This is a genomic window from Neobacillus sp. NPDC097160 (assembly GCF_044762155.1).
GTDB lineage: Bacteria > Bacillota > Bacilli > Bacillales > Cytobacillaceae > Neobacillus.
Genome location: NZ_JBIWDU010000010.1, coordinates 173,015 through 230,685 on the forward strand (window position 1 = coordinate 173,015; position 57,671 = coordinate 230,685).

Below are 57,671 nucleotides of genomic sequence, written 5' to 3' on the forward strand. Positions count from 1 at the left end.
TTCCATATTTGGCGCCAACATAAAAAGAGCAGTGATAACAGCGATCCAGGCGATTAAGATGAACCACTTTCCTTTAATGATTGCTCTCACATTTTACTCCCCCAGTTCTTCTTTTTTCTTGTTGTCTAAGATTAGCGCTAATTTTTCATACGTATTAATAAAATTAATAATTTCAGATTCTTCAAATTGCGTAATGATTGATTCAACGAGTAATCGAATTTTTTCTTGGCAATTTTGATAAAGTGTATTTCCTGCTTCCGTTAAGGTTAAATAGACTACTCTCCTGTCATTTTCATCGCGGGTTCTTTGAATGAGTCCTCTATCGGCCATTCGATTGATAATGGCTGTTATCGCACTTTTATTCACTTCAAATGCATCAGCCAATTCAGTGGAAGTACATTCCCTAGACTGAGAAATGTATCTTAATATGTAGTGCTGGTCATTGGTTAATTCGTCGCCAATTTGCCCTTTGATTAATGATTCCGCCTTTTTATGTACTTGAAAAGAAGTGGTTACATAGCGGTCTATTACCTCTTGAATAATATGGTTATTCATGATTTTTGGCACCTCACAAAATTAGTTAAACTATTTAACTATTAACGTGTTTAACTATATTACATATGGAATTTCACGTCAATATTTTCCTTTAAGGAAAAGTTAAGAAACGGATATGATAATAGGCTTATTCCAAATAAAAAGCATTCTGGTGTTTGCCCAGGATTAGAAAAGGAGTATGAATCGATGAAAAAATGGATTTTAATTGCAGTGTGCGTCCTAATTGTGGGATTTGTTGGATACCAATGGGTTTCGGCAAAAGCAAGTCCACAAACCGCGACGGCACAAGAAAGAACAGCAGTAGTTCAAAAGGGAAAATTAGATGTCAAGATAAGCGGTTCGGGTACGGTACAGCCGGTTACGAGCGAGGATATTAAATCGACAATTGATAACAATGAAATAGATGAAGTGCTCGTTTCAGCTGGTGAGGAAGTTAAAAAAGGAGCAATCTTAATGACATATGTAGATGGCAGTGACCCCATTATCGCACCAGCAGATGGGGTGATCACCACAATAGCGGTTCAAAACGGAGAACGTGTAAATAATGGACAAGCTGTTGCCCATTTAACGAACTACAAGGACTTACAAACCGTAGTACAAATTGATGAACTTGATATTCCAAAAATCGCAAAAGATCAAACTGTAACCTTAAAAGTAAATGCGTATCCTGACCAAACTTTCACTGGAACAGTAACAACAGTTGCGGAAGAGGGAGCAGCAACAAATGGCGTATCCAATTTTGATGTCACCATCCATATCGACAAACCAGATAATCTTAAGGTAGGGATGAGCACTGAAGCAAGCATTCTAACTGCTAGTAAGGAAAATATTCTTTATGTACCACTGGATGCGGTTCATACAGTCAATGGTGAAAAATATGTCTTCATTGCTTCAGCGGGTACAGACAAAGCGAATTCAGGAAAAGCGCAAACAACAGTAAAAACGGGTTTAGCGAATGAAGATTTTGTTGAAATAACTGATGGGCTTTCTGAAGGCGACACTGTTCAATTACCACAATTAGCAACTGGAAGCTCCTCCGGTAATCAAATGAGAACGATGCAAGGAGGCTTTGGAGGTGGAATGGGCGGTTTTGGTAACATGGGAGAAATGAACCGCAGTGGGGGTGGACGAGCACAATTTGGCGGAAGGAGCGGAAATTAATGGGTAAACCTATTATTCAAATTAGTAATCTGATGAAAACCTATAAACTTGGCGGTGAGACTGTCCATGCGTTAAATGATGTATCCATTGAAATTGAAAAAGGTGAATTTTTAGCCATTATCGGTCCTTCCGGTTCAGGGAAGTCGACCTTGATGAATATGATTGGCTGCCTGGATCTGCCAGAATCCGGAACTTATTTACTGGATGGTAAAGATATTGGAAAAATGAATGATAATCAGCTAGCGGTAATTCGAAATCAAAAAATAGGCTTTATTTTTCAAAATTTTAATCTGTTAACCAAATTATCAGCTTTGGAGAATGTGGAACTTCCCTTGCTATATGCGGGTATACCTGCAAAAGAACGACGTGAAAAATCCTTAGAGAGTCTGGAGAAGGTTGGATTAAGAGAGCGTGCAGGACATTTGCCAACCCAGCTTTCGGGGGGGCAGCAACAACGGGTTGCCATTGCAAGAGCCCTTGCAGGCAATCCTTCGATTCTACTAGCGGATGAACCGACTGGAGCCTTAGACAGCAAGACGAGTCAGGAGATATTATATTTAATAAAAGAATTAAACGAGTTAGGCCATACGATTATTTTAATAACACATGATTTAATGATTGCTAAACAAGCAAAAAGAATGGTCAGTATTCAGGATGGGCAGCTGCAAGAGAGCGGGGGTGAACTAATTGGGAATATTGCAATCTATTAAGATGGCACTCCGGAGTATTAAAGGAAATAAACTTAGATCGGCATTAACAATGCTGGGGATGATTATTGGGGTGTCCTCAGTGATCATTCTCGTCTCAATTGCACAAGGGTCTGCTCAAAATGTAACAAGTCAAATTAATCAATTAGGTACAAACCTATTAACTATTAATTCCTTCGGAACAGATGTTGCCTTAACGGAAGATAAAATTGATGAGTTAAGTAAATTAAACGGGGTAAAAGCGGTGGCACCTGTCGTGCAGGGGCGTGTAAATGTGAAAAAGGATAGAACTACTTCACAGGTTTCCTTAACTGGAACAAATGCTGCCTATTCAACTGTTCGTGATGCAAAGGTTAGCCAAGGCCGATTCATTACCGACTTAGATATTGAATATCGACAGAAGATTGCAGTCATTGGTTCGGATACAGCTTCCTCTTTTTTTGGAACGGAAAACCCGGTCGGTCAATATCTTCAAATTGACGGAACGTCCTTCAAAGTTGTTGGCGTTCTGGTCTCTAAGGGAAGTTCTTTGGGCCAAAGCGGTGATAATGTCATAATCGTTCCTTTAAGTACGGGACAACGCTTGGTTAAGAGTACGACGATCAATCAGGTTTATTTACAAGGAACAAGTGAAGATCAAATGGGTTTTGTGATGAACGAGGTTGAAATGAAAATGGCCTCATTATTTCCTAACAAAAGTGATTCATATAGTGTAACGAACCAGCAGGATCTAATGGATACGATGAGCTCTGTCAATGATACAATGACGATGATGTTAGGCGGTATTGCCAGTATTTCATTGCTTGTAGGTGGAATTGGAATAATGAATATCATGCTGGTATCTGTTTCAGAAAGAACAAAAGAAATAGGGATTCGTAAAGCGATTGGAGCTAAAAGGCGGGATGTCCTTCTCCAATTCCTTATCGAAGCTGTGGTATTAAGTGGAGTCGGTGGACTAATAGGGATTCTAACAGGAGTAGGATTGGGGAAACTATTATCAGCACTATTAAATTTAACTGTCTCATTCACATCCTCCATTATGTTTTCGTCTTTCTTATTTTCATTGGCTGTCGGAGTGGTATTTGGTGTATTCCCAGCAAATAAGGCATCAAAGTTAAATCCAATCCAAGCGCTTCGTTATGAATAACAGTAAAAGGTAAAAAGCGGACACAAATATGTTGCGTCCGCTTTATATGCTATATAATGAATGATAGAAAAATCAATAAATAATTGGAGAGTTTGATATGCGCTTATTAGTGGTAGAAGATAATATTCCTTTATTAGAGTCAATTGTTCAGCTTTTATCAGACGAATTCGAAGTAGATCAGGCATCGAATGGGGAAGATGCATTATTTTTAGCAATGCAAAATATTCATGATGCCATTGTGCTTGATGTGATGATTCCGGATATTGATGGCTTCGAGGTGCTGAAGGAAATTCGGAAAAAGGGTTTTAAAACACCTGTGCTCTTCTTGACAGCTAGGGATTCCTTGGAGGATCGGGTAAAGGGATTAGATTATGGCGGTGATGACTATTTAGTTAAACCGTTTCAAGCAGCGGAATTAAAGGCAAGAATTCGCGCATTATTAAGGCGCAGCGGCAGCCTTACGACACATCAAACCATACAATATCGCGGGATTGAACTTTTGGGGAAGGAAAGGGACATTCTTGCTAATGGTCATTCTGTCAAATTAACATCTAAGCAATACGAACTTCTGGAATTTATGATTCAAAACAAAGGAGCCATACTAACAAAAGAACAAATATATGACCGTGTTTGGGGATTTGATTCTGATACGACTATTGCTATTGTTGAAGTGTTTATGCACCATCTCCGAAAAAAATTAGAGCCGTTTGGTTATCATGCTGATATTAAAACCATCCGTGGAGTCGGCTACATGCTTAACGAAGAATAGGTGACAATCATGTTTCGTCAAACACATATCCGGTTAACGTTGTTAAATTCATTAGTTTTTATTATCTTAATTAGCATTCTTGGAAGTACTATTTATTTTTATACTGAAAATAGGCTTTATAAGGATGTAAACCAATCGTTAATGGAGTCGGTTGATTTTTTTAAAAACCAAGGTCAGCAAAGACAAGGGGGTCTTGCCGGTGGACCGGGACCTAGGTTTGTCCGAAAAGACCCAAGAATTATGACACTAATCTGGGATGGGCAAAATCAGCTTCTAGCAGAACAAAATCGTGATTTTGATCTATTTACGAAAAATCAAAAACTCATTCAACCTAAGAAACTGGACACATTACAGGATGTTAAAGTGGAAGATTTCTCATTTCGCTATATTGCCTTTCAAATTAACCTTCCACAAGTGGGAGAAATAACGGTTCAATCCATTCGAAATGTTAATTCTGAAAAGGAATTATTAGACAGACTTTTGTTAATTATTCTACTTGGGTGCGGCCTAGGGATGATATGTGCAGTTTTTTCTGGTTTTTTCTTGGCGGGAAGGGCTTTAGTCCCGATAAAAAACGCCTGGCAAAAGCAGCAGGAGTTTGTTTCAGACGCCTCACACGAACTAAGAACGCCATTAGCTGTTATTCAAGCAAAAACAGATATACTCTTTCGATCCCCGGCAGCGACGATACAAGAAAAAATTCTCGATATTTCGACGATTTCCAATGAATCAAGACGATTGTCCAAGCTGGTTACAAATTTATTGACGCTTGCCAGATCGGATTCCGATCAAATTGAAATGAAAAAGTCTGATTTTTTATTAGACGAGCTTTTAAGGGAAATTATACAGCAATATGATGAAATTGCTATTTATCAAGAAAAGTCACTAAGCCTTGAAGCTGCTGAATCTGTTCATTTTTTTGCCGATAAAGAGAGAATACATCAGCTAATCGTTATTTTATTGGATAATGCCATGAAGTATACACATGAAGGCGGAGAGATATTGCTTTCGTGCAGGCAAAGTCACACTTCGCTTTTCTTACAGGTCAAGGATAACGGGATTGGTATTCCTGAAAAGGATATCCCGAAAATCTTTAATCGTTTTTATCAAAGTGATAAGACAAGGACCGCCGCAGAAGGAACCGGACTAGGATTATCAATCGCTAAATGGATTATTGAGAAACATTACGGTAAAACGAAAGTTCAAAGTACCCTTGGCATGGGGACTTCAATTGAGATTATTTTTCCTAAGGCCCAAAGAAGTTAAGTTTTGGGCTTTTTTTTAAGAAAATCTTAAGGATTGCCCTTCATAATATGTTTATCAATTGGTACAAGCACATTTTCGTGCAGTATGAATAGTGGAAGGGAGATTAATGTGATGAAAAAGACAAGAAGGGCACATTTATGGATAGGCTTAATTGCATCGGTATTCATTTTTATTGAGGCATTTAGTGGATTACTATTGAATGAACCGTGGTTAATCGGACAATCACAAACGGAAATTGGAAGAGGAAATTTTCAGCCGGGCCAATTTCCTCAAGGCTTTCAGGGGAATGATAATGTTGGTCAAAGCAATGGGCAATCAGATGGACAATCTACGGATCAAGGACAATCACAGTGGCAACGAGGGGGAAATGGAAATGAAAATGGTCAATTCCAAGGCCGTCGTGACATTGGCGTAAATGGAAATTTCCCGGCGGGGTTTAGAAGAGAAGGAATGGGACAAGGATCTGCTCTTAGTATAATCCGCGGGCTTCATGAAGGAAGGATTGGAACTACTAATATCAAATGGTTATTAGACCTTGTTGCCCTTGCAATGATGTTCTTAACGGGAACAGGCATTTATTTATCGATAAAAGTCCTCGGTGCCGAGAGAAAAAGAAAGAAGCAGCATGATGATAACATAGACATTTCTTAACAAACGGACTTGAAAATTGAGGTATCTTAAGCATTAAATGGTAAAGTTAGTCCGAATTTCACTATTTTATTATGATAGTATACTGGAGGACTGGTAATGAAACGTAAGGTGCAAAAAAAAGGAATAAATCTAATACTAGCTGTATCAATGCTCGGGATGGTGTCTGGGCCATACATTTCGACTGCATATGCTGAAGGTATTCCCAATGTAAATCAGGAAACCCCAAAGACAAACACTCTTGCTAACTTAGAAATTACCGGGATTAAGCTGGACCAGCCCTTTTCGTCAGATGTAAAGGTATACTCAGCGACAGTTGAAAATGATGTTCAAACGTTTAAGTTACTTATAGAAGGTAGTAATCCAGCATCGTCTATTTTAATTAATGGTCAAACAGTTACTAGTGGAAAAGAAGAAACTTTTTCACTGCAAACCGGAACAAATACCTTTTTAATCACGGTGAGTGATGGCAGCCAAACAGCAAATACTTATACCTTAACGATTACAAGACAACAAAGTGCAAATAATCTATTGCAAAATATTAATCTTTCTGCGGGGGCACTCTCACCTGCATTTTCTTCTGCAATAACTGATTATACTGTTCAAGTAACAAATGATGTTAATACAATTGTAATTACTCCTACATCATCAGAAAATACAGCAACAATCGAAGTGAATGAAACTTTAGTAAAGGGGGCAGGTGTTTCCGTAAAACTCCCGGATGGAAAAATAGACATAATCATTGCCGTTACAGCTGAAAATGGTGATAAAAGAACTTATACATTACAAGTTACCAAAGCAGCAGCTACTAGTTCGACACCCAACAATTCATCAAAGAATAATAATTTTTTACCGAATAACAATTCATCGCAGAAAAACAGTAATAGTTCTTCCCTGCCAACTGGTATGCAGCAAAACTCAGCACTAGAGCAAAAAACAAGTAAGGCAACACTTGCTTCCCTAACAGTTTCCAACGGTACATGGGGAAGTCCTTTTAGCAAAAATAAATTTACCTACCATGTAGCAGTTCCAAAGGATGTAAAAACGATCACCCTTAACCCATCCCCAAGCTACGGAACATCTAATATAATGATTAACGGCGGCAGCAGCAAAACAATTCAGCTTGAAGACGATAATAAAACGATTATTCCCATTGTAGTAACCTATGATGATGGTGACCATAAAACATATGTACTTGTTTTTGATAGAGTGGAATAACTGGATGAAGGCATAAGTATTCATGTTGGAAAAACATACAGGTTTAATTCGTCTCAATTAAAGCGAATGTGGATCATAATAAAATGGCAAACCTAATGTGCAATAGGTTTGCCATTTTTTTACTCAACAATGATTGTGCCTTTAAACATTTTCATCCCGCAGCTGAAGGTGTATTCGCCAGCTTTGTCAGGGGTAAAACTTAGGTTTGTTATCCCGGTTTTGAGATTAATATTGTTCACATTAAAATCAGGAATCATAAAGGTGGATAAACAGCTATTATTTTCAAGCGGATTTTCAATTTCAAGTTCCACCGGTACACCTTTTTTCACCCGAATTACGTTTGGTGAGTACCCTTTTTCCGTTACAAGCATCTTAACTTTAGGAGCGCTTTCTTTAGTTACATCAACTTCTGTTTTGGCTGGATCATGATTGCTCGTCGCTTGTGCAGGTTCATTTTTCCCAGGGATTTTTACCATATCGCTGCCATACATAAACAAAAATAATGAAACGAGCACAACTCCACCTGCGATAATCGCAAAAGGAGAGAGTTCTTCAGTATTAATCGAAAATTTGTGATTAGAGGCAACATGAATATAGACAATCACAAACGTGATGATAACAATATAAAAACCTAATAAAATACCAAGCAAAATCGTAGGGTTAATGAATTGCAGAAAAACACCAAGAATGGCGCCATTAATTCCACCCAATAAGCCGGAGATGGAACCCATAAGAATGGCTAATATCCCGATTGGATGCCCGGCTAAGAAACCCACAACGAATCCAATAATCATGCTGACACCAACAACAAGGAACGTCTCACCTGAAACGATACCGATGATACTTCCGGAGAGCAAGCCAGTTATCACGGCAATAACCATACTGATCATAATTCCCGGAGTGTTATTTAGTTTGTTTTTATTGCGGTATTCAAGGTAAATAGAATAGCCGGTACCAACGGCTACAAACACTGCTGAAATAATCGAAAAAATTATCATGTTCCGTCTCCTCTTATGTGGTGGCCTATAGAAATAAACAACATAAGAGTATTATAAATGCAAAATACGACCTTGAAGGTATAAGCAATATGAACGTTTTATGAATAATGATTAAGAAGGTGGAGGATTGGGGCAAATTATTTTTCTTTTTCTTTATCAACTGTATTTTTAAAAATGCGTTTGAGGGCCTCATTTTGCATCCGAATGTATTCAAGCAAAAATTCTTTTTCTTCTTCCTCTAGTTCAAGATCATCTTTGTCTTCCGTTTTCACGCAAATCCCCCCACTAGTTCTAACTAAATGCATTTTAACCCATTCATTCATTTGCTTAAAGTAGCACGAAAGAAAAATATTCCACCATAGGAATTGACATTTGCAAGCTGGACAGATATAATTTTGGAAAAATACTATTGAAACTATGATGGGGATTAGTAAAATGAAGTGATCTTACCAAGAGAGGAAACCGATGGTGCGAGGTTTCTTAGGACAGTCATTTGAACCTGCCTCTGAGTTCTGTATCGGATGTTTTGAAGATACATGCGGATAAACTCCGTTACCATGGAAAGAGTATAAAGCATTTTGCTTTATGAATTTAGGGTGGTACCGCCAGGCCTTGGTCCCTTTTTAGGATCAAGGTCTTTTTGTATTTAAAAAAATTAATGAGGTGTCAAAAATGGCAAAGGAATTTGTAAAAGATGTAACCAGTATGGACGAGGATTTCGCCCAGTGGTATACAGATGTTGTGACGAAAGCAGATTTAATTGACTATTCAAGCGTTCGCGGTTCGATGATCATTCGACCATATGGCTATGCGCTTTGGGATAATATTAAAAATGAATTAGACCGCCGTATTAAGGAAACAGGGCATGAAAATGTTTATATGCCTCTATTTATTCCAGAAAGCCTGCTCCAAAAAGAGAAGGACCATGTCGAAGGCTTTGCACCTGAAGTGGCATGGGTAACCCATGGCGGATCTGAACCATTAGCTGAGCGATTGGTTGTTCGCCCAACATCAGAAGTTCTGTTTTGTGAGCATTACAGCAATATCATTCATTCTTGGCGTGATTTACCAAAATTATATAACCAATGGGCAAATGTTGTCCGCTGGGAAAAAACAACCCGTCCATTCCTTCGTACTTTAGAGTTTTTATGGCAGGAAGGACATACAGCCCATGCGACTGATGAAGACGCGATGGAAGAAACGATTAAAATGCTGAATGTTTATGCGGAACTTTGTGAAACGATTCTGGCGATCCCAGTTGTAAAAGGGCAAAAGACGGACAAGGAAAAATTTGCCGGTGCAAAGGCCACCTTCACGATTGAAAGCTTAATGCATGATGGAAAAGCACTGCAATCAGGTACTTCACACCATTTTGGTACAGGATTTGCAGAAGCATTCGGTATTCAATACACTGACAAAGAAGGAAAGCTGCAATACGTCCATCAAACATCATGGGGCTTCACAACAAGAATTATCGGTGCTTTGATCATGGTCCATGGCGATGACCGCGGACTTGTCATTCCACCAAAAGCTGCACCAACGCAAGTCATGATTGTACCAATTGCGCAGCATAAAGAAGGCGTTCTAGATTTTGCTTATGAGTTGAAAAAGTCACTTGGTCAGGTTGCCCGTGTGGATATCGATGCAAGCGATAAAAAGCCAGGCTGGAAATTTAATGAGTACGAAATGAAGGGGATTCCAGTTCGTCTTGAAGTAGGGCCAAAGGACATTGAAAATAAGCAGGTTGTTTTAGTAAGACGGGATACGTTAGAGAAAGTAATTGTTCCGTTGGATGAGTTAGAAACCAAGCTTGTTGAATTACTTGATGACGTTCAAGCCAATTTATATAACAAAGCACTGAAGCATCGTGAAGAGAGAACTACGGTTGCCTTAACCCTTCCTGAATTAAAGGAATCGCTTGAAGCAAAACCAGGTTTCATCAAAGCGATGTGGTGCGGTGAATTGGCCTGTGAGGAAAAGATCAAGGAAGAAGCAGGAGCAACATCACGATGTATCCCATTTGAACAAGAACAGCTGGCTGAAACGTGCGTTTGCTGCGGAAAAGATGCAAAACAGATGGTTTATTGGGCAAAAGCATACTAAAAATGGCAAAATGAAAGGCTCTTCCGTTATGGGAGAGTCTTTTTTTCGAAAAAAGCTATCTTAAAATCTTAAATAGCCCTTTATGAAGTATAAATGATTCCTATGAGCGAATTTTGGTGTTCTATGAGCGAATATAGTCGTTCTATGAGCGAATTTCACCATTCAATGAGCGAATTTCATTTTCACGATATTTTTCATTTATAAAAGCGAATCCAATTTTCAGCATAATTTTCTCCTTTTGAAAAAGGGAATTCCACTGATTCTAGCGAATAGTAAATAGTCAGATAGGGGGAACAAAAATGAAACCAATACTAATGGATTTTCCAGAAGAATTTTTCACGGATAGACTTACGATTCGAAAGCCAATGCCTGGCGACGGAAAAGCGGTGTACCAAGCAATTCAAGCCTCATTAAATGAACTGAAACCGTGGATGCCTTGGGCACATAGAGAGCAAACAGAGCAGGATGTGGAGGTAAACATGCGGGAGGCACATGCGAAGTTTTTAACCCGAGAGGACTTACGGCTCCATATCTTTCATAAAGAAACAGGCGAATTCATCGCATCATCCGGTCTACATAGAATCAACTGGGATATACCAAAATTTGAAATCGGTTATTGGATTGATACCCGATTTAGTGGGAAGGGGTACATAACTGAAGCAACAGAGGCGATTGCTAATTTTGCTTTTACCATTTTGAAAGCAAAACGAGTCGAGATTCGTTGTGACTCAAAAAATATAAGAAGCCGTGCTATTCCCGAAAAATTAGGTTTTACCCTAGAAGGTATCTTGAAAAATGAAGGAATTGCGGCTGACACAAAAGAGCTGCGGGATACATGTATTTTTGCAAAAATACAGGAATGATCAAATGAAAAACTCGACCGCTGATTTGAAGAGTCGAGTTTTTCAATTAATCTAGTATATATCGTTTCAAATAGAATTTCGTAATTGCTAAATATTCTCGGCTATAGGATTTCAATACCGCCTTCCAGGGGGTCTTTGCCGGAAGTCCTTGCACATCTAAACCCCGGTCACGGGCGATTGAGATGGCACGGTATAGATGAAAATTATTTGTAACCACAAGACCTATCTTTGCATCACTAGGAATCAGCTTTTTCGAAAACTCAATGTTTTCATATGTATCTGTGGAACGATCCTCTAAAATAATCCGATTTTCACTAATTCCCTGTTTAACAAGTTCTCTCTTAATGGTCTCAGCTTCCGAAATATCTTCTCCAGAGCCTTTGCCCCCTGATGCAATAACAATGGTATGCGAGTTCTCTTTTAAATAAACCGCTGCAGCAGTAATTCTGCTGGCAAACGCCAGTGATGGGACGCTGCCTTTCACTCTGGCACCAAGCACGATTACATAATCAGCGTTTTTAGGTGCTTCCAAATGACTATATTGATTGATTTTAAATTGCAAAAACCCAACATAGATTAGACATAAAATCACAAGACAACCAAATATGGATACAATTCTTTTCTTATTTTTCATCTTTTCCAATATGTTTCCCCATTTTTATTAAATGTCATTAGTTTGATAGTACCATAATATTACAGTTTTTAATATTTTATTTTTCCATAATAATAGGTGCATGGTTGACCATACACCTTCTAACTATTTACAGAGTTCCTTTATTCACATACCCATGAAAGTCCAAGTGTTCCAACGCCGGTATGCACGCCTGCAACTGGTATAAGCATCAATATTTCTGTTTCTATATTTGGAATTGCTTCGTTTACTACTTTTTCAAGCTCAGCAGCTTTTTTAAAATCATTCGCATGGACAATGGCCACTTTCCGAACAGTTTTTGTTTCAAGGTCTTCCTTTAATTTATTCACCAGCAATAAAAAAGCCTTTTTTTCGGTGCGGACTTTGTCCTTTATTTTTGCTGCTCCTTCTTCAATCGCTAAAATAGGTTTGATATTAAAGAGAGAAGCTAATATTTTTTGTCCACCAGATACCCGCCCACTTTTGTGAAGCTGGTCAAGGTTTGATGGGACTAAATATAATCGAGTGTGTTCACGTAAAGCATTTAATTGGTCAGCCACTTCACCGGCATCAAGTCCTTGTTCTACAAGTTCAATGCCTTTTTTTATTAAAAAAGAGAGTGGATAGGAGCCTGTTTGTGAATCAATCGCAAACAAGTTGAAATCTTCCATACCGGCTGCCATAACCGAAGATTGATAGGTTCCAGTCAATAGGCTGGAAGCATGAATGGCGATCCCACAATCATAATCGCCCTTTAGCTTGGTATACAGCTCTACAAAATCATTGATGGATGGTTGGGATGATTGAAATTTCCCTTCTTCATTCTGCATTCGTTCATAAAATTCTTGTTCAGAAATATCGATTGTTTCTTTATAGAATTGATCGTTAATAACAACGTGCAGCGGAATGACATGTATATGATGCTGCTCAATAAATTCCTTGCTGAGCGATGCCGTTGTGTCTGTAATCCATGCAATTTTTGCCTTGTTCATCAAAATCATCTTCCTTTAGTGGTGATCTTAATATAATAAAATGATTTTAAAACAAATAATTTCCTACCTAGGCTCAACAATACAAAAATGAATACTATATGACTAGTTACATCTGTCATGCTTAAAAGTGAACACTTTGTGAAACTTCGTGTTTAAGTTATTCAAATATAACGAAGTGTGATTTAGATCACTTAATCGCTGTGAATAAAAACATATAATCACTATGGATATAGTGAAAACATATATAAGGAGTGTTCATAGTGTTAGATCAAAAAACGATTGAAATCATTAAATCTACTGTACCGGTATTAGAAAAACACGGAGAAACTATTACAACTCGCTTTTATCAACTGATGTTTGGGGACCATCCTGAATTATTAAATATATTTAACCATGCCAATCAAAAACAGGGGAGACAGCAAAAAGCACTTGCAGGAACGGTATATGCTGCTGCAATGTATATTGACAACCTTGAAGCCATTCTTCCTGTAGTGAAACAAATTGCTCATAAACATAGAAGTCTTGGCATTAAACCTGAACATTATCCAATTGTCGGAAAACATCTCTTACTAGCAATTAAGGATGTACTGGGCGATGCAGCAACAGACGAAATAATCAATGCCTGGGCTGAAGCCTATAACGTCATTGCCGATGCCTTTATTAGTGTAGAAGCGGAAATGTATGATGAAGCAACACAACAAGCAGGCGGCTGGGACGGCTTCCGCGGCTTTATCGTTGACCGAAAAATGGTTGAAAGTGATGTTATTACTTCTTTCTACTTAAAACCGGAAGATCACAATGGGATTGCAAGCTTCATCCCTGGCCAGTATATTAGTATAAAATTAGAAATTGAGGGTGAGGAGTTTACCCACATTCGTCAATACAGTCTTTCAGACGCTCCCGGTAAAGACTATTACCGAATTAGTGTTAAACGTGAAGCGGGAACACCAAACCCAGATGGAATGGTGTCCAATTACTTGCACGATCGTGTGAATGAAGGAGATATTCTTAAAGTGAGTACGCCTGCGGGTGATTTTGTCCTTAATACGGAAAAGAATACTCCGCTTGTCCTCCTAAGCGGCGGTGTTGGTTTAACACCAATGATGAGTATGTTAAAAACAGTTGTTGACATCCAGCCTGGACGTAACGTTACATTTATACATGCAGCTGCAAATAGCAATGTTCATGCATTGAGAGCCGAGGTTGAAGAGTTAGCAGCTCTTGAACATGTGAATTCATTTGTTTTTTATGATTCACCAACTGAAGAAGATCGCATGAACAATCGATTTGATGTTGAAGGTTATATAACTCGTAAGTGGTTGAAGGACAAAGTTTCCATCGAGGAAGCAGATTTTTATTTCTGCGGACCGGTTCCATTTATGAAAGCAATGAACCGTTCATTGAAAGAATTAGGCGTTAATGAAGGAAGAATTCACTTCGAATTCTTTGGCCCTAAAGGGAATTTAGAAGAATAGAAGAAGAACAAGCTGGTTTCCAATCGGAAGCCGGCTTTTTTTGACAAAAGAACAAGAAACCGTTAAATTTTTGGAAAAAGTTAAGATTTATTGAATCTTTCAGGATTTCATTCGAAAAAGCCGCACTGAAAGTTTGATTCATACCCTAACTATGATTAAATAAGAGAAAAGGCCAGAAAGGATGTTTTTCATGAATAAGAATGTCATCCGTTCGATTACTGCCATAGCGGTATTATTTTGCCTCCTCTGGCTGATCGGGCTTGGTTGGGCAGTAGGGGAGTATTATGCCGGAAACACGGAGAAAGTTCCGGAGACAAAAACCGTTAGCAAGAAAGTCGAGAGCAAAAAAGGGTTAACCATTGTCGCTTTAGGTGATTCGTTAACGAGAGGAACTGGTGATGAGACAGGAAAAGGCTATGTAGGGGTCTTAATCGATGAAATAAAAGAGAAGACAAAGCGCCCTGTGCAGCTTACCAACCTGGGCATTAATGGTCAAAGATCTGACCAGCTTCGCAAACAGGTTCAGGAAACCGAAGTTGGCAGGCAAATTGAAAAAGCTGATATGGTTTTGGTGACGATTGGCGGAAATGATTTGTTTCGCGGGGGTCAGGGCTTGATCGATTTTGAAAAAGAAGACATTGCAACAATCGAAAAAAAATACCTTGATAACCTTAAATTTATTTTTGAACAAATTCGTAAGAACAACAGTGAAGCCAATGTTTTCTTTATTGGTTTGTATAATCCCTTTATTGGGTTAGATCAGGGAAAAGAGATGTCCAAGGTCGTCCGCCATTGGAATTATGACAGTGCAGAAGTAGGTGCTGCTTATCCTAAAATCGTCTTTGTGCCAACGTTTGACTTATTTGAGTTGAAGGTAAACGACTATCTGTACTCGGACAAGTTTCATCCAAATTCAAAAGGGTACCGTTTAATTGCCGAACGAGTAGCCTCATTGCTTACCTGGTAGGGAGTGTTAACAGTGGAGAAAAAAATCACATTATCAGTTAAGAATTTAAAAAAAGTTATTGGGAAAAGAGAAATCATCAAGGGGTTGACGTTTGACCTGCGTGAAGGGGAAGTGTTTGGGTTCTTGGGACCGAATGGTGCCGGGAAAACTACTACCATCCGCATGCTTGTCGGTCTGATAAAACCAACGTCTGGCAGTGTTCACATTTGTGGTCACAGTATTGAGGATCAATTTCAGGAAGCAGTACTTAATCTTGGCTGTATCGTTGAAAATCCGGAACTATATCCTTACCTGTCGGGCTATAATAATCTGCTCCACTTTGCCAGGATGCTTGATCACATTGGCGAAGATCGGATTAATGAAGTGACACAGCTGGTTGGGTTAACAGAAAGAATTCACGATAAAGTTAAAACCTATTCGCTTGGAATGCGGCAGCGACTTGGAATTGCCCAGGCACTCTTAGGGGAGCCCAAGGTGTTGATTCTCGATGAACCGACAAATGGATTGGACCCGGCAGGAATTCGTGAAATGAGACAATTTATAAGGTTTCTGGCCGAAAAGGAAGGTTTAAGTGTCCTTGTGTCAAGCCACTTATTGAGTGAAATACAATTACTTTGTGACCGGGTAGCAATCATTTCAAAAGGGGCGATCATACGGGTCGATACCGTTGGGCATCTGCTTGCCAATCGCGAAAGAGTGGTTTGGCGCATTTCCCCTTATGAAAAGGGAAAACAAGTTTTACAGTCATTAACCACAATAGAAGAAAAAGATAATGGCACTCTTTTAACGGAATTCGATGAACAGAAGACACCCGAATGGAATAAACAGCTAGTTGAAGCGGGAGTTGCCGTATCAGAAATGAATCGAAAAATGCCGGTGCTTGAAGATTTGTTCCTCGAACTAACGGGGGGTGACAGCATTGAATAAACTGATTCAAAATGAAATGATGAAGCTGATTGCCAAAAAGCGGCTGGTTGTAATTGCAATCATCATTGGCGTTCTTGTCATGTTATTTACATATGCACAATATAAGCAAGTTGAAACACAGCGTGAAAAATTAGGAACCAGTGATTGGCGTACGATTTTACAGCAGCAAATTGTGGATACAACAAACCGCTTAAGCAGCAGTAGAATATCTGACGAATGGAAGAAACAACTGCAAATATCACTACAGCAGCAGCAATATTATTTGGATCATGATATTAACCCAACAGAACCCGGTGCACCAACATTCATGAGAATCTTTTTAGAAAACTCGATTGATCTGTTTATCCCATTAATGGTGATGGTCATAGCCAGCGATTTAGTTTCGTCCGAGCACAGTTTAGGTTCGATAAAGCTGTTGCTGACGAGGCCGGTGAAGAGATGGAAGGTACTTTTAAGCAAATATATCACACTTTGTTTAGCCATCTCATTAATCATTGCGATAGCAGGCGGCCTATCCTATTTAATCTCTGGAGTAGTCTTTGGCTATAAAGGCTGGGGGGCACCAATCTTAACTGGTTTTAATGTGACGGAGACGGGGTTAAACACCTCGGAGGTTAGACTTCTAAGTTTGTGGAAGTTTCTATTAATGGATTATGGTCTGGTATGGTTTGTCGCGATTGTCGTCGGAACCCTATCGTTCATGCTTTCTGTGTTAATTCGCAGTACAGCGGCAGGAATGGGTGTGATGCTTGCAGCCTTAATCTCGGGGGCTATTTTAAATAATATGGTATCCTCATGGGAATCAGCCAAATACTTTTTTATGGTCAATTTACGGTTAACTGACTATATGAAAGGAACAGCGCCGCCAATTGAGGGTATGAATCTCACCTTTTCGATGCTGGTTTTACTGGTTTGGTGGGCCGCAGCATTATTCGTCTCGTTTTTCGTTTTTACGAAAAAGGATGTTTATTAGGAAGCTGTCCCTGTTAAAAAGCGGGGCGGCTTTTCTTTTGTCAAAAAACAATAGAAAAATTTGATGGAATATTAAAAATTTTATAAAATAGGAGAGAAACGTATGAAAAGAAACGGGGGAATCAGTATGTCGTTTACGATAAAAAAATTTGACCATGTCCAGCTTGCTGCTCCAAAGGGCTGTGAAGAAGCAGCCAGAGGATTTTTCGGAGAAACCCTCGGCTTAACGGAGGTTGAAAAACCGGAGGAATTAAAGAAACGGGGCGGTGTATGGTTTGAGTTTGGAACATTCCAAATCCATATTGGCGTAGAAGAACCATTTTTTCCAGCAAAAAAGGCGCACCCGGCCTTTGTGGTGGAAAATATCGAGGAATTAAAAATGCTTCTTAGTAAGAAGAATATTGTTTTTTCTGGAGATGACAATCTTCCGGGAGCATCTAGAATTCATCTTCACGATCCGTTTGGCAACCGGCTCGAATTTTTAGAGTGGATATAAAAATGTGAACAGCCTCAGGTCCTAATGATTGGAATGAGGCTGTTCGCCTTAAAATTGGGGGATTTAAGGCATTCATTATTCGGGATTATTCTAATCAATTGGGCGGCTGGGGAGGGGACCCTGCTGCCAAGAAAATAGCCAATGGAAACTGGTAATGGTTACTGCTTCGCCGTTACTTTGACTGGCTCACGGCTTACACCAAAGTGCTGCTTGATAATCAGTGATGGTCCGCCAAGATTAAACAAGTAGCGGGCCTCAATGACTTGTTTCATAAAGGCTCCAAATAGTCCGGATAAGCGGAAATTACCTACTTTCCCAACAGCAGCCATGAGTCCAATTGACGCAACAGACCCCTTATGGTGATATTCAAATGTGTTTAATAATTCACCACGTATGGAAGCAACAATATTTTTCGCACAAACTGAGGCTTGTTGCAGTGCCACTTGAGCAGTCGGTGGTAATGCATTTTTTTCATCCTTCATGAATAAAGAACAGTCGCCAAGACTAAAAATGTTTTTCATGTTCTTAACGCGAAGCTCCGAATCCACTGGGATCTTGCCTTTTTCGATGGGTAATCCCCATTTGTGAACAATCGTGTTTCCTTTTACACCACAAGACCAAATTAATGTTTTTGTAGGAATTTCCAGATTATTTTCCAGTATAACTTTTTCAGCTGTACATTCTAAAATCTTCGTTGAAGTGATTAATTCAATATTACGCTTTTCTAAAACTTCTGTTGTATATTGGATAGATTGTTTTGGGAAAAATGGAATGACAGATGGCGCCGCCTCAATGGCCACAATTCTTATTTTTTCATATGGTATATCATGTTCCTTACATAGTTTGGGCAGGCCGTCAGCAAGTTCTCCCATCATCTCGATACCGGTAAAGCCTCCACCAGCCACTACAATGGTTAAACGAGAAGGGTCATGATCCTCTTTATAAAGATTAAATTGTTTGATGATTTGGTGATAAATGGTTTTTGAGCTTCTAAAGCTGCGAATCGCAAAGGCATTTTCTTTAACACCAGGAATACCAAATGTTTCAATCTCAAATCCAAGTGCAATGACTAAATAGTCATATTTAACGGTATCTCCGCCTTCAAGGTGAACTTCTTGTGTATTGATATCAACAGAAGATACTGCTGCTTTTAAGAACCTAGTTTTGTTTGGATTGATTAGTTCTGGAATAGACATGGCAATTTGGCGGTCTGCTGCTGTTCCAACACCAGTCTTGTGCAGCTGTGTTGTAAGGTAATGATAGTCATGTTTATTAATGAGCGTAACATCTGCTTCTCCTGATTTTAGTAATTTTTCTAAGCTTTTACTTGTCATGATCCCGCCATAGCCGGCTCCTAAGATTACGATTTTTGGTTTTGACATAGTTCCCCACTCCTAATACCATTTTTTTAATGTTTTCTTCGGATAATTTTGTGAAATAATTCACAATAAGTTATTAAAAAATTAGAGCGAATGCTCAATACTCAAATTGTGAAATAGTTCACATATTCTCTATATTCTTAGATTACGATAATTTACATCACTTCACAAGGGCTTTTTAACTAAATTTTTGTCAAATTGGTAAATTTTTTTTGGCAAACTGGGAATGATAATTCCGTGCTGAAAAAAATTTATTTTATTTCAATGAAGATTGGAAGGAGATCGTTATGAAGTTTAAAATGTTATTTTTGATAGTAGGTTTATTATTATCCGTGCCAGGTTTTGCAGCTGCAAATGATTCTGAACCGGTAGACCACGAGGAAAAACCTTGTAATTGCCAGGAAGACAACCACCGCCATATGATGCATAAAGACTGGCAGGCAATGATGGCGGAGAGAGAGCAAAAACTACTTACGTGGGTAGACCAATATACGCCGGCTAAAAAAGGAGAATGGACTAAAGTTCTTAAAGAAAAGAAGACACTCCGTAATCAATGGATGAGTCCGGAAAATGCCGCAAAACGTGAGCAGTGGAAAAAAGAAAAAATGGCGAAAATGGAAGAGCTTAAGAAGCAGTTGGATGAAGGCAAGCTGACGAAAGAAGAGTTTATGGAAAAGGCACATAGCGGCAAAAAGATGGGGCATTGGAAAACGTTCCATGAACTAAGGCTCGCGGTTGACAAAAAGGATAATAAAAAGGCAGCAGTCCTACTAAATCAGCTCTTAGTTCAAATGAAAGAGCATAATCAAATGTTGAAAGATATGTTGAAAAAATAATAAACAGCACTGGACCAAGTCAATTCCAAAACGGGATTGGCTTTTTCATTGTAGTTGTAATTTATTCAACGGGGAAATATTGATGTTTTTGTCAATATTTTCGGATGCTAAAATCTTCACTATGAGGGAACATATAAGAGTAAGAAAGTTTCAGGAGGAGGACTGACTTCAATGAAGAGAAAAAATTTAATGATGACAACGATTGGATTAGGTGCTGCCTATTTATTACGCAATGAAAAGTCTCGCAAAAAATTAATGAATCAATTTCAAGCATTTGCCGAAAAATCGAAAAGGTAATCAAAAAGCATCCCCAGAAATTTGTCCGGGGATGCTTTGATTTTCTATTTTTTTAAGTCAATTTTATCCTGTCTAGCTTCTTTAATATCCTCTTTTATTTCTGCTTTTATGTCATCTGCTATTCCCTCAGTTGCTTTTTTAAATTCACGGATTGATTTTCCAACAGCACGTCCGATTTCAGGGAGCTTATTCGGTCCAAAAATGACTAAAGCAACAATTAGGATTAAAATTAATCCCGGAACACCAATATTTGAAAACATATTTCTCAACTCCCAAATGAATAAATTAACAAGTATATTATAACTTTAAATATAACATTATTCTACTTTGATTAGGAAAAAGTTGCGTGTATCATAAATAGAATAAAAAAGCCGATTGCAAGTTTTAAATGCCAATTATGATCTGTTCGTTTATAACGCTTTAAACCCATTATCATAAGAAATAACAAAACGATTGTTGAAGCAATACCGGATAAGTAAGTAAAGTCAACTTTAAATCCTCTAATAATAGATAGAATACCATGCAATAATACGATTCCAGAAGATAGTAGGGCAACAGGAACATGCCATTTCCGGACAAGTTTTGCCAGGAATTGCAGTGCTTTTTTCACCTGAAAGTCTCGTAGTTTAAATTCCTTTATTTTCTTTGATTTCAATAATTGATAGATCGGAAAAATAGCGAGGGCGGCAAAAAAACCAATTCTTGAAATTGAACCGAGTTGTTTAAAGATTTCTTTATAATGTCGGAAATCCTGGGCAAATAATTGCTGGCGATTTAGAATGATGACGATTATCCCGATCATGATTAAAATTACCGTTGCAAATGAAAAAAGAATTACGGTTTTTCTCTCTTTTGAATTAGGAATAAAATTAGCTAATAGACCATTTTTTTTAGTTAATTGGGAAGAATCATTAATTTTAACCACACACCTTTAACGTCAAGATAATGGTAGTATAGCCAATAAACATTAATTTTGTATTAACAGGTGGTTAATACATTCTAAAAAAATGAAGGGCCGTTCAAACTATTTTGCCTGAACGACTTCAACATCTATTTTTTTCCCCTCATAAAAGTCTTTAATTACTTTATCGGTATAAACCCAACCTTTCCAGCCAATATGAATCGTATCTTTCATAAAGTATGGGTCATATTCATGATTGGAAAAATCAGCAACTTGAAAGCCTTCGGTCTCAATTTGTTTTTTTATTCGTTCATAATACGCGGTGCGTCCTTCTTTTGGAAAACCGGTGTAGTCGTACCATGGCCCGTTTACTGGAACTGAAATAAATAACGGGTCAGCTCCTGCCTGTTTTAAAAGGTCAAGCACTAATTGAAAATCTTGGTATTCAGGAGATTCACCATATGATGCACCAATTTTGTTATCTTTTAATGAAGGAACCATTTTACGGATTTTATTGTATTGGCTGTTTATCACATAAAAGTGATTATTCGTCGATTTTCTTTCACCGAAATGATTGGCTTGCACCGCTAACTCACCCCAGGATTTATTCTTAACCTTTGGGCTGATATCCCGCTTATGTGGAATACCTCCCGCTAGTGAATAATAAAGGTCCTTTTTTATCAACAATTCACGATAGGCGAAGGCCATAGGGCGGACCAATGCACTTTCTCTTTTAGTCCACGGATTGTTCGTGATCTCAGCTTTATACATAATAGATAGAAATGGGTCGTTTTGAATCGGCGAAAATTTTACTAGCCGTTCCATGGCTTTTTTCTTTAGCGTTGGATCCATTTTTTTGTTAAATGCCAAGTCATATCCTTGCAAGGCTGAATAATTAGGGACAAAATGGGATTCGTCCGTTCCATTTGGCTGGAACCATTGCGGTGACAAGACGAAAACCATTTTCTTTCCCTTAATCTGTCCAATGTGCTCAGAAAAGTTTAAAAAATGGATTAGTGATTCGGTTCCACCGCGGCCAATGAGGAAAGGAGTAAAATATCCCCTTGTTTCTTTAAAATAATTGGACGGATGGAACCGATCAAGTCTAGCAAGTTCAGATGATCCATAGATGGGTAAAAAATGATTGTCTTCCAGCATTTTTTGCTGAACATATTTACCTTGAAACATAAATGGATTTAACTCTGTTGCAGCCTGATTTATTCTCGACTTTGGTATCATCTTCTCAATCCATTGATTTGGAATCACAACCAAAATAACCAAAACGAGAAAGGCTATGATCATGGGTGAGAATAATGCTTTTTTCATTGCATATCAGCCAATTGACTGGCAATATTATTAGGCGTATTCCATGTGTCTCGATCGAATTCGGTAATCGGAACAAGAATGCCAAAACGTTCTTCTGTTTGAACGAGTAATTCAACTGTCCCGAATGAATCCAACAAACCGGCATCAAATAAATCAATATCCGGATTTTCCTTTACGATATCGTCCTGGCAAATTTCTGCTAATAATGTAAGTACCTCATTTTTGAAATCCATCTGAATCAAACTCCTTTATGAAATAATTGTCCTGAGAAAATATAAAAACCAAAGCAAATCACATGGAAGGTAATGATAATCGCAACAATATGGGTAAGCTTATTTTGCGGCCACCATTTGTGCTTTTTATTAAACCGTTCAAATGAATTGTATGCAACCATTAATAAGGCATGGTACACCCCATAAATGATATATTGGATTTCAAGCCCGTGCCATACCCCCATTAGCAAAAACAGTAAAATATAACCAAGATTTGAGAGGAGGTAACGGTTTTTAATCCATTTTTTCTTGGTCATCCAAAAGACAAATCGCATGTACACATAGTCTCTGAACCAAAAGGAAAGGCTCATATGCCAGCGATTCCAGAAGTCTTTAATGTTCCTGCTAAGGAAAGGCTTATTAAAGTTTTCCGGAGATTTAATCCCCATAATATAACTAACACCAATCGCAAAAGCACTATAACCTGCAAAATCAAAAAACAGATAAAGGCTGTAGGCGTACATATAATAGAGATGGTGTTCAAAATGACTATGCGCAATAAATCTTAGATTGGTGATAAAAAAATGATTAATCGAATAGCCAATAATGTATTTATATAAAAAACCGCGAAAAATTTTGTTGATTCCTTCATAAAGCAGTAATTTGTATTGTTCGCCCGAAATCCCGACTTGCAAATCTTTATCAAAGCGGCGATAACGGTCGATTGGACCTGATGAAATGGTCGGGAAAAATAAAATGAAATAGAGTAAACGGGAAAGGGGCAGATCTTTTTTTATCAGCCCATCACGTGTCTCCATAATAAGTTGTGTACCCTTAAACGTTAAATAAGAAATACCTAGGAAGCCAATTAAGTTTACATTTGAAAAATATGGCAGCAACTTCGAAAAAACCAGCGGTAGAATAGAAAGAATGACTGCCGAATAAAAAATTGAATTGCTATTGCTCTTTTTTCGATAGGCGATATAGGCCTTTATCAAAACCACTTGCCAAAAAGTAAAAACGATTAAGGCGATTGCTTGATTAAGAGATGAAGCAAAGATGATGACAAGTGCGATAACCGACACCAACATGTTATACGTATGAAATCTTTTTCCCTTTAACCCGAGAATAATCGTCGGTGTTAAAAGTACGGCAAGGATAAAAAAGAAACTAAAAGAACCATAAGGCGTCATTGTAATACCATTTCCCTGAATTTTTTTCGGTCCATCTTTCCATTTGGTGTCATCGGAAACTCCTCATAATAGGAGAACTTTCTCGGAATCATATAAGCAGGAATAACTTCGCTAAGTTCTTTTTTTATTGCACTTGTTAATTGATATTCTTTTTCAAAATCATGGCTTGAAGGAATAATCGCCGCCAGTAAATAGTCAATTTTGTCATGTTGATAGACTGGTATGACTGCGGCGGATTTCACATATTTGCAATTTGCAATATGGTACTCAATTTCTTCTAATTCCATTCGGTAGCCATGAAGTTTTATTTGAAAGTCAATTCGGCCTTTGTAAAAAATCAACCCATCCTGGTCGATATAGGCTGCATCACCAGTTCGATATGCCTGTTCACCTTCATAAAGAAAAAAGTTCTTTTCGGTAAGCTCCTGTTGCCCTAGATAGCCTTTACTTACACTAGGACCGACAATGATCATTTCACCTTTTTCTCCAGGATCAACCGCCAGGCCATTTTCATCAACCAATAAAATACGTGTATCTCCTTTTGGTTTTCCGATGGGGAGATTCGAGTATGTTTCTAGTAATTCAGCAGTTACTTCAATAGAAGTGACCGCTACGGTTGCTTCCGTAGGTCCATAGGTGTTGAATATTCTTGCATTAGGGAACCGTTCTCTTAATTGGTGACAAATCGCAACTGGCAAGATTTCTCCGCAAAATAAAAATACGCTGAGCTCCGGGAGAAGTTTGTCTGTAAACGATGGGTCCATTAAACACATTTGCACGAAGGAAGGTGTAGAGGTCCATACCTGGGTCCTCGATTTTTCTAATGCTTCAAATAAGAGTTTTGGCTTTGCAATCATTTCTTTTGTAATCGCAAATATGGTTCCACCGCAGGCAAGGGCAGGGTAAAGATCCATAACGGATAAATCAAACGAGTATGGTGCTTGATTTAAAAAGCGAAGATTTCCTTTGATGGGAAAGTCTTCAACCATCCAATTGACAAAACTTTGCAGGTTATTGGCTGAAATTTGTACACCCTTGGGATTTCCTGTACTTCCGGACGTATAAATAATGTAGAAATTTTCTTCCCCGGAAACCCAATTTGATTGGTCGACTGGCACATCAGAAACTTGATCTGCCAGGATTTTATCATAATTCGCAACAGACACTGAGAAATTGTTCACCGCCAATTCTTGACCGGAGGCATTGATGACCCATTCAGCTTGGGAACTAGCGATAATTTTTGCTATTCTTTCGAACGGAATCGAAGTATCAATCGGAATATAGGAAATTCCGGCTTTTACACAGCCTAAAAAGGTGCCAATCATTGAAGCATCCATATGACCATAAACAATTACAGGTATATGTTTTTCATTGTTTAGTTTTAATAGAAAAGCCGCTACTTGTTCTGATTGTCTCCAAAGTTCCCCATAAGTGATTTCTTCTGTAGGAGATAAATAGGCTAATGTATCTGGATGTGTATGTGAAAAGTTTTTAAGTGTGTTTAATAGTTTCATATTGGCTGCCTCCTTTTAAAAATCGTTGTAAATGTAGGATCCTGCACTTGCATCGTTAAATCCATACATAAAAAATAACAACAGGAGTATGAGAAAATAGTAGGCAAACCGGCCCAGCCATTTGACCTTTTGGCTGTTTAATAAAATGAGAAATTTTTCATACATCGGTTGTGCCCCCTTTTTATTACATTATAATCATAATCTCTTTTTTGTTGGTAACAATTAATACCCCATTAATATATAATTAAAAAATCATTAAATTTTAAAAGGCCGACTGGGTTTCCAATCGGCCTTTTGCTATCTTAGCTATTTTTTTGTCCTATGCTCTTGGTAAAAACGAGGTAATGAAAAGATCTTATTGTATTAAATCTGACTGGATGTAATGATACAAAAGCTTTGCTGTATTTTCAATTGATGATTGGTGTGTACGTTCAAATGCGTGGGATGAATCAATGCCCGGTCCGATTAGTCCATGAACAATGTCATGTCCGGAGCGGATGGCTGCTGATGCGTCAGATCCATAAAATGGATAAATATCTAGTTTATATTCAATATTATTTTCCTCGGCAAGGCGCACTAAATTTTTGCGTAATCCATAATGATAGGGACCGCTCGCATCCTTGACACAGATGGAAACAGTATATTCATCTGTGGATTGACCATCACCCATCGCCCCCATATCAACAGCTAAATATTCAACCGTTTCCGGCGTAATATTGGAGTTGCCGCCGTAGCCAATTTCTTCATTGTTCGAAATAAGGAAATGCGTTGTGTAAGGCAAAGTAATATTCTCCACTTTCAGTTGTTTGATTAATTGCAGGAGGATGGCCACACTTGCTTTATCATCTAAATGGCGGGATTTAATATATCCGCTCGATGTTATTTCCACCCGTGGGTTAAACGAAACAAAATCACCGACCTCGATCCCAAGTGCCCTAACTTCTTCCGCATTTTGTACTTTTTCATCAATCCGAACCTCGATATTTTCCTGATTTCGCTCGGCTTTGCCGGCATCCTTATAAACATGGACGGAAGTTTGATGCATGAGGATGGTGCCTGTATATTTCTTGCCGTTACTTGTTTCAATTTGGCAGTATTCTCCTTCGATGGAGTTGTATTTAAAACCGCCAATTAAGTCAATCTTCAATCGGCCATTTGCTTTTACTTCCTTCACCATTGCGCCGAGCGTGTCCACATGCGCGGTAAGCATGCGGTGTTTACTGGAATTTTTTCCTTCAATTGTTGCAATTAAGCCGCCTTTACGGTTCCTGTATGTGTTGATTTGTAACTCCGAAAGGAATTTTTCGACAAAGGTTATGACCTCATTGGTATTACCTGATGGACTCGGTATCGACACTAAGTCGCTGATTAATTTCATTGTTTCTGCAGAATATGTATGATTACCCACTTCAAATACCTCTTTCTGAATTTTCATTCCTTACTATTATACTAAAAATCAAAAAGACATGTAAAAATACGAATTTATCGTCAACTTTTTCAGAATCCATGCATAGGTTAACTGTGTTAAATATTTCGCTAAACGGATAAAAATCGAAAATTCGGGCATAAATGGAACTATTCAAACTATTTTAAAAATATATTTTCCATAATCCGGAACAACCAAATGGGAGGAGAAAAATGTTGACCAGAGTCGAATTATATAATAACAAGCCGAAGCAATCTTCTTGGAAGGGTCTATTATTTTTCATAGCAGCCTGTATCATTTTAACAGCCAGTTTCTTTATTTTTGGCTATTACTATCAAAGCACGATAAAAATTGAAGCACCAACAGAGCATTTAGGACAAAAGGTCGTGATTCATCTTCAAAATGGACAAAAGGTTTATACGTATGACAATCTAATTTTCGAAAAAGACGGGAAGACGTATTATAAAGGTGAGCGCAACACGATTGATTTAACTGGTGGAACCGTGGTATATGAAGATTGGGAATAAGACTAGCAAATTTCCTGCTAGTCTTATTGCTATTTAAACCATCCTTTTTTCATAAACCATACTGTCATACCAATTGCGATGAGCAGCATGAGAACCAGTGCCCCAAAGTAGCCATATTTCCATCCCAGCTCGGGCATATACTGAAAGTTCATGCCATATACACCGACGATAAAGGTCAGTGGCATAAAGATGGTCGTTATAACCGTTAATACTTTCATAACATGGTTTGTTTCATTCGAATTGATGGAAATATAGCTGTCACGTATATCTGTAGTAAGCTCCCGGCTTGCTTCAATCATTTCGGTTAATTTAAGCAAATGATCATAAATATCTGAGAAATAGGCGATTTTCCCTTCGATGCTTGTTAATCGCTTAGAATTAAGGATCCTGTACAACAAATCCCTCATGGGTGAAATCGTGTGCCTAAGTGATAAAAGGTCATGTCTTGCATCAAATAAATCCTTCAGCAAAACCTCCATTGACCTTCCTTTGGAATTCTCATCAATTTCATTTAAGGTATCATCAATTTGATTTACTAAAGGAAAATAATTATCAACCATATTATCAAGAACATGATAAAAGACATGGGAAGGATCCCATTGATCTACGTTTATCGATTGACTAAATCGATTCCAAACCTCATCAATTTCCGTAGATGGTTTATGATGAAAAGTGACGACATAGTTTTTGCTAAGAAAGAAATCAACTTCCTCTCGCGCTATCGTTTTTTGGTTCAATGCCTGAATCACAAAAAAAGCATAATCCTCATAATAATCAAGCTTTGGTCGTTGTAAATGATGAATACAATCCTCAATCGCTAATGGATGGAAGGAAAGCGGGGACCTAAGGAATTCAACTTCCTCGTTTTCAGGCTCGTAAAAATCAATCCAGTACCATTGGTAACCTCCCTTCACAAGTGTTGAGATTTCTAAATCCTTGATCAATTTGTCATTTTTATCTACCGCAATTGTTCTAATCATATAATCACCTTTTTACGTTTTCCTGCCTTCACTATAAAGGAACACAGGAAAAATAACACGCTTCATGGTTTTTTTTCTGATAAAACAGATTCCTGAACCCATTTTTTACGTTTTTTTCGATCCTGGATTGCTTGATATAAACTTTGAATCCATAGGAAGATTACTACGATTATGCCGCTAAATACAATAAAAACAGCAAAGTATTCGAAAGGATTATAAGACTTAAAGTGGGACCAATGAATTTTTCCTTCTAAATCATGTGTAAACAAATTCATGCTGAAAATCCCGCAAATGACCGTATAAAGTGTTAAAACGAGAAGCAGCAAGGTGTCTCTTTTTTTCCCGGTGTTTTCTTCATACTTGAAAAGACTAAATAGGATATCTTTTGTATTGGTATATAAATTGTCAATTACGAAGCTTTTCCTTATATGGGTAAAAAGTTCTTGACCTTCTGTTTGAACAGGATTTACGGAAAAAAAGTAATTAGAGGTAAATGAGTTAATTGTATAAATTAAGTGATCAATTTCTTTTTTATCCTGGTCAAGATTTAGTGCAGAATAGTCGGCTGCAATTTTTAACAATACATGTTTATGAAACAGATTGAGTAACACGGCATAATAAAATTGTCCGTAAAACTGTTGTGCCAGAAGTCTAAATTCGTCATGGTGTTCATTTGTCATACACGAAAAACATTCTTCTGAAAAAATAGAATACGTTGTCGGTGCCCAACGATTCCAGCTGTGGTCTTTCAGATAATTAGAGATATAGTCTAAGTTATTTGCATTTACATAGGGATTTCCAGCATCATTTATTCCGCAAAGTGTTCCTGAACGGTAGACATCCACACGATCAATGGTTTCTCCTTCATTTAGAGTGAGCAAGGATTGGACATACATTTTTTTGGTATCGAGAAACGAAGTGCTGGTATGATCAAAAAAGCCCGGTAACCCTGGAAATAAACAATCATACAAGAAATCTTTTACGTGTAGATATGCCTCACCGCCATATTCAATTCTAGGTGCTGGAGTTTGTTGCCCAAGCATGCGAAAACAATCAGCAAATTCAATTGCTTGGGAGAAAGGCATGTTACTAATTTCTGTTCGAATAGTTATGAATCCCAGATTATACGGACAAATGAATAAATCAAGTGAATGTATTTGGAAAGGGGTTATACCATGTTTTGCTTTTAGTAAACCATTAATGTCTAGTTGTTTTGTGAATCTCTGGAATCCCTTCTGCTGTTGCGATGGTGGAAAAAGAAAGTTATTTGTAAACGGAAGGAAAAAGGATTTCATTTTTCGATGAGACACTTGATAACGGCCATAATAGGCTGTTTCTTTTTGCTTATCATTTAATTGATAAAATGTAAAATTTTGTTCATGTAAGTAGCGAAACAGGTTATGAGTGGTATCAATTTTCAATGAAAAAGGGAAAATAAATTGAAAAAGTGCTGTAGTAACCTGTTTTTCTTTAAAATCGATGGGCTCCATACGCTATTTTTCCTTTCAAATTAATATCTAAAATCAACTTTCCCAAAATGAAGGCAACTTAACCAAGGATGGAAAAAGTTTGCTCTATTCCGCCCCGTCACAGCCGTGGAGATACATCTTTTAGAATAAAATACCAAAAAAGCGAGGAGACTAAATTGAAAGAAGCGCTCCTGAGAGGTATAAAAATGTCAACTAAGCAAATTCAATCGATCAAAGAGAGTCTCAAAAATAATATACAGCCGGCAGTAGATATAGTTTTCAAGGAATTTCATACGGAAGAAAAATATATGGAAGCTTTGTATATCAAAACGATTAGTGATGAAACGATTATTTTTGATAAATTGCTTAAACCTTTTTTTGAAATCAATAGCCCGGCAGAATTTTCAGCTTATCTTCAATCAAATCCACAAATAAAACCATTTGAGAGTGAGCAGAAAGCGCTTGAAGAGTTAATTAAAGGTGTAGCGATTCTTTTTTATCAGAATTCCATCCTGTTATTGGATAGTAAAGTGGATCGGAATAACGCTGTCTTAGATACAACGGTGGAGACGACGATTCAAGGCCCGCAATCAGGGTTTAGCGAAAGTCTGCCGACAAACCTGGGGCTTATTCGCAAGCGTTATCCGGAAACAACATTAAACGTGGAAACAACAATGGTTGGAAAGATTTCAAAAACAGATGTGATGATTCTTCATGATTCAAAGCGTGCCGATCCAAACACGTTAAATCGAATAAGACATTTTTTAGCTTCTATTGATGTGCAAATGTTTCAAACAGGCGAGCAGTTGCTAGATATTATTAAAAAAAGCAATAGGGCGCTCGTACCCGTGATGCTTGTGACTGAAAGACCTGACAGGGTAGCGGTGAATTTAGCGGCCGGGAAAATCATTATTTTGGTTTCGGGTTCACCTTTTGCCGTGGTTTTACCAACTGTCATGAAAGATTTCATGTCATCAATGGAGGATATTTATCAGACATACTGGGTAGCCAAATTTCTGCAGATCCTTAGGTATATTGGCTTTCTAACCAGCCTTGTTCTTCCCGGTCTTTATGTTGCCGTCACAAGCTATAATCCTGAACTGTTTAGGGTCCAATTAGCATTGAGTATCGCCGGGAGTCGGGCAGGTGTACCATACCCGTCCTTTATTGAAGTGTTACTGATGCTGTTAATGATGGAGATGCTGACTGAAGCCAGTATTCGTCTGCCAAAAGCGATCGGACCGACAGCAACGACGGTAGGTGGCTTGATTTTAGGACAGGCCGCAACAGAAGCAGGCCTTGTGAGTAATATTATGATTATCATTACATCCTCAGTCGCCATCTCAAACTTTGTCGTTCCAATTAATGCATTTAGTTTTACATTAAGAATCATGAAGTACTTTGTTTTAGCCTTGGGAACACTATTCGGTTTAGTGGGTGTTGTGCTTGGATTCTTCATGCTAATTGCCTATATGGTAAAACTTGATAGCTTCGGCGAGCCATTTCTTACTTTAATTCAAAGTAAACCAAATAAAGAATAGGGAAGAGATTAGGGGGGAGGGTTATGAACCGATATTATTTATATATAGTGTTATTGAATATGCTTGTAAATGTAATTATTTTTGTGCCGAAAATATTAATCGAATATCGCTTTAAAGGAGCGGTGATGGGTGTAGTAATTGCCATTCCGATTGGAGTTGCGCTTAATTATTTTTACAGTACGGCGATCAACAAGTTCCCGGAACAAGGGATGCCAGAAATTTTAGCTAATGCCAAGCATCGATGGTTAAAAATCCTCCATTTGGGCAGTATTCAATTGCTCTGGTTTTCGGCAGGACTCATAACCTTAATTGGATTTATAGATATATTGTCGAGGTATGTGAATCCGGAAATGCCGAAGTTAGGATTGCTCGTCATCTATTTAGCGGCTATTTTTCTCATTATTCAGCTTCCTACGGAAAGGGTCATGTATTTTCTTGAAATTGTCCTTTTCCTCAATACTCCATTGATTGCCTTTATCGTTTTTAAGGCGTTTACAAATGACTACCTTAGCTGGGATTCGATGATGGAGGTTGGGACCCATATTTTCGAAAGGCCAAGCTTGAAATCGATCGCTGCAGCTACCTATTGTTTTTCCGGGTATGCTAACATGATCATTTTTAATCGGGTGATTAAGGGGAAATTAAAGATTTGGAATTTTATCGCCATCTTCTTTTTAGGAGTTTTCAATTTATTTACCACATTCTTTATTCCGATTGGTTTTCACGGTTCAGATGGTGCTGTAGAGTATCTTTATCCTTGGATTACTACATCTGATTCACTTAGGTTGGTATATAGTCCAATTGAACGAGTTATCTTCTTATTTTTAATGTTTTATATGAGCATTACACTTATAAGTATATCAGTCCATTGGCATGTGGCCTATGAATTAATTAAGGGAACCTTCAAGGGGAAAATAAGTAAAAAAAAGAATTGGACAATTCTTGCTTTTATGACTTTCTGTTCGGTCGCCGGAGTTATTTACCTAAATACAGTTTTATTAAACAAGGTGACTGTCTATTGGATGGTGCTTCGTGTAGGCATTGAAATCATTATCGTCGCTATTTTTTTCGTTTGGGCTAGGAGGCGGACAGCTTGAGAACCTTTGTCAAATGGGAATGCAGCGTCATGCTTCTTCTAACCGTATTACTGTTAGCCGGCTGCGGTTTTAAAGATATAGATAAGCGCTTTTTTGTTGTCAGCATTGGCGTGGATGTTGCCAAAAACAGCTCGAAGAAATATCTCGTCAGTCTTAAATTTGCGATACCTAGTGAGTCAAAAGGAACTAGCACTGATTCGATCATTGTTTCGGAAAAAGCAGACTCCATGTCTGAAGCAGTAAGAATTATTAAAACCAAAGTGGACAAAGAGATTGATTTCAGTCATGCGAAAGTTGTTGTGTTCGGAGAAGAGATAGTAATGCAAAAGGGAAATGCCGGGATCAATTATTGGTTTACGAGGAGAAGGGATATCCAGGAGATTGCATGGGTCGCTATTGGTAAACCGAGTGCACTAGAGGTACTAAAAGTGAAGCCAAAATCGGAGCGTATTCCGTCAAATGCCATGTTTCTAGCATTGGGGAAAGAGGGATCCGAGAGCCCTTACGTTTTTTCGGAGTTCCTATTCGATTATAAATATCGATTAATTGAACGAGGAATCGATCCACTCCTGCCAATCATTGAAGCGAAAAAAGATTTATTAGAGATTAATACGGTCGGACTTTTTAATAAAAACCAACTGAAGATGACGCTTGAGCCGGAAGAGACAAAAATACTTAATTTCTTAAGGAAACGTGAGGAGAAAAGTGCGAATAAAATTACCAAAGGGAAAACAAAAGTAATTATTGATACAAACAAATTAAAAGCGAAATATAAAATCCTAACACCAAAGGGAAAAGAACCTTTTATAAAGGTAAAGGTTTCGATTGATGGCACATTGGAGGAAACAACTCGGCGTGTTTCAAATGCACAATTATCGGTTTATGAAAAAGCGGCTGAGAAATCGATGAACAAGGAAATTGAGGCTTTATTGGTAAAAATCCAAAAAGCAAATCTTGATCCGATTGGATTCGGCCTTCGCTACCGGTCCCGCCATTTTAACAATGACGACTGGGAGGAGTGGAAACGGCTTTATCCAAGAATTAAATTTAAGGTCCAAACGAAAGTCCAAATCGAAGATACCGGTTTAATTGAATAAGGATTGGCGTCTAGTAAATGAATTTAATAGATGTTTTCGGTTCCAATCATTTACTGCATTAAAAAAGGCATTCCACTAATTTGGAATGCCTTTTTTAAGAAATCTTTTATACTGTTTCCGCTGTTTCTTTATTCCGCATTGCCTGCGGGATATAGACACAGAATGGTTCGCTTTCCAAATAGTCGCCCGTCACTGCATAGGTTCTCGAACGGGAACCGCCGCAAATTTTATTATATTCGCAGATACCGCATTTGCCTTTATAATTGTCAGGCTGACGCAGCTCTTTAAATACCTTCGATTCACGATAAATTTCCGCAAGTGAGGTATCACGGATGTTTCCGCCGACAATCGGCAGCAAGCCACTTGGCATGACATCACCAATATGGGAAACGAACGCAAACCCGTTACCATCGTTAACCCCTTTTGGTGCACGCTTTAGGCCATCGTGCATCGAGGCGAAATCAGTTGTTATCGTATCTTCGTAATGAATTTCACCCTTATCGATTACATGATCCCGTGTTTTCTGCTGCAGGACCACACGGCGATAATGCTGGGCAGCAGTTGTTTTGATGTCATATGGAGCCGTTTTACTCAGCTCATACAGCCAGCGGAAAACCTTTTCGTGTTCTGCCGGCGTAATGCAGGCATCTAATTGCCCACGACCTGTTGGTACTAGTAAGAAGATGTACCACATAACAGCACCCAGCTCCGCAACGAGCTTGGACATTTCTTCTAAGGAGTCATAATTGTAGCGGGAAATAACTGTATTGATTTGCAGTGGCATTTCAAGTTCATTTAAGTATTTAATTTTTTCAAGTGTTAAATGGAATGATCCCGGCGTTCCGCGGAAATGGTCGTGAATTTCCGGAGTTGGACCGTCAAGGCTGAAGCCCCAGCGGGATAGACCTACTTCTTTCGCCCGTTTCATTTTCTCGATCGTTACATTTGAAGTGGCACTAGGTGTCATCGACACGCGCATTCCTTTTTTGATTGCATAATCAGCAAGCTCAAAAAGGTCCTCTCTCATCATACAATCCCCGCCGGTAAAAACAAGCATCGGATTATCCATTTCATAGATTTGATCGATTAGATTAATCCCTTCTTTGTGTGACAGCTCTCGCGGGTCTGGTATTAGCTGAGCATCTGCCCGGCAGTGCACGCATTTTAGTTGGCAAGCCCTCGTTACCTCCCAAATGACAATAAATGGATTCACATCATAATCAATTGCCTTTCCTGCTCCATTTGGATGCCCCATTGCATGGGGATGTCCTTTACTAATTCCCTGCATCTTCATCACCAAATTCTTAATTATTTTTAAACCATATAAATTGTATCTATAGGTTAATTATAATTTTGTCTTGTCGATGTGCATGGATGGTTTGTTACAATATTTCTACATTCTATTCAAGCGGTTTGAAGGGCTTTCAATTTTTAAAAAATCAGAAAACTTATTCTTTATGAATTGGCATTTTACCTTTATACTAAGAAAGGTGCTTTTTTTTTTGACTTATTCAAATGACCTCATGATTCTCAAAATGCTATTAAAAGTTTTGGAGGTTCACATGTTTAATTTATCGCTATTTAAAGAGGTTTTCTATCAATCAAGAATTCCGCAATTGATTGGTTTAACTGATTTTTCTACATTACTATATAATCCTGCCTTTTGTGAATTTCTTGGTTATTCTTTGGAGGAAATATCACCCTTGCCAGTGGAGGCAGTGTCACATCCGGAAGACATGGCAAAGGATACGCAGCTATTTGGGGAATTACTAAGCGGACAAAGGGATGAATACCAGCTTGAAAAAAGGTATATTCACAAGTCAGGTGAAATAAAAACAGGGATATTAACTGTTTCAAGAATCAGCGAAAAGTCAACGGGTGAGGAATTTTTACTTGGACAAGTTCTCGATATTACTGAGAAAAAACATATGGAGGAAGCACTATTACACCGGGATAAACGGTTACGGAAATCAGAAAAGTTAGCGGTTGTCGGTCAAATGGCCGCTGCAGTTGCCCATGAAATTCGCAATCCTCTAACACCGATCAAAGGATTCATGCAGCTTTTATATTCGGAAAAAGAGCTAAATCCTGTATATTTAAGAATTGTATTAGATGAATTACTTCGTGTAGAGACCATAATCTCTGAATTTTTATCGATGGCCAAACCGCATACCGAAAAAACAATGATTGTCCATGTTGATCGCTTAGTTAAACAAGTGATCCAACTGTTCCAGGCGGAAGCTTTAATGGAAAATAAAGAATTCATTTTCCTTTATGAACAACCGATTCGTGGAATTTTGGGGGATGCCAATTCCTTAAAGCAAGTGTTTATGAATGTGATTCAAAATTCCCTTGAGGCTATATCCAATAAAGGACGTATTGATGTAAGCATCTTTTCAGATGAAACAGGAGTAATCGTGCAGTTTATTGATAACGGCTGTGGTATTCCAAAGGAAAGATTGTCCAAGCTTGGGGAACCATATTATTCGACAAAGGAAAAGGGGACAGGTCTTGGTTTAATGACAAGCTTTCGAATCATTGAAAGTCATAATGGGAAAATCAATATTGATAGTGTTGAAGAAGAAGGAACGACGGTGACCATTTGGCTCCCATACACCTCGACAGAATCGTAATAAATTTAACAATAACACTGAAGGGAGCATTTGATGATTAAAAGAATCCTAAGTATATGTATCCTGCTTTTCATTATTACCGTGGGCTTCTTGCAGAAGGATGAATTACTCCACCTTGTCAAACAAGGTGGAACCATATCCATCTTCATTAGCATGCTGCTAGTAGCCATTTGTGTCTTTTTTCCGGTTATTCCCTTTCCCGTTTTGGCGGGGGTTATCGGGGCAGTATTTGGAGCCGCCCAAGGTGTATGGATCTCTTTAGCAGGTGCAATGGTCGGAACAATAGGATTCTTCCTTTTATCCAGATATGGTTTCCGCGATTTTGCAGAAGAGAAACTTACCAAATACCCAAAAGTCAGAGAATATGAGGATTTTCTAAATCGAAATTCTTTTGTCGCGATTCTCACTTGTCGTATAATCCCAATTATTCCTGCACCAGTCGTAAATATCATTTGCGGGTTAAGTCATGTCACGGGGATTACCTTTTTTATTGCATCGGCACTAGGGAAAATCCCCAATATTCTTATTTTAACTTATGCAGGTTCTATTTTTAGCAAAAATAAGCTTTATTCCTTTGGTATCTATGGCTGCTATTTATTAGTCATTTTTTTAATATATATTGTGATCATATATCAAAGAACGTCGCATAAGTCTAATGATTAAATTACTTTTTGAACATTCAAATCGGTTTGTTTATCAACGATGATGATTTCTTTAAAAAAGCTTTTTAAGATGAGCCATTTAGCGGGATAGGTGTAAATAAAATCTTCAATTGTTTGAAGTGAGTAATAAATAAAACAGTCAAACCCGCTTTTCCCTTTTTTTAAGTCGTATAAAAGTGCGTGGGGGATGGTGTAATACTCATTTAGTTGATAAGGATTGAGTTTTACAATTTGGATATTTTGATCTGATAGATAGTTTTTTATCGATTGTTCCTGCAGTGAAATGCTCTCTTCCTTGGAGAGTCCATTTAAACTGATGCGATCATTTATAAAATAAATTCCCTTCATTTCAAAACACCTTTCAATAACGTATTTGCTATTGTTATTGACAGTGTTTGAGAGATGTATACTTAGGATAAGGGAAAAAGGTTTAGGAGAGAGAAGATGATTAGTGCTGCAATACATGGATTTATTCTCGCCTTTGGGCTGATTCTGCCATTAGGTGTTCAAAATGTGTTTGTGTTTAATCAGGGAGCGATGCAGAAGAGATGGTTGTTTGTGCTTCCGGTGGTGTTGACGGCTTCTATTTGTGATACATTCCTGATTTCTTTGGCTGTTTTTGGGGTCTCTGCGGTGGTTTTAGGTGTGGCTTGGATCAAAGTTACTTTACTTGTAGCCGGGATCCTATTTTTATTATACATGGGGTATACAACATGGAAAAGTAAGCCCCAGGCAGAAGCAGCCGTCGCTAAATCATTTTCACCACGCAAGCAGATTGCCTTTGCAGCTTCTGTTTCATTATTAAATCCACATGCCATCATGGACACAATTGGTGTCATTGGAACGAGTTCGTTATCCTATACAGGCTCAGCGAAAATAACGTTTATGGTCGTATGTATAGTTGTTTCATGGATGTGGTTTTTTGGTTTATCACTTGTAGGAAGATTTGTAGGGAAACTTGACCAATCCGGAAAATTTCTGCTTGTTCTAAATAAACTATCAGCATTGATTATGTGGGGAACAGCTTTGTATTTACTATTTTCATTATAGCAAAAAAAATTACCCGGCCATTATGCCGGGCATTTCCAATCTATATTAAAAGGGGGCGGAGGTTAAAGGTTCTTAGTGAACCTATTTATATAGTAAAGGATAAATATGAACAAACTATGAAGGAATAATTAATAGTTTTTGAAAGATGACAAATCCAAAAAACGGATTGGTCTTTTTTACGTAATATGATAAATGTCCATTGTTCAAGTACTATTCTCATGCTAACTTGGTGAATATCATTTATATTTATTTGGGATTCTATTGGGTGGTAGATTCCTTACATAAATTGAAAGGGGAAGTTAAGCATGGCTGCAACACATACATTTTCAAAGCAGGAAGAAGTGGCAAATTCCATTACACACGGCATCGGGGCAATACTTAGTATATCTGCCTTAGTTATTTTAATCGTTTTTTCCTCTTTGTATGGAACAGTTTGGCATGTTGTGAGCTTTACAATCTTTGGTGTAACGATGTTTATTCTCTATATGTCATCCACATTACTTCACAGCTTACCAGTAGGAAAGGAGAAGGATGTTTTTGAAATTTTTGACCACTCATCAATTTATTTTTTTATTGCAGGGACATACACACCATTTTTATTAATCGTCATAAAAGGGACAATCGGCTGGTCACTATTCGGGATTGTTTGGGGTCTTGCGATTGCCGGTACCGTTTTTAAATGTTTTTTTGTGAAAAAATATCTTTTCACTTCAACGGTTCTCTATGTCGTAATGGGCTGGTTAATGGTTCTCGCATGGAAACCGTTAGTAAACAATCTATCCCCTGAAGGAATGATTTATCTAGTTATTGGTGGTGCGCTATATACACTTGGGGCTATTTTTTATGTTTGGCGCGGCTTTACATACCACCACGCCGTTTGGCATCTTTTCGTCATTGCTGGCAGTGCCGCGCACTTCTTCTGTGTGCTTTTTTATGTACTACCGATAAAATAACTTTCTTAATTTGATCTCTTCCCGTGAAAACCAAATGGCGCTGCTGCCAATGGATTGAATCATTCTCATCACAAGTAAGATCGGAAATGTTATAGACAGTGGTGCCCCAATGGCGGAAAGTGCGACCAGCACAAGACTACATTAACCGATATTCAAAAACACAAGCTAATAGGGTAAATGAATTTATTGATTAGTACGGCGGAAGTACTATATAGGGCCGCATCATTTCATAATCCTCGTGTTCAAGCATGTGGCAATGCCAAACATATTGTCCAGTGAAGGGGAAAAACGGTATGATGACGGTGGTAATATGGCCAGGTGGGCATCTGACTGTATCCTTCCCGCCACGCTCACCCATCTCTGGCTGAATCCTTGGACCCGTGTATCTTATTTGCTTTGTTTTTTTATAAAAATCTACATCAAATGCCCGTCTTCCAAGGATTTGAAATTGAACAAGATGAATATGAATGGGGTGATCATCGCCATTCGTGTTAACAAAATTCCAGATTTCAATTGAGCCAAGACGCGGATTTTCTGTAATTGGATCATCCCACATTTTTTTAGCAAGCAGAAATAGTGACCTTCCATATAAATCCTTTTCCTCACTTAATTCTAAAAACCTTTGTTTTTGTGCGGAATTTGTCTGAAGCCACTTGATAGGACCCAAATAGGCTGGGACCATACTTGTATCGATGCTGGAAAGCGGCATTGTTACCCGAAATTCCATGACGTTGCCGGTGGTTTCAGGGTTTACGGGATCACCTATCGGAAAGTGCGTCGGGGCATCATTTTTCAATACTATTGCTTTTCCTCCCAGATTTGAAAAATCAATAATGACATCAAGGCGCTCAGCAGGTGCAATAAGTAACGTCTTTACACCTATCGGTTGCTCCATAAACCCGCTATCCGTGCCAAGTTGAAAAAATAATTGTCCGGAATCCAATGATAGCCGGAAAAAGCGGGCATTTGCTGCATTTAAGAAGCGAAAGCGATATTTTCGCGGCTCTACCTCGAAAAAAGGCCATACCTTCCCATTTACAAGAATGGTATCCCCAAAAAAGGATGTGATAATTGATGGATGGATCCCTGATGTATTGTTTTCCGGCTGATCTGGATACGACAATGTGCCATCATCATGAAATGTTCGATCTTGTAGCAGTAATGGGACTTCAAAAGGACCGCTGGGAAGATTCAATGAACGTTCATAACGGTCCCTGATCAAATAAAACCCCGCAAGTCCTGCATAAATATTTAATCGCGTTAGCCCGATTGCATGGTCATGATACCAGAGGGTACGTGCCGTTTGTTGATTTCCGTATTCATAAATTTCCTTTTCAAAAATGGGCCCTTTTACAGCAAAACCATTCGTGAACCAGGCATCAGGATACCCATCGCTCGCTGGCTCTGTTCTTCCCCCATGAAGATGGACAACCGTCCTAACATCCGGTTTCTCCTTTTCCGCACCATGAACCGTATGATCAATCGGCAAAAGATGCTTGGCGGGCAATTCATTCTTCCACTTTACAAATACTCTTTCACCCATTTCCACCTCAAAAGTTGGACCAGGGTAAATCCCCTCATATCCCCATAACGTTGTTTGGGGTAAATCACTATGGAGTGATTGCTTTGTTTCCACCATGCTAACTTCATAATACGTATAGTCGCCCGATTTCCACTTTGGTTTTAAAACAGGAGGAATCGGCAGCGGATCTTTAAATTTTCCCAGTTTCATCATAAGCGCCCCTTCATGCCATTCTTACTAATAAGTATGAAAGCATCGAATGAAAAATTAATCATTCTAGGAATAGCATCCGTCTTAATATAAATAAGATAGGAATTCATGTGTCTGAAGTGGGGGAGAAGCGTGGAGGATTTTTATCAAATTTTAGATGTTCTGGACCAGCCGGAGGAAAAGGTTTTAGCTACAATCGTCCGAGTAAAGGGATCAGCGTATAAAAAAGAAGGCTCTTCGATGCTGTTTTTTGCGGATGGCAGGCAGATTGGTATGTTAACGGCAGGATGCTTGGAAACAGACCTTGCCATTCAAGTGAAGGAAGTTTTCGCGAAACAAGAGGCGATGTTGGTTCAATACGACTTGTTTGATGAGGATGATTTGGGCTGGGGCCAAGGTGCCGGCTGTAATGGAACCATTGATATATTAATCGAGCCAGTCACGGAAAAAGTAAAAGAGGATTTTAAATTAGTCAAAACGCTTCTGAGTCAACATAAGCCTGTAATCGGATTAAAAAAACTAGATGACTTGGGAGAATATATTTTTATTGAGGAAGAAGGCGAACCGTTTGGGAACTGGTCGGGCCGGATCCCAGTTATTGAGTTTACCTCGAAAAGCGGTGTGATGTCAGGAGCTCCGACTGTCTTTCAGCAAACAGTTCAACCAAAACCGAGGCTCATTGTGTTTGGGGCAGGACCAGATGCGATCCCACTTGCTTCGTTAGCAGCAGAAACAGGTTTTTCAGTGGTGGTCTGTGATTGGCGGGAAACGTATTGCCAGAAAAAATACTTTCCGCGAGCTAAAGAACTAATACTGGGATTTCCTCCTAAACTATTAAAACAAATCTCTTTTTCACCGTATGATTTTGTTGTGGTAATGACGCATCATTTTCAAAGGGATCAAGAAATAGTAAAAATGGTACTAAATAAAAATATCAGATACTTAGGGGTGTTAGGGCCGAGAGAGAGGACAAAGAGACTATTAAAAAGCGAAGATATTCCAAATTGGATTCACTCTCCAATAGGCGCTGCGATTGGAGCAAAAGGCCCCGTTGAAATCGCAGTTAGTGTCATGGCCGAAATGATTGAAGTGTGGAGAAAACCTATGCATGAGAAAGTGGAGCTTTTATGGACCATTCCGGATTAGTGGGAATCTATCTTGCAGCAGGGAAGAGCAGCAGGATGGGCAGGAATAAATTGAATTTACCGATTGGAAATCAGTGGTTGGGGAGCATTGCGTTACAGGCGGCGCTGGAATCAAAGCTGGAGATTACCTTCGCCGTCACACGAAAGGGAGATTCGCTTCATTGGGTTGCTCCTTTTTCCCAAAAAAGGGGTTTGAGAATTATCGAATGCGAGGAAGCCGACTGTGGTCAAAGCGCATCCCTTAAAACCGGGGTGAAGGCTGCGGTGGAATTAGGGGCGGCAGGTGTTGTCGTTTTGCTTGCAGACCAGCCGTTTGTGACAACGGAAGTGATTAATCGATTAATAGATCTGTATCAGGGTTCTGAGGAGTTTATTGCTTATTCCCATTATGGTGTGTTGAAACCACCTGTTCTCCTATCCAAGCGTCTTTTTCCACGAATTATGGATTTATCAGGGGACCAAGGGGCTAGAAGGTTGCTGCGCAGTGCTTGTATGGGAAAACAGATAAAATTGGATAAAGATGTATATTTTTTTGATGTAGATACGAATGAAGATTACCAGTTTCTATTGAGAAACGGACCATTCCTATGTGACGGGGAGGGATAAATGTGGAGGTTATTGGGAAAAGTGTCATTCGCAAGGAAGCGCTTGATAAGGTGACGGGACGGGCAATGTTTACACATGATTTTCATACGGTTCCGATGCTGTCTGGGCAAATGCTCATCAGCCCATATGGTCATGCTAAAATTGTCGGCATAGATACAACAGAGGCTGGGCAGGTTCCCGGTGTCAGGGCGATTCTCGCTGGAGAACGCTTTCCGCTCACCGGTGAGGCAATCCGTGACCGCCCGCCGCTTGCTGTTGATAAGGTTCGCTATCATGGTGAACCCGTTGCCTTAGTTGTAGCCGATACTCCCGTCCAAGCAAAGAAAGCAGCAGACCTTATAAAAGTTCAGTATGAGTTGCTTCCGATGGTGAATTCGCCCACTCAGGCGTTCGAAAAAGGGGCACCATTAGTCCACGAGCGCTTAGGTGAATATAAAAAAGAAGAAGATTCACATCCGGTGCCCGGGACCAATATCGCGACACTTATAAAGATTCGCAAGGGAAATATGGAGAAAGGCTGGGCGGAAAGTGAGACGGTCGTGGAAGCAAGCTTCTCTTTTGCTCCGTCAGATCATGCGGCAATGGAAACAAGGTGTGCGACGGCAGAGATTATGCCGGATGGAACGACCATCATTATGACGTCCTCACAAGCACCGTTTATGGTTAAGCGGTTAATCGCTGATTATTTTGATGTGGATCTTGGTAAAATTATCGTCCGTACCCCGCTTGTTGGAGGTGCATATGGCGGCAAGGCACCAGTACAGCTGGAGGTGCTTGCCTATTTAGGGTCCAGGGCGGTTGGCGGTAAACCGGTAAAAGTTTTAAATTCAAGGGAAGAAGATATCATCACTTCACCGTGTCATATTGGTTTAGATGCAGTCGTAAAGTTAGGCGCGGGGTTAAATGGGAAAATCCAAGTGGCAGAAATCCGATATCTGTGGGATGGCGGAGCCTATTCCGATAAAGCAATTGATGTCACGAGATCCGGTGCGGTTGATTGTACAGGTCCTTATAATATTGAAAATGTCTGGTGCGATTCATATTGCATGTACACGAATCATCCGTATGCATCACCATTCAGAGGCTTTAGTCATTCGGAGCTTTCATTTGCAATCGAACGGACAATGGATATACTTGCGCAAAAATTAAATATGGACCGGCTTGAACTCAGGTATATTAATGCAATTATGCCCGGTAATACAACACCGACAAGAGTTCCGTTAAATAAAAGTAATGTCGGGAATTTAAGGAAATGTATTGAGCAGGTAAGGGAACTCATACATTGGGGCGAGGGACCGGTAAAAGAAGTAAACAATCGACTTATTCGGGTAAAAGGGGTCAGCTGCAGTTGGAAGACGTCGACGATTGACACTGATGCCCCTTCAGGAGTAATCCTTACGTTTAATCGAGACGGAAGTATTAATTTAATGTCCGGAGTAATTGAGATTGGTACAGGTACCAAAACCATCCTAGCTCAGATTCTAGCCGAACGTCTGAAAATGGATGTGGACAACATTCATGTAAGGATGGAAGTGGATACACAAACAACACCGGAGCATTGGAAGACAGTGGCAAGCAAGGGAACTTTCATGGGAGGCAGGGCTGTTTTAAAGGCGGCAGAGGATGTGATTCATCAGTTAAAAGAAGTTGCAGCATGCGTTCTAAGAGCACCTAAGGAAGATCTTGAAATAGCGGGCAGTCGTGTTTTTATAAGGGATGATCCATCTATAGGGCTTCATTTTAAAGATCTAGCCAGCGGCTATAAGTACCCAAATGGTCAAACCATTGGCGGGCAAATTATCGGCCGGGGCAGTTATATCTTACGTCATCTTACCCATTTGGATCCTGAAACCGGAGCAGGAAAGCCAGGACCGGAATGGACGGTTGCAGCCTACGGGGTTGAAATTGAATTTGATCGGCGGGATTATACGTACCGGCTAATAAAAGCATGTACGGTTGTGGATATCGGCAAGGTGATGAATGAAAAAGCAGCACTCGGTCAAGTCATGGGGGCGATGAGCATGGGGCTCGCTTTTGCCGGCAGAGAGACGTTTTATTTTGATGAGTTGGGCCGTGTTTTGAATCCGCAGCTCCGGACATACCGGCCACTAAGGTATGGGGAAAATCCTGAATATTTGGTTGGTTTCGTTGAAACGCCTCAGATTGATGGACCATATGGGGCACGCGGGGTTGGCGAGCATGGCTTAATGGGGATGCCCGGGGCACTAGGGAATGCATTATCGGTGGCAGCCAGGGTTTCGCTGCACCACTTGCCGCTGATTCCGGAGTTAATTTGGAAAGCAAAGGAGGCTTCAATGTAATGCTTCCCTTTGATTTTGATTATTATCGCCCGGAAACGTTGAACGAGGCAGTTGAGTTATATCAGTATTTGGATCAACAGGGCAAGCAGCCGATGTTTTTTTCTGGAGGTACAGAATTAATTACACTTGGTAGAATTGACTTAGCCTATACAGAAGCAGTCATTGATATTAAGGGGATTGCGGAATGCCGGATGATGCAGGAAAGCAGGGATCTGGTAATTCTAGGCAGCGCCCTTTCGCTTACTACCATTGAAGAAGCAAATCTTTTTCCGTTGTTAACAAAGACAGCAAGTGAAGTTGCCGATCACACGGCCCGTGGAAAAATTACCTTGGGTGGGAATATTTGTGCACGAATTTTTTATCGAGAAGCCGTTCTGCCATTTCTACTTGCGGACAGCCAAGTATTACTAATTGGCCCTAATAGAAAAAGGATCGTCCCGATTAATGAAATTTTTCACGAACAGTTAGGATTGGAAAGTGGCGAATTTTTGGTTCAAATTGCTACTGAGAACAGGTTTATTAGAGCACCGTTTTTCAGCGTCAAACGCCGCCAGCAATGGGATACCGGTTACCCGCTGCTAACAATTGCTGCTTTAAAAATAAATCAACAGGTCCGTGTTGGTATAAGCGGGTTGTGCCCATTTCCATTTCGATCAAAAGAGGTTGAAGCTGCGTTAAATAATAGAGGACAATCGGCCGAAGGAAGAGTGACAGGTGCAATAGCCGTTTTACCACAACCGATTTTAGATGATGTCGAGGGGTCAGCTGAATACCGACTTTTTGTTTTACGGAATTTGTTATTTGATCTCTTGGCTGCTCTTGATAGAGTCTAAGTTTGATTAGAGGGGGAGGGAAAACTTGAAATCCTACACCATTACGTTAAATATAAATGGAGAAAATCGGATGGTTACGGTGAGGTCGGCAGATACTCTATTGTATATTCTAAGGGGGAAGCTTGGCCTGACAGGGGCGAAGCCTGGTTGTTTAAACGGCGACTGTGGGGCATGCACCGTGAATGTTGATGGCTGGCCGCAGAAATCTTGTTTGATGCTTGCTGTGGAAGCGGTTGAGAAAAAAGTGACAACGATTGAAGGGCTGCAGAATGCTCCCATTCAGCAGGCCTTTATTGAGAATTTCGCCTTTCAATGCGGCTATTGTACACCAGGGTTTATTATGAATTGTCACTCGTTAATCGAACAGCATCCAGATGCCGATGATCGCACCATTAAAGAATGGCTTGAATCAAACATTTGCCGCTGCACAAGTTATATCGAAATTGAGCAGGCTGTGAAATCGGTGTTAAAGAGAAATGAAAAACGTCAAGACGAGTTCTCTTGACGTTTTTCTCTTTCAATTATTGATTTTTCATTTGGAAATACGTATCCAAAACCCGCTTGCCTATTTTGAGGCTTGCCCGGTTGTCAACCTTTCCTTCGTAAGCCCAAGGAACTAAGACGGCCATGGCTACCTCAGGATTTGAGCTTGGGGCATAGCTCACCAAGCTTAAATTCATTACCGGAGGCGGCTCTTTCCCGTAATTACTGCGCAATGGTCCGTCGTAAAAGGCTTCGGCAGTCCCGGTTTTACCTGCTGGTGAGTAGGCAGCACCCTGAAAGAAATTATAGGCAGTCCCGCCGGGTTCCTGCATCACCTTTTTAAAGCCTAATTGTACACGATTCATCCATTCTTTTTTTGCATCTATCGTATTAAGGACGGTTGGATTGATTTCTTGCAGTACTTGCCCGAGTTCATCTGTTTCAGAGGCAGGTTCCCGAATTTGTTTCACCACATGGGGCTGCATCCGGTTGCCGCCATTGGCAATCGTGGATACGTACTGTGCCAGCTGCATAGCGGAATATGTATCATATTGGCCAATCACAAGGTCGAGCAAATGACCAGGGAGCTTACTTTGTCCTTTAAAACCAGATTGCTCACTCGGTAAATCAATCCCAGTTCTTGTCCCAAGACCAAAGGAGGCGAAAGAATTTCTTATGGTTTCAAAGGCAAACTTGTTGGTGAAATTTAAGGGTTTGTCGTATTCATAATGCCCTTTCCCGATATTAATCGCCGTATGGAACATATAAACGTTTGAAGATTTTTTTAAGGCATCAATTTCATTTAATCTGGCTAAATAAGCATAGGATTTTTTTAAGGGGGTATCTTTTATTTTGATCCCGGTATCATCGAAAGAGGTGCCTGGTGAAATCGCCCCTGTTTTATAGCCGGTTAATATCGTTGCCCCTTTTACTGCGGAACCTACGTTATATGTGGTGGTGAAGGTGACCAAGGCATCATCAATCATTTCAACTTTACCGGTTTCTTTGTCTTTAACTATTTTTTTTCCGGACATTGTTAGGACCTCACCAGTCCAGGGGTCCATTAAGACGACGTAGGCACGATCGGTTAAACTTGTGCCGGGTGACTGCTTTGCAGCCCAGAGTTCTTCTTCAATAATCTTGTCAACAGTCATTTGCAAATCCATATCTAGCGTTAAAACAAGATCTTTTCCATTCTTTCCTGCGTAAACAGAATGCGTTTCAATAACGTTGCCCGTTTTATCGGTTATATTTTTTACCTTAGATTTGTATCCGTGAAGAATATCTTCATACTGTAATTCCAGCTGACTTTTGCCGACACGGTCATTACGGCTATAACCCCTTGCTAAAAAATAATCTAATTGATCAGCAGGAAGACCATCACCGGATTTTGTCACTTTTCCCAAAACAGATCTCAAGGTATTTTCAAAAGCATAGGACCGGTCCCAATCGGTTGTCGTTTCCACCCCCGGTAAGGATTGAAGATTTTCACTAACAACGGCAAATTCCTTTTCAGTAACATCTTCATTCTTTACCATTTGCGATGTAAATTTGTAACCGCTGGTAAATTCACGATAAATCGCCAGCACCTCAAGGTCGTTGTCTGTCAACTCTTTCAACTCTTTCTCCGTGATACGATCCAATTTATATTTATAGATGTCTTTGTCCGTTATTTTCTTTGCATCATATAGGTCTCTTTCTTTTTTTGTGATTTTGGCATCTGCCCGCTTTTGATTGTTAATAATCCAAAAATCTCTCTTGTCTCTTTCAGTAACCTTGTCTGTTGGTTTTTCTATCAATTGTGCTAGCTTTCCAGCGGTTTCAAGCATTTCCTGTTGGCTAAACCCTACATTCGTAAAGGTAATCGCACTCTTTGGAACATTATCGACAATCACACGATAATCACGGTCGAGCATTTTTCCTCTAGGCACCGGATTACTGACCGTAATATCTTCTTTTCTCTCCAAATCCCTTTTGAAATTTTCGCCATATACAATTTGAACAAAGCCGAGACGCAGGATAAGTATGGAAAATAATAAAAAGACACTAAAAAAAAGTAAATTTAAGCGAAAAGGAAAATGAGACTTTTTCTTTTTCTGTTTCTCCAAAATAGTTACACACCCTTTTTACCAAATTGCTTCCTTTTCCTTTATTATGCCTTATCAAAAAAGTGTGTACAACAGAAAATAGGAAATAAGTTGTAAAAATGGAATTTTTTAAACTCGGTTGAATAAGGGTATGTATTGATTCGTGTTAGAACGGTGGTTATCTTAGCAAATATTATTTTTCCTTCTAGATGTAAAATTTATACAGTAGATAATTGGAACAGTCGAATCTATAAAATTTTTGTCTATTAAAATATGCTTAAATCTTTTTCCTTATTTGAATTTTTAATTTATAATGGATGGGGATGTGGGAGTTTCACATCTATTAGAAATAAAGTTTAGGAGGTCTACATATGGAACAGAAAGTAGCTGACCCAACGTTACAGAAAGCATTGGAACAATTTATCCTGTTAGATGAAAAAATTACTCATTTTTCCAGTATAATCGGTTTAGCTGACTGGGATCAAAAGGTGATGGCGCCGAAAAAAGGACGGAACGTTTTTGCAAAGGCAGCTGGAACATTGCGCACGGAAGTATTCAAGCTATCAGTTTCGAAAGAAATGGGCGATTTATTGGAAACGCTTACTTCTCCAGTTAACGAGGTAAATTTGGATCATGTGACGAAGGCAAAGGTTAGGGAGTATAAAGAGTACTACCAGAAATCTAAAAGCATTCCTGCTGACCTATTTCAGGAATACAGCATTTTAACGGCACAAGCAAATGACGCGTGGGAAGAGGCAAGGGAAAACAACGATTTTGCCCGCTACCTTCCTTCATTGGAGAGAATTGTTGCGTTCAAACGGAAGTTTGCTGAAATTTACGGGTATGAGGAGCATCCTTATGATGCCTTACTCGATGAATTTGAACCAGGTTTAACGGTGAAAAGACTTGATCCATTATTTGCTAAATTAAGAGAATCGAGTGTTAGGCTATTAGAACGGATTAAGCAAAATGGTAAGCCGACTCAAGCTGAATTGTTTGGGCAATCATTTGAGATCGAGAAACAAAAGGAATTTAATCGCTTCATCCTGCCCATTATCGGGTTTGATATGAATGCTGGGCGCCTCGATGAAACCGTGCATCCATTTGCGCAAACAGTGAATATAGGCGATGTTCGGTTAACCACCCGCTATTTAGAAAAAAATGTCCGTTCCGCTCTATTTGGCACGATCCATGAAGCAGGACATGGCATTTATGAGCAGCACGTCAATCCTGAGTATGAGGATTCGGTTCTTCAAAGTGGTGCATCATTTGGAATCCATGAATCACAGTCACGATTTTTAGAAAATATGGTCGGCCGCAGCAAGGAATTCTGGACGTTCTTTTTCCCCAAGCTGCAAGAATATTTTCCTGCACAATTAGAAACTATTTCGCTTGAGGAGTTTTATCGAGCAGTTAACACCGTAGAGCCATCCTTTATTCGTGTGGAAGCGGATGAATTAACCTACAACCTCCATATCATGCTGAGATATGAAATTGAAAAAGCATTAATCGGCGGAGAAATTGAGGCGAAGGACTTACCGGCCATTTGGAATCAGAAAATGCAGGATTATCTAGGAATTACACCAAGCACGGATACAGAAGGTGTCCTTCAGGATGTCCATTGGTCCTTTGGCGGCATCGGCTATTTCCCATCCTATTCATTAGGAAATCTCTATGCAGCCCAAATACTAAACACGATTCAAAAGGACCTGCCTGATTTCTATACCCATATTGAAAATGGCCGGTTTGACTTGATTCAAGCATGGTTAAAGGAAAATATCCATCAATACGGTAAGCTTTATACACCGAACGAATTAATCGTTAAGGTAACGGGTGAGGAATTAAACGCCGATTATCTTGTAGAATATCTGGAGAAAAAATATTCAGAGGTTTATGGGTTATAAAATTTATTGACAATAGATAAATAGTATAATATATTATTAGTAATTAAATATTTCCTTTTTAAAGGGGAGTAGCTGCTACAATAAAGTCGTCATTTCGAGAATTCATTTCTCCGGCTTTATTGGCAACATGGACGTTGTTAGCAAGACCTTTACTTTACTGTAAAGGTCTTTTTGTGTGTTTTTCCAGGCCTTTACTGTATACAGTAAAGGCCTATTTTTATGGCGTGAGGGAGTATTTTTTGAAAAAAACCAAACTTTTTAAGGAGGAATTGTTATGGATTTTACTCTTCTACTGGAATACGGATGGGTTTTAGTAATTTTGGTGGCATTGGAAGGGCTATTGGCAGCAGATAATGCCCTTGTTCTTGCGATTATGGTGAAGCATTTACCTGATGAGGAGCGGAAAAAGGCCTTGTTTTACGGACTTGCCGGTGCATTTGTCTTCCGCTTTGCGTCATTGTTTGTGATTTCATTCCTTGTTGATGTGTGGCAAGTGCAAGCAATTGGTGCTCTTTATTTATTATTCATGGCTAGTAATCATATTTTCCGGAAGGTTGTAAAAGGGAAAGCGGAAGAACAAAAGGAAAAGGTAGTCCGAAAAGCTGGCGGCTTTTGGACGACGGTATTCAAAGTAGAATTGGCCGATATTGCCTTTGCAGTTGACTCTATTCTTGCTGCTGTAGCGATGGCGGTTGTACTTCCAGATACAAAGCTTCCGAATATCGGCGGGCTTGACGGCGGTAAATTCTTAGTTATTTTTGCCGGAGGTATTATTGGGTTAATCATCATGCGATTTGCCGCAAACCAGTTTGTTAAGCTGCTGGAAAGAAGACCTGGCTTAGAAATTGCCGCTTTTACGATTGTTGGCTGGGTGGGTGTAAAGCTAGCTGTTTACACCCTTTCACATCCCGCATTAGCGTTTCTAAGTGAGGAATTTGCCCATTCAATTGAATGGAAGGTGAGTTTTTATGTAGTATTGGTTGGAATAGCGGCAGCGGGTTGGTTTTTTTCAAAAGACAAAGCAAGCGAAGCAGTGAATAAAGCAAATATTTCATAGGGGACTCGCCAAATGGCGAGTTTTCCTTTATGATGTTAGAATATGTAATTCTTTTAGTTAAAGAGATATTAAGGAGATTTTTTCTTGATGCTCTTTTGATCACGAAAAGGATATAATAAAAAATATAAACGAAAAAAGAAGCCGCGTCATTTTATTAATTTTTTTTTTGGAGTGATACATATTATCAGAAACAGTATTCCTAACCTTTTTACCCTTGCTAATTTATTTTTTGGATTTTTATCTGTCATGTATTCAGCATTAGGGGATTACAAGAATGCAGCCATTTTGATTTTGATTGGAATGATGCTCGACAGTATGGATGGACGAATTGCCAGGATGCTCCGTGTGGAGAGTGATTTGGGGAAAGAACTTGACTCGTTGGCGGATATCGTCACCTTTGGGGTTGCACCAGCAATGATGGCCTACTATTCCTATTTTTCTTCCTTTGGCGTACTCGGAATGGCGATTGCTGGTCTCTTTCCATTGTTCGGTGCGTACCGATTAGCGAGATTCAATATTAATGCCGTGAAATCTTCGTTGAAGTATTTTACCGGCGTACCGATTACTGCCGCGGGTGGATTGTTAACACTCTTGACATTTTTTCATGGCAAAATGCCTGGTTTCATCTTTGTTGTTGCTTTCTTTGTACTCTGTTATTTGATGGTAAGTACAATCAAAATTCCAAGCTTAAAGGATATCCCACTGCCGAAATATGGAATCATCATTACACTTTTTTTAGGATACGCAATCTATATTGTTTTCAAAAAAGAACAGCACCGCTTCCCATATTTCATCTATGTTGCCATCCCGCTTTACGTTGCCTTTATCGGATACCAACTAGTCAGGAGAAAAAGAAAAAATAATTCGAAATAAAAATAGGTATAATTTGTGACATTTCCGGATTAATCGTATAAAGATTGTCTATTATAGAACAATCGTGGGATAATATAATGGAATACATAGAAAGAGGAGAGTACATCATGAAGGTGAAAATTAATCGCAATGCTGCTAAAGCATTGAAAAAAATGTTGGAACAAGAAGAGGCACAAGGGAAGTTGTTCCGAGTTTATGTCACAAGCATTCACGGGGATCATGCACATTATGATTTGATGCTCGATACTCCAACAGATAATGATGTAGTGGTTAAAACTGATAAGGAAATTGACTTTATTTTGGAGAAAAATAATGAATATCTTGAGGATGTCTGGATTCAATTTTTCCATGTTCCAAAAGAGGAATGGCTGATCACTAATCCTTCAAAAGGTGCACATCACCACCATCATTAAAATAGAAAACACTTGGGACGATTGCTGCCAAGTGTTTTTTTATCCTATCTATTTTCAAAATACTTGAAATTGTTCACATATTTTTCATATAATCCAAGTGTTGCTATCTTAGAAAAAAGGAGACTATATATGATTCGGCGTTTCTTTTCTTATTACCGTCCCCACAAACGGCTGTTCATTTTGGATTTCAGCAGTGCAGTCGTTGTCGCTGTTCTTGAATTAGCCTTTCCGCTGGCGGTTAGTTGGTTTATTGATGATTTGCTTCCCGGTGGTGATTGGCAAACCATTGTCACAGTTAGTATCGGACTTTTCCTTGTTTATTTAGTAAGTACCTTCCTGCAATTTATTGTGAATTATTGGGGACATAAGCTCGGGATTAATATTGAAACCGATATGCGTCAAGAGTTGTTTGAACATGTCCAAAAACAATCATTCCGCTTTTTTGACAATACGAAAACGGGGCATATCATGAGCAGAATAACCAATGATCTATTTGATCTTGGTGAACTTGCCCACCATGGACCAGAGGATGTCTTCATCGCGGTAATGACTTTTATCGGCGCATTCTGGATTATGTTGACGATTAATGTGAAGCTCGCCCTTGTTTCCATCATCATCCTGCCATTTTTGATGTTGCTGGTTGTTGTTTGTAATTTAAAAATGAACAAAGCGTGGAGTCAAATGTATTCAAGCATTGCAGATGTAAACGCACGTGTAGAGGATAGTGTTTCCGGCAGCCGTGTTGTTCAATCATTTACAAATGAAGAGTTTGAGATTGCTAGATTTAGGAGGAATAATCAAAAATATCGCGGCGCCAAGCTTGGTGGCTATCGGGTCATGTCCTACAGTCTCTCAGGAATCTATATGATGACAAGGCTCATTACGATTATCGTTCTTGTTTATGGTGCATGGTTAAGTTTCACTGGGCAGCTGACATATGGAGAATTAGTTGGATTTGTCCTATATGTCAATGTTCTCTTTAAACCAATCGATAAAATCAGTGCGATTATGGAATTGTATCCGAAAGGGATGGCTGGATTTCAGCGTTTTATCGAACTGATTGATTCAGAACCTGAAGTAAAAGATACAGATGATGCTGTCGAAGTTGCTGCACTTAAAGGGAACATCGTATTTAACGAGGTATCTTTCCGTTACGACAGACATAAATCTGTACTGGAAAATATTAATTTAGACATCTGCTCCGGAGAGACTGTGGCATTTGTAGGACCGTCAGGCGCAGGAAAAACAACGATTTGCTCCTTGATTCCGAGATTTTATGATGTCAATGAGGGCGGCATCTTTATTGATGGCCTTGATATCCGAAATATGACAAAAAAATCATTGCGTTCCCAAATTGGCATCGTTCAACAGGATGTGTTTCTGTTTACAGGGACACTTCGTGAAAATATCGCTTATGGAAAACAGCACGCAACCGATGAGGAGATTACTGCGGCAGCACGTCGTGCCCACCTTGAAAAATTTATTGCTTCTTTACCTGACGGCTATGACACTCAAATAGGCGAAAGAGGCTTGAAACTTTCAGGCGGTCAAAAACAGCGGATTGCCATTGCCCGCATGTTTTTAAAAAATCCTCCGATCTTAATCTTGGATGAAGCCACATCTGCTCTTGATACGGAGACAGAAATGGTGATTCAAGAAGCGTTGACAGAGCTTGCGCAAAACCGAACGACACTTATAATTGCCCACAGACTGGCGACGATTCGTAACGCTGACCGAATCGTCGTTGTAACAGAGCAGGGAATTGCCGAAGAAGGACGTCATGATGAATTGATCGAACAGGACGGAATCTTTGCCAACCTTCACCGTGTTCAGTTCCAGTAGCAATAACAATTGATGGGTCCTGCAAAAATAATGCAGGATTCTTTTTTTATGTGTTTAATATAACTGTATTATGTAAATTGAAATTCCCATCTTTGAATATTAGAAATCGAAAGTGTAATCTTATATAAGTAAACTATGAAGGGAGTTTTTTAACATATGGATAATTTTAAAAATGATCTTGACATCAAATTAGTTGCCCTTGATATGGATGGAACGCTTTTAAATAACAATGGACAAATATCTGAAGCGAATCGGCTGGCAATCAAAGCTGCCCAGGATAAGGGGATTTATGTGGTTCTTAGTACGGGGCGTTCTTTAATGACAAGCCGCGAACATGCTGACGCACTTGAGCTGACTTCGTATTTAGTAACGGTAAATGGCAGTGAGATCTGGGATGAAAAACGGGAATTGGTCGAAAGGAATTTGGTGAAAGCGGAATTAATTGAATGGATGTGGCAATTAACGAAACAGCATAAAACAAAGTTTTGGGCGATCAGCACGGAACGGAATTGGCATGATGAAATGCCTGAGGATATCAAGAATATCGAATGGTTAAAATTTGGATTTAATATTGATGATGATGCAACCCGGGAGCTAATATTAAAGGAACTAGAGGCGAAGGGGGAATTCGAGCTAAGTAATTCCGCCATGAAGAATATTGAGGTCAATCCGTTTGGAATTAATAAAGCGAAAGGTCTGAGTATTGTCTGCAGCCGGCTCGGAATCGAAATGAAACATGTTATGGCCGTAGGAGACAGTCGAAACGATTTAATGATGATCAAAGAGGCAGGACTTGGTATAGCGATGGGAAATGCTCAGGATGTCGTGAAGGAGGCCGCTGACTGGGTAACGGCGACAAATGAAGAGGATGGTGTGGCACAAGCCATCCGGAAATGGGTTCTTTAAAATTGGTCCAAAAAAGAAAATTACTTTTTTAAGATTTTGTGTGGTATATGACAATAACATATTGGTAAAAATAATTGAGCAAGTATATTTTGCAAAATCATGTAATTGTTACATGCTAGGAGGCTACAACGAAATGGAACATGGTAAAGTTAAGTGGTTTAACGGTGAAAAAGGGTTTGGATTCATTGAGCGTGATGGCGGAGATGACGTATTCGTACACTTCTCAGCTATTCAAGGCGAAGGATATAAAACCTTAGATGAAGGTCAAGAGGTTACGTTTGAAATTGAAAATGGACAACGTGGACCACAAGCGGTAAACGTTCGTAAAGCATAAGACCTGCCAATAAAACAGACTCCAACATGGGGTCTGTTTTTTGGTAGGCAAAAAAGGATGTCTCAAAATATTATTACATACTTGAGACATCCTTTTTTAGGAACGGTAAGATTAAACACCCATTTTTCTCCGTGAATTACTTACTTTTTTAGTCTGCTGGCTTCGCAATTTTTTTGCACTTTGCGAATTATTTGAAATGGAGGTCCCAGCGCCGGACTTATTTTTTTTATTTTCAAGCTGCTGCTTCATCGCTTCCTGTAAACTTATTTTCTTTTTTGGTTCCTCATTAATTTGTGATTGATTAGATTCACTCATACAAATCCTCCTATAAGTAGTGTTACCTACAGTATAATCTATTTTTTTATTTAATAAAAATGAACCATTAGAATTCAATCGAAATTTTTAGGACGTTATTTCTTAATTTTGGAATAACGTCCTTTATTTTTAATACCTATGTAATAGAGGGTACAGGTTATTCTCGTTAACAATCAATACTAAATTAAAATAATTATAATTTAGTATTGATTTTAATAAAATTTATATTATAATTTAGTTATCAGGTTAAAAAATAGTTTACGAGGTGATTAAATGAGTAATGGTAACAAGCATTTAACAACAGGAAACGGAGCACCAGTGGGTGACAATCAAAATTCAATGACCGCTGGTTCAAGGGGACCAACATTAATCCAAGATGTCCATTTACTAGAAAAATTGGCGCACTTTAACCGTGAACGGGTGCCTGAGCGGGTCGTACATGCAAAGGGTGCCGGTGCACATGGTTATTTCGAAGTAAGCAATGATATGTCACAATATACGAAGGCAAAATTGTTTAATGGTGTTGGTAAACGCATCCCAATGTTTATTCGATTCTCAACTGTAGCCGGTGAACTTGGTTCTGCTGATACGGTTCGTGATCCCCGGGGCTTTGCTGTAAAGTTTTATACAGAAGAAGGAAACTATGATTTAGTAGGTAATAACACTCCTATTTTCTTTATTCGCGATGCTATTAAGTTTCCGGATTTCATTCATACACAAAAGAGGGATCCAAAAACTCATTTAAAAAATCCAACCGCTGTTTGGGATTTCTGGTCACTGTCACCTGAATCTTTACACCAAGTTACTTATTTAATGGGTGACCGCGGACTTCCTGCGACACTTCGTCATATGAACGGTTACGGCAGTCATACCTTCAAATGGGTGAACGAAGACGGTGAAGCTGTATGGGTTAAATATCACTTTAAGGCCGAACAGGGTGTCAAAAATATGTCACCAGACGTTGCCAGTAAATTAGCTGGTGATAATCCGGATTATCATACCGAAGATTTGTTTAATGCAATTGAAAATGGTGACTTCCCGGCCTGGAAGCTGCATGTGCAAATTATGCCGATTGAGGATGCCAATACGTATCGGTTTGATCCATTCGATGTCACAAAAGTATGGTCCCATAAGGATTACCCGTTAATTGAAGTTGGGCGGATGGTTCTCGACCGCAACCCTGAAAACTATTTTGCCGAGGTTGAGCAGGCAACCTTCTCGCCTGGAACAATGGTACCAGGTGTGGAAGCATCACCGGATAAAATGCTTCAAGGCCGGATTTTTGCTTATGCCGATGCCCACCGCTATCGTGTAGGAACAAATCATAACCTGCTGCCGATTAACCGTCCAAAAGCAGAAGTGAACAATTATCAGCGTGACGGGTCGATGCGTTCCGATCAAAACGGCGGCGGATCGGTTTACTATGAACCAAACAGCTTCGGTGGACCTAAGGAAGCACCTGAACATAAACAAACGGCCTTCCAGGTTACAGGGGTAGCAGAGCAGGTTGCATATGACCAGGATGATCATTACACACAAGCAGGTGACCTTTACCGTTTGATGACAGAGGAAGAACGGTCCCGTTTGGTGGCGACTATCGTTGGTGCCATGAAGCCGGTAGAGAGAGAAGATATCAAGCTTCGTCAAATCCAGCATTTCTACAAAGCAGACCCAGAGTATGGCGAGCGGATAGCAAAAGGCTTAAACCTAGCAATTCCACAAGAAGTAAAATAACTAGTTAAGGCCAATTCATTAAAAATGAATGGCCTTTTTCTTTTTTTCATCGAGTAATAATTTTACAATTAATTGGAAAAAATGCAATTGAGAAGATT

59 protein-coding genes, 1 pseudogene and 1 other annotated feature (1 of these 61 cut by a window edge) are annotated in these 57,671 nt (G+C 39.2%); of the genes and pseudogenes, 37 read left to right on the plus strand and 23 right to left on the minus strand.

Translation table 11 applies throughout. From position 1 onward, the window contains the following. Nucleotides 1–90 carry the 5' portion of an MMPL family transporter gene (locus tag ACIQXV_RS15885; protein ID WP_402960184.1) on the minus strand. 3,048 nt of this gene lie to the left of the window's left edge, so only the first 90 of its 3,138 coding nucleotides appear in the window; it begins with the start codon at nt 88–90; its stop codon lies beyond the left edge, outside the window. Nucleotides 91–93: 3 nt separating this feature from the next. Next, entirely contained in the window at nt 94–555 is a 462-nt protein-coding gene (locus ACIQXV_RS15890; protein ID WP_402960185.1) for a MarR family winged helix-turn-helix transcriptional regulator, read from the minus strand. Nucleotides 556–741: 186 nt separating this feature from the next. On the opposite strand from ACIQXV_RS15890, the gene ACIQXV_RS15895 reads away from it, so the two are divergent. The 7 genes from ACIQXV_RS15895 to ACIQXV_RS15925 all read left to right on the plus strand — a co-directional run bounded on the left by ACIQXV_RS15895 (nt 742) and on the right by ACIQXV_RS15925 (nt 7,471). Further along, on the plus strand, nt 742–1,716 hold the full coding sequence (locus ACIQXV_RS15895; RefSeq protein ID WP_402960186.1) for an efflux RND transporter periplasmic adaptor subunit: 975 nt from the start codon (nt 742–744) through the stop codon (nt 1,714–1,716). Next, nucleotides 1,716–2,426, plus strand: a complete 711-nt coding sequence (locus ACIQXV_RS15900; protein WP_402960187.1) for an ABC transporter ATP-binding protein — start codon at nt 1,716–1,718, stop codon at nt 2,424–2,426. The genes ACIQXV_RS15895 and ACIQXV_RS15900 overlap by 1 nt, the downstream gene beginning before the upstream one ends. Beyond that, nucleotides 2,404–3,570 (plus strand): ABC transporter permease, encoded by a 1,167-nt coding sequence (locus ACIQXV_RS15905; protein ID WP_402960188.1) that lies wholly within the window; start codon nt 2,404–2,406, stop codon nt 3,568–3,570. The genes ACIQXV_RS15900 and ACIQXV_RS15905 overlap by 23 nt, the downstream gene beginning before the upstream one ends. 97 nt (nt 3,571–3,667) lie before the next feature. Continuing rightward, on the plus strand, nt 3,668–4,339 hold the full coding sequence (locus tag ACIQXV_RS15910; protein WP_402960189.1) for a response regulator transcription factor: 672 nt from the start codon (nt 3,668–3,670) through the stop codon (nt 4,337–4,339). A 9-nt stretch (nt 4,340–4,348) separates the two neighbouring features. Next, the gene (locus ACIQXV_RS15915) at nt 4,349–5,605 is read left to right on the plus strand and encodes a sensor histidine kinase (RefSeq protein ID WP_402960190.1); all 1,257 of its coding nucleotides are present in this window, start codon (nt 4,349–4,351) and stop codon (nt 5,603–5,605) included. Nucleotides 5,606–5,716: 111 nt separating this feature from the next. After that, a complete protein-coding gene (locus tag ACIQXV_RS15920; protein ID WP_402960191.1) occupies nt 5,717–6,256 on the plus strand; it encodes a PepSY-associated TM helix domain-containing protein in 540 nt (179 codons plus the stop codon). Nucleotides 6,257–6,352: 96 nt separating this feature from the next. Beyond that, the gene (locus tag ACIQXV_RS15925) at nt 6,353–7,471 is read left to right on the plus strand and encodes a cadherin-like beta sandwich domain-containing protein (protein ID WP_402960192.1); all 1,119 of its coding nucleotides are present in this window, start codon (nt 6,353–6,355) and stop codon (nt 7,469–7,471) included. Between the two features lie 119 nt (nt 7,472–7,590). Here the strand turns inward: ACIQXV_RS15925 and ACIQXV_RS15930 are convergent, their stop codons facing one another. Beyond that, complete coding sequence (locus tag ACIQXV_RS15930) at nt 7,591–8,469, minus strand: cupredoxin domain-containing protein (protein WP_402960193.1); 879 nt, start codon at nt 8,467–8,469, stop codon at nt 7,591–7,593. 137 nt (nt 8,470–8,606) lie between these two features. After that, a complete protein-coding gene (locus ACIQXV_RS15935) occupies nt 8,607–8,741 on the minus strand; it encodes a hypothetical protein (RefSeq protein ID WP_402960194.1) in 135 nt (44 codons plus the stop codon). A gap of 136 nt (nt 8,742–8,877) precedes the next feature. Then, nucleotides 8,878–9,093 (plus strand) — a binding site (T-box leader). 48 nt (nt 9,094–9,141) lie between these two features. On the opposite strand from ACIQXV_RS15935, the gene proS reads away from it, so the two are divergent. Continuing rightward, nucleotides 9,142–10,572, plus strand: coding sequence for a proline--tRNA ligase (gene proS, locus ACIQXV_RS15940; protein ID WP_402960195.1), 1,431 nt, complete (start codon nt 9,142–9,144; stop codon nt 10,570–10,572). Nucleotides 10,573–10,871: 299 nt separating this feature from the next. Further along, on the plus strand, nt 10,872–11,435 hold the full coding sequence (locus ACIQXV_RS15945) for a GNAT family N-acetyltransferase (RefSeq protein ID WP_402960196.1): 564 nt from the start codon (nt 10,872–10,874) through the stop codon (nt 11,433–11,435). Between the two features lie 46 nt (nt 11,436–11,481). Here the strand turns inward: ACIQXV_RS15945 and ACIQXV_RS15950 are convergent, their stop codons facing one another. Together ACIQXV_RS15950 and ACIQXV_RS15955 are read right to left on the minus strand one after the other, a co-directional pair. Further along, nucleotides 11,482–12,069: a YdcF family protein gene (locus tag ACIQXV_RS15950; protein ID WP_402960260.1), complete on the minus strand. Its 588-nt coding sequence runs from the start codon at nt 12,067–12,069 to the stop codon at nt 11,482–11,484. A gap of 140 nt (nt 12,070–12,209) precedes the next feature. Continuing rightward, entirely contained in the window at nt 12,210–13,058 is an 849-nt protein-coding gene (locus ACIQXV_RS15955; RefSeq protein ID WP_402960197.1) for a DegV family protein, read from the minus strand. A 260-nt stretch (nt 13,059–13,318) separates the two neighbouring features. Here ACIQXV_RS15955 and hmpA point away from each other — a divergent pair, with 260 nt between their 5' ends. The 5 genes from hmpA (at nt 13,319) to ACIQXV_RS15980 (ending at nt 17,895) form a co-directional block, all read left to right on the plus strand. After that, on the plus strand, nt 13,319–14,533 hold the full coding sequence (gene hmpA / locus ACIQXV_RS15960; protein WP_402960198.1) for an NO-inducible flavohemoprotein: 1,215 nt from the start codon (nt 13,319–13,321) through the stop codon (nt 14,531–14,533). 190 nt (nt 14,534–14,723) lie between these two features. Continuing rightward, nucleotides 14,724–15,500: an SGNH/GDSL hydrolase family protein gene (locus ACIQXV_RS15965; RefSeq protein WP_402960199.1), complete on the plus strand. Its 777-nt coding sequence runs from the start codon at nt 14,724–14,726 to the stop codon at nt 15,498–15,500. 12 nt (nt 15,501–15,512) lie between these two features. Further along, nucleotides 15,513–16,427, plus strand: a complete 915-nt coding sequence (locus tag ACIQXV_RS15970; RefSeq protein ID WP_402960200.1) for an ABC transporter ATP-binding protein — start codon at nt 15,513–15,515, stop codon at nt 16,425–16,427. Next, entirely contained in the window at nt 16,420–17,400 is a 981-nt protein-coding gene (locus tag ACIQXV_RS15975; protein WP_402960201.1) for an ABC transporter permease, read from the plus strand. The genes ACIQXV_RS15970 and ACIQXV_RS15975 overlap by 8 nt, the downstream gene beginning before the upstream one ends. A 126-nt stretch (nt 17,401–17,526) precedes the next feature. Beyond that, nucleotides 17,527–17,895, plus strand: coding sequence for a VOC family protein (locus ACIQXV_RS15980; RefSeq protein ID WP_402960261.1), 369 nt, complete (start codon nt 17,527–17,529; stop codon nt 17,893–17,895). A 158-nt stretch (nt 17,896–18,053) separates the two neighbouring features. Here the strand turns inward: ACIQXV_RS15980 and ACIQXV_RS15985 are convergent, their stop codons facing one another. Beyond that, a complete protein-coding gene (locus ACIQXV_RS15985) occupies nt 18,054–19,277 on the minus strand; it encodes an NAD(P)/FAD-dependent oxidoreductase (RefSeq protein WP_402960202.1) in 1,224 nt (407 codons plus the stop codon). 284 nt (nt 19,278–19,561) lie between these two features. Here ACIQXV_RS15985 and ACIQXV_RS15990 point away from each other — a divergent pair, with 284 nt between their 5' ends. Then, entirely contained in the window at nt 19,562–20,110 is a 549-nt protein-coding gene (locus ACIQXV_RS15990) for a hypothetical protein (protein ID WP_402960203.1), read from the plus strand. 171 nt (nt 20,111–20,281) lie between these two features. Continuing rightward, on the plus strand, nt 20,282–20,407 hold the full coding sequence (locus tag ACIQXV_RS15995) for a hypothetical protein (protein ID WP_402960204.1): 126 nt from the start codon (nt 20,282–20,284) through the stop codon (nt 20,405–20,407). 44 nt (nt 20,408–20,451) lie between these two features. On the opposite strand, the gene ACIQXV_RS16000 is transcribed toward ACIQXV_RS15995, so the two are convergent. The 8 genes from ACIQXV_RS16000 to ACIQXV_RS16035 all read right to left on the minus strand — a co-directional run bounded on the left by ACIQXV_RS16000 (nt 20,452) and on the right by ACIQXV_RS16035 (nt 26,931). Next, complete coding sequence (locus ACIQXV_RS16000) at nt 20,452–20,667, minus strand: twin-arginine translocase TatA/TatE family subunit (protein WP_402960205.1); 216 nt, start codon at nt 20,665–20,667, stop codon at nt 20,452–20,454. A 71-nt stretch (nt 20,668–20,738) separates the two neighbouring features. Continuing rightward, complete coding sequence (locus ACIQXV_RS16005; protein WP_402960206.1) at nt 20,739–21,209, minus strand: hypothetical protein; 471 nt, start codon at nt 21,207–21,209, stop codon at nt 20,739–20,741. A gap of 222 nt (nt 21,210–21,431) precedes the next feature. Next, nucleotides 21,432–22,634, minus strand: a complete 1,203-nt coding sequence (gene dltD, locus ACIQXV_RS16010) for a D-alanyl-lipoteichoic acid biosynthesis protein DltD (RefSeq protein ID WP_402960207.1) — start codon at nt 22,632–22,634, stop codon at nt 21,432–21,434. Beyond that, nucleotides 22,631–22,867, minus strand: coding sequence for a D-alanine--poly(phosphoribitol) ligase subunit 2 (dltC, locus tag ACIQXV_RS16015; RefSeq protein WP_402960208.1), 237 nt, complete (start codon nt 22,865–22,867; stop codon nt 22,631–22,633). Before dltC ends, dltD begins: the two co-directional genes overlap by 4 nt. Before the next feature lie 5 nt (nt 22,868–22,872). After that, a complete protein-coding gene (dltB, locus tag ACIQXV_RS16020) occupies nt 22,873–24,039 on the minus strand; it encodes a D-alanyl-lipoteichoic acid biosynthesis protein DltB (RefSeq protein WP_402960209.1) in 1,167 nt (388 codons plus the stop codon). Beyond that, on the minus strand, nt 24,036–25,553 hold the full coding sequence (gene dltA / locus ACIQXV_RS16025; RefSeq protein ID WP_402960210.1) for a D-alanine--poly(phosphoribitol) ligase subunit DltA: 1,518 nt from the start codon (nt 25,551–25,553) through the stop codon (nt 24,036–24,038). The genes dltB and dltA overlap by 4 nt, the downstream gene beginning before the upstream one ends. 15 nt (nt 25,554–25,568) lie before the next feature. Next, nucleotides 25,569–25,718 carry a teichoic acid D-Ala incorporation-associated protein DltX gene (gene dltX, locus ACIQXV_RS16030; protein WP_402960211.1) on the minus strand — a complete coding sequence of 50 codons (150 nt, stop codon included), beginning with the start codon at nt 25,716–25,718 and terminating at the stop codon, nt 25,569–25,571. Nucleotides 25,719–25,908: 190 nt separating this feature from the next. Then, on the minus strand, nt 25,909–26,931 hold the full coding sequence (locus tag ACIQXV_RS16035) for a M42 family metallopeptidase (protein ID WP_402960262.1): 1,023 nt from the start codon (nt 26,929–26,931) through the stop codon (nt 25,909–25,911). A gap of 260 nt (nt 26,932–27,191) precedes the next feature. On the opposite strand from ACIQXV_RS16035, the gene ACIQXV_RS16040 reads away from it, so the two are divergent. Next, nucleotides 27,192–27,506, plus strand: coding sequence for a hypothetical protein (locus ACIQXV_RS16040; RefSeq protein WP_402960212.1), 315 nt, complete (start codon nt 27,192–27,194; stop codon nt 27,504–27,506). A 29-nt stretch (nt 27,507–27,535) separates the two neighbouring features. Here the strand turns inward: ACIQXV_RS16040 and corA are convergent, their stop codons facing one another. Next, nucleotides 27,536–28,486 carry a magnesium/cobalt transporter CorA gene (gene corA, locus ACIQXV_RS16045; protein WP_402960213.1) on the minus strand — a complete coding sequence of 317 codons (951 nt, stop codon included), beginning with the start codon at nt 28,484–28,486 and terminating at the stop codon, nt 27,536–27,538. Nucleotides 28,487–28,548: 62 nt separating this feature from the next. Further along, nucleotides 28,549–29,976, minus strand: coding sequence for a hypothetical protein (locus ACIQXV_RS16050; RefSeq protein WP_402960214.1), 1,428 nt, complete (start codon nt 29,974–29,976; stop codon nt 28,549–28,551). 185 nt (nt 29,977–30,161) lie between these two features. Here ACIQXV_RS16050 and ACIQXV_RS16055 point away from each other — a divergent pair, with 185 nt between their 5' ends. The 3 genes from ACIQXV_RS16055 to ACIQXV_RS16065 are packed head-to-tail and all read left to right on the plus strand — an operon-like array spanning nt 30,162 to nt 33,690. Further along, complete coding sequence (locus tag ACIQXV_RS16055) at nt 30,162–31,496, plus strand: spore germination protein (protein ID WP_402960215.1); 1,335 nt, start codon at nt 30,162–30,164, stop codon at nt 31,494–31,496. A 23-nt stretch (nt 31,497–31,519) separates the two neighbouring features. After that, nucleotides 31,520–32,593: a GerAB/ArcD/ProY family transporter gene (locus tag ACIQXV_RS16060; RefSeq protein WP_402960216.1), complete on the plus strand. Its 1,074-nt coding sequence runs from the start codon at nt 31,520–31,522 to the stop codon at nt 32,591–32,593. Further along, nucleotides 32,590–33,690, plus strand: a complete 1,101-nt coding sequence (locus ACIQXV_RS16065; RefSeq protein ID WP_402960217.1) for a Ger(x)C family spore germination protein — start codon at nt 32,590–32,592, stop codon at nt 33,688–33,690. Before ACIQXV_RS16060 ends, ACIQXV_RS16065 begins: the two co-directional genes overlap by 4 nt. A 106-nt stretch (nt 33,691–33,796) precedes the next feature. On the opposite strand, the gene ACIQXV_RS16070 is transcribed toward ACIQXV_RS16065, so the two are convergent. Then, entirely contained in the window at nt 33,797–34,978 is a 1,182-nt protein-coding gene (locus ACIQXV_RS16070; RefSeq protein ID WP_402960218.1) for a TIGR04053 family radical SAM/SPASM domain-containing protein, read from the minus strand. Between the two features lie 274 nt (nt 34,979–35,252). On the opposite strand from ACIQXV_RS16070, the gene ACIQXV_RS16075 reads away from it, so the two are divergent. Next, nucleotides 35,253–36,323: an ATP-binding protein gene (locus ACIQXV_RS16075; protein WP_402960219.1), complete on the plus strand. Its 1,071-nt coding sequence runs from the start codon at nt 35,253–35,255 to the stop codon at nt 36,321–36,323. A gap of 33 nt (nt 36,324–36,356) precedes the next feature. Continuing rightward, nucleotides 36,357–36,986 carry a TVP38/TMEM64 family protein gene (locus ACIQXV_RS16080; RefSeq protein WP_402960220.1) on the plus strand — a complete coding sequence of 210 codons (630 nt, stop codon included), beginning with the start codon at nt 36,357–36,359 and terminating at the stop codon, nt 36,984–36,986. On the opposite strand, the gene ACIQXV_RS16085 is transcribed toward ACIQXV_RS16080, so the two are convergent. Continuing rightward, the gene (locus tag ACIQXV_RS16085; protein ID WP_402960221.1) at nt 36,983–37,333 is read right to left on the minus strand and encodes a hypothetical protein; all 351 of its coding nucleotides are present in this window, start codon (nt 37,331–37,333) and stop codon (nt 36,983–36,985) included. The two genes, ACIQXV_RS16080 and ACIQXV_RS16085, sit on opposite strands and share 4 nt — an antisense overlap. 96 nt (nt 37,334–37,429) lie before the next feature. Between ACIQXV_RS16085 and ACIQXV_RS16090 the strand changes: the two genes are divergently transcribed. Together ACIQXV_RS16090 and trhA are read left to right on the plus strand one after the other, a co-directional pair. Beyond that, nucleotides 37,430–38,035 (plus strand): LysE/ArgO family amino acid transporter, encoded by a 606-nt coding sequence (locus tag ACIQXV_RS16090; protein ID WP_402960222.1) that lies wholly within the window; start codon nt 37,430–37,432, stop codon nt 38,033–38,035. Between the two features lie 305 nt (nt 38,036–38,340). After that, nucleotides 38,341–38,988, plus strand: coding sequence for a PAQR family membrane homeostasis protein TrhA (trhA, locus tag ACIQXV_RS16095; protein WP_402960223.1), 648 nt, complete (start codon nt 38,341–38,343; stop codon nt 38,986–38,988). A gap of 30 nt (nt 38,989–39,018) precedes the next feature. On the opposite strand, the pseudogene ACIQXV_RS16100 reads toward trhA, so the two are convergent. Then, nucleotides 39,019–39,123 (minus strand): annotated as a pseudogene (locus ACIQXV_RS16100) (hypothetical protein); the annotation flags it as partial. Nucleotides 39,124–39,178: 55 nt separating this feature from the next. Further along, complete coding sequence (locus ACIQXV_RS16105; RefSeq protein WP_402960263.1) at nt 39,179–40,720, minus strand: multicopper oxidase family protein; 1,542 nt, start codon at nt 40,718–40,720, stop codon at nt 39,179–39,181. A gap of 132 nt (nt 40,721–40,852) precedes the next feature. On the opposite strand from ACIQXV_RS16105, the gene ACIQXV_RS16110 reads away from it, so the two are divergent. Genes ACIQXV_RS16110 through ACIQXV_RS16130 form a run of 5 tightly spaced genes read left to right on the plus strand, consistent with a single transcriptional unit; the run spans nt 40,853 to nt 46,130 of the window. After that, nucleotides 40,853–41,866, plus strand: a complete 1,014-nt coding sequence (locus ACIQXV_RS16110; protein ID WP_402960224.1) for an XdhC family protein — start codon at nt 40,853–40,855, stop codon at nt 41,864–41,866. After that, the gene (locus tag ACIQXV_RS16115) at nt 41,848–42,471 is read left to right on the plus strand and encodes a nucleotidyltransferase family protein (protein ID WP_402960225.1); all 624 of its coding nucleotides are present in this window, start codon (nt 41,848–41,850) and stop codon (nt 42,469–42,471) included. Before ACIQXV_RS16110 ends, ACIQXV_RS16115 begins: the two co-directional genes overlap by 19 nt. 2 nt (nt 42,472–42,473) lie before the next feature. Next, the gene (locus ACIQXV_RS16120) at nt 42,474–44,792 is read left to right on the plus strand and encodes a xanthine dehydrogenase family protein molybdopterin-binding subunit (RefSeq protein WP_402960226.1); all 2,319 of its coding nucleotides are present in this window, start codon (nt 42,474–42,476) and stop codon (nt 44,790–44,792) included. Next, nucleotides 44,792–45,625: an FAD binding domain-containing protein gene (locus ACIQXV_RS16125; RefSeq protein ID WP_402960227.1), complete on the plus strand. Its 834-nt coding sequence runs from the start codon at nt 44,792–44,794 to the stop codon at nt 45,623–45,625. The genes ACIQXV_RS16120 and ACIQXV_RS16125 overlap by 1 nt, the downstream gene beginning before the upstream one ends. Before the next feature lie 25 nt (nt 45,626–45,650). After that, nucleotides 45,651–46,130 carry a (2Fe-2S)-binding protein gene (locus ACIQXV_RS16130; RefSeq protein ID WP_402960228.1) on the plus strand — a complete coding sequence of 160 codons (480 nt, stop codon included), beginning with the start codon at nt 45,651–45,653 and terminating at the stop codon, nt 46,128–46,130. Between the two features lie 16 nt (nt 46,131–46,146). Here the strand turns inward: ACIQXV_RS16130 and ACIQXV_RS16135 are convergent, their stop codons facing one another. Continuing rightward, nucleotides 46,147–48,216: a peptidoglycan D,D-transpeptidase FtsI family protein gene (locus tag ACIQXV_RS16135; RefSeq protein WP_402960229.1), complete on the minus strand. Its 2,070-nt coding sequence runs from the start codon at nt 48,214–48,216 to the stop codon at nt 46,147–46,149. 350 nt (nt 48,217–48,566) lie between these two features. On the opposite strand from ACIQXV_RS16135, the gene ACIQXV_RS16140 reads away from it, so the two are divergent. The 7 genes from ACIQXV_RS16140 (at nt 48,567) to ACIQXV_RS16170 (ending at nt 55,524) form a co-directional block, all read left to right on the plus strand. Then, complete coding sequence (locus tag ACIQXV_RS16140; RefSeq protein WP_402960230.1) at nt 48,567–50,099, plus strand: carboxypeptidase M32; 1,533 nt, start codon at nt 48,567–48,569, stop codon at nt 50,097–50,099. A gap of 274 nt (nt 50,100–50,373) precedes the next feature. Then, the gene (locus ACIQXV_RS16145; protein ID WP_402960231.1) at nt 50,374–51,156 is read left to right on the plus strand and encodes a TerC family protein; all 783 of its coding nucleotides are present in this window, start codon (nt 50,374–50,376) and stop codon (nt 51,154–51,156) included. Between the two features lie 246 nt (nt 51,157–51,402). Beyond that, the gene (pssA, locus tag ACIQXV_RS16150) at nt 51,403–52,029 is read left to right on the plus strand and encodes a CDP-diacylglycerol--serine O-phosphatidyltransferase (protein WP_402960232.1); all 627 of its coding nucleotides are present in this window, start codon (nt 51,403–51,405) and stop codon (nt 52,027–52,029) included. A 107-nt stretch (nt 52,030–52,136) separates the two neighbouring features. Then, nucleotides 52,137–52,442 carry an iron-sulfur cluster assembly accessory protein gene (locus tag ACIQXV_RS16155; RefSeq protein ID WP_402960233.1) on the plus strand — a complete coding sequence of 102 codons (306 nt, stop codon included), beginning with the start codon at nt 52,137–52,139 and terminating at the stop codon, nt 52,440–52,442. Nucleotides 52,443–52,571: 129 nt separating this feature from the next. Then, the gene (locus tag ACIQXV_RS16160; protein ID WP_402960234.1) at nt 52,572–54,284 is read left to right on the plus strand and encodes an ABC transporter ATP-binding protein; all 1,713 of its coding nucleotides are present in this window, start codon (nt 52,572–52,574) and stop codon (nt 54,282–54,284) included. A 156-nt stretch (nt 54,285–54,440) separates the two neighbouring features. Then, entirely contained in the window at nt 54,441–55,190 is a 750-nt protein-coding gene (locus tag ACIQXV_RS16165; RefSeq protein ID WP_402960235.1) for a Cof-type HAD-IIB family hydrolase, read from the plus strand. 133 nt (nt 55,191–55,323) lie between these two features. Continuing rightward, on the plus strand, nt 55,324–55,524 hold the full coding sequence (locus tag ACIQXV_RS16170; RefSeq protein WP_045515670.1) for a cold-shock protein: 201 nt from the start codon (nt 55,324–55,326) through the stop codon (nt 55,522–55,524). A gap of 111 nt (nt 55,525–55,635) precedes the next feature. Here the strand turns inward: ACIQXV_RS16170 and ACIQXV_RS16175 are convergent, their stop codons facing one another. Then, nucleotides 55,636–55,839, minus strand: a complete 204-nt coding sequence (locus ACIQXV_RS16175) for a hypothetical protein (protein WP_402960237.1) — start codon at nt 55,837–55,839, stop codon at nt 55,636–55,638. A gap of 273 nt (nt 55,840–56,112) precedes the next feature. Between ACIQXV_RS16175 and katA the strand changes: the two genes are divergently transcribed. Beyond that, complete coding sequence (gene katA / locus ACIQXV_RS16180) at nt 56,113–57,573, plus strand: catalase KatA (protein ID WP_402960238.1); 1,461 nt, start codon at nt 56,113–56,115, stop codon at nt 57,571–57,573. The last annotated feature ends 98 nt before the right edge of the window (nt 57,574–57,671 follow it).

Bases quoted from the DNA above. Each gene is read 5' to 3' on its own strand.
- ACIQXV_RS15990 (WP_402960203.1), top strand. From the start codon at position 19,562: ATGAAGTTTAAAATGTTATTTTTGATAGTAGGTTTATTATTATCCGTG.
- ACIQXV_RS16170 (WP_045515670.1), top strand. From the start codon at position 55,324: ATGGAACATGGTAAAGTTAAGTGGTTTAACGGTGAAAAAGGGTTTGGA.
- katA (WP_402960238.1), top strand. From the start codon at position 56,113: ATGAGTAATGGTAACAAGCATTTAACAACAGGAAACGGAGCACCAGTG.
- ACIQXV_RS16140 (WP_402960230.1), top strand. From the start codon at position 48,567: ATGGAACAGAAAGTAGCTGACCCAACGTTACAGAAAGCATTGGAACAA.
- ACIQXV_RS16040 (WP_402960212.1), top strand. From the start codon at position 27,192: ATGTTGACCAGAGTCGAATTATATAATAACAAGCCGAAGCAATCTTCT.
- ACIQXV_RS16060 (WP_402960216.1), top strand. From the start codon at position 31,520: ATGAACCGATATTATTTATATATAGTGTTATTGAATATGCTTGTAAAT.
- dltC (WP_402960208.1), bottom strand. From the start codon at position 22,867: ATGGATTTCAAAAATGAGGTACTTACATTATTAGCAGAAATTTGCCAG.
- ACIQXV_RS15925 (WP_402960192.1), top strand. From the start codon at position 6,353: ATGAAACGTAAGGTGCAAAAAAAAGGAATAAATCTAATACTAGCTGTA.
- trhA (WP_402960223.1), top strand. From the start codon at position 38,341: ATGGCTGCAACACATACATTTTCAAAGCAGGAAGAAGTGGCAAATTCC.
- ACIQXV_RS16000 (WP_402960205.1), bottom strand. From the start codon at position 20,667: ATGTTTTCAAATATTGGTGTTCCGGGATTAATTTTAATCCTAATTGTT.
- ACIQXV_RS16080 (WP_402960220.1), top strand. From the start codon at position 36,357: ATGATTAAAAGAATCCTAAGTATATGTATCCTGCTTTTCATTATTACC.
- ACIQXV_RS15915 (WP_402960190.1), top strand. From the start codon at position 4,349: ATGTTTCGTCAAACACATATCCGGTTAACGTTGTTAAATTCATTAGTT.
- ACIQXV_RS16165 (WP_402960235.1), top strand. From the start codon at position 54,441: ATGGATAATTTTAAAAATGATCTTGACATCAAATTAGTTGCCCTTGAT.
- ACIQXV_RS16125 (WP_402960227.1), top strand. From the start codon at position 44,792: ATGCTTCCCTTTGATTTTGATTATTATCGCCCGGAAACGTTGAACGAG.
- ACIQXV_RS16035 (WP_402960262.1), bottom strand. From the start codon at position 26,931: ATGAAATTAATCAGCGACTTAGTGTCGATACCGAGTCCATCAGGTAAT.
- ACIQXV_RS16055 (WP_402960215.1), top strand. From the start codon at position 30,162: ATGTCAACTAAGCAAATTCAATCGATCAAAGAGAGTCTCAAAAATAAT.
- ACIQXV_RS15995 (WP_402960204.1), top strand. From the start codon at position 20,282: ATGAAGAGAAAAAATTTAATGATGACAACGATTGGATTAGGTGCTGCC.
- dltB (WP_402960209.1), bottom strand. From the start codon at position 24,039: ATGACGCCTTATGGTTCTTTTAGTTTCTTTTTTATCCTTGCCGTACTT.
- ACIQXV_RS15930 (WP_402960193.1), bottom strand. From the start codon at position 8,469: ATGATAATTTTTTCGATTATTTCAGCAGTGTTTGTAGCCGTTGGTACC.
- ACIQXV_RS15945 (WP_402960196.1), top strand. From the start codon at position 10,872: ATGAAACCAATACTAATGGATTTTCCAGAAGAATTTTTCACGGATAGA.
- ACIQXV_RS16005 (WP_402960206.1), bottom strand. From the start codon at position 21,209: ATGATCGGGATAATCGTCATCATTCTAAATCGCCAGCAATTATTTGCC.
- dltD (WP_402960207.1), bottom strand. From the start codon at position 22,634: ATGAAAAAAGCATTATTCTCACCCATGATCATAGCCTTTCTCGTTTTG.
- ACIQXV_RS16145 (WP_402960231.1), top strand. From the start codon at position 50,374: ATGGATTTTACTCTTCTACTGGAATACGGATGGGTTTTAGTAATTTTG.
- ACIQXV_RS16105 (WP_402960263.1), bottom strand. From the start codon at position 40,720: ATGAAACTGGGAAAATTTAAAGATCCGCTGCCGATTCCTCCTGTTTTA.
- pssA (WP_402960232.1), top strand. From the start codon at position 51,403: ATGTATTCAGCATTAGGGGATTACAAGAATGCAGCCATTTTGATTTTG.
- ACIQXV_RS15900 (WP_402960187.1), top strand. From the start codon at position 1,716: ATGGGTAAACCTATTATTCAAATTAGTAATCTGATGAAAACCTATAAA.
- ACIQXV_RS16155 (WP_402960233.1), top strand. From the start codon at position 52,137: ATGAAGGTGAAAATTAATCGCAATGCTGCTAAAGCATTGAAAAAAATG.
- ACIQXV_RS15890 (WP_402960185.1), bottom strand. From the start codon at position 555: ATGAATAACCATATTATTCAAGAGGTAATAGACCGCTATGTAACCACT.
- dltA (WP_402960210.1), bottom strand. From the start codon at position 25,553: ATGAAACTATTAAACACACTTAAAAACTTTTCACATACACATCCAGAT.
- ACIQXV_RS15985 (WP_402960202.1), bottom strand. From the start codon at position 19,277: ATGTCAAAACCAAAAATCGTAATCTTAGGAGCCGGCTATGGCGGGATC.
- ACIQXV_RS16075 (WP_402960219.1), top strand. From the start codon at position 35,253: ATGTTTAATTTATCGCTATTTAAAGAGGTTTTCTATCAATCAAGAATT.
- ACIQXV_RS16050 (WP_402960214.1), bottom strand. From the start codon at position 29,976: ATGGAGCCCATCGATTTTAAAGAAAAACAGGTTACTACAGCACTTTTT.
- ACIQXV_RS15955 (WP_402960197.1), bottom strand. From the start codon at position 13,058: ATGAACAAGGCAAAAATTGCATGGATTACAGACACAACGGCATCGCTC.
- ACIQXV_RS16175 (WP_402960237.1), bottom strand. From the start codon at position 55,839: ATGAGTGAATCTAATCAATCACAAATTAATGAGGAACCAAAAAAGAAA.
- ACIQXV_RS16160 (WP_402960234.1), top strand. From the start codon at position 52,572: ATGATTCGGCGTTTCTTTTCTTATTACCGTCCCCACAAACGGCTGTTC.
- ACIQXV_RS15895 (WP_402960186.1), top strand. From the start codon at position 742: ATGAAAAAATGGATTTTAATTGCAGTGTGCGTCCTAATTGTGGGATTT.
- ACIQXV_RS16085 (WP_402960221.1), bottom strand. From the start codon at position 37,333: ATGAAGGGAATTTATTTTATAAATGATCGCATCAGTTTAAATGGACTC.
- ACIQXV_RS15950 (WP_402960260.1), bottom strand. From the start codon at position 12,069: ATGAAAAATAAGAAAAGAATTGTATCCATATTTGGTTGTCTTGTGATT.
- dltX (WP_402960211.1), bottom strand. From the start codon at position 25,718: ATGTATGAAAAATTTCTCATTTTATTAAACAGCCAAAAGGTCAAATGG.
- ACIQXV_RS15980 (WP_402960261.1), top strand. From the start codon at position 17,527: ATGTCGTTTACGATAAAAAAATTTGACCATGTCCAGCTTGCTGCTCCA.
- ACIQXV_RS16070 (WP_402960218.1), bottom strand. From the start codon at position 34,978: ATGCAGGGAATTAGTAAAGGACATCCCCATGCAATGGGGCATCCAAAT.
- ACIQXV_RS16115 (WP_402960225.1), top strand. From the start codon at position 41,848: ATGGACCATTCCGGATTAGTGGGAATCTATCTTGCAGCAGGGAAGAGC.
- proS (WP_402960195.1), top strand. From the start codon at position 9,142: ATGGCAAAGGAATTTGTAAAAGATGTAACCAGTATGGACGAGGATTTC.
- ACIQXV_RS15965 (WP_402960199.1), top strand. From the start codon at position 14,724: ATGAATAAGAATGTCATCCGTTCGATTACTGCCATAGCGGTATTATTT.
- ACIQXV_RS15920 (WP_402960191.1), top strand. From the start codon at position 5,717: ATGAAAAAGACAAGAAGGGCACATTTATGGATAGGCTTAATTGCATCG.
- ACIQXV_RS16090 (WP_402960222.1), top strand. From the start codon at position 37,430: ATGATTAGTGCTGCAATACATGGATTTATTCTCGCCTTTGGGCTGATT.
- corA (WP_402960213.1), bottom strand. From the start codon at position 28,486: ATGATTAGAACAATTGCGGTAGATAAAAATGACAAATTGATCAAGGAT.
- ACIQXV_RS15910 (WP_402960189.1), top strand. From the start codon at position 3,668: ATGCGCTTATTAGTGGTAGAAGATAATATTCCTTTATTAGAGTCAATT.